Raw genomic sequence first — 57,142 nt, 5'->3', positions numbered from 1 at the left:
CGCCGTCCCGACGGCCGTACGCGCCGGTACCCCGGCCGCGTCCGCGGCGCTGGCCCGGGCCGGCGCGGACCGCCTCGACCGGCACGCCCGCAGCCTCGCCGCCTGCGCCACGGAAACGGGCTGGAACGGCGACGAGACGGGCGAGCGGTTCCGGATGCAGTTGCTGGAGCACGCCGAGCGGTGCACCCGCGCCGCCTCCGACGTCCGTGCCGCCGCCCGCCGGCTCGGCGACTGAGGCGACGACCGTGACGGTTCGGCGGGTGCGGCCGGCGGCGGGCGCGGCGGCTGCCCGGTGGCGCGAGCGCCCCTAACGGACGAGCGCGTCGCGCCGTTCGCGTTCCCGGTCGACCATCTCCTGCACGGTGGCCTGGACTTCGGCGCACAGCCACCGGGCAGCCGCGGAGCGGGCGCCCGGGCCCCGGGGCCGTTCGGGCGGCACGACGGGTTCACCGATGGTGATCAGCCACTTCGCCGGCAGCGGGAAGGGAGAGGTCACCGGGAAATAGGGAAGGTCCAGGAGCTTCGCCAGCGCGGGCACCTCCCCGATCTTCGGTGAGGACTCCTCCGCCCCGATGACGCTGACCGGAACGATCGGCGCTCCGGTGTGCAGGGCCGCCACCGAGAAACCGGGGTTGAACGGCTGGAGGCGGTACCGCTCGCGGAACGGCTTCTCCAGTCCGGAGACCCCCTCGGGAAACACCGCGACCAGTTCACCGGAGCCCAGGCGCTGCATGGCCGTCCTCGGGTCGATGGGTACGGCGCCCTTGCGGGCGGCGTACGAGCCCAGCACGGGAAGGCGCAGGACGAACGGCGCGGCCAGCACGGACAACGAGCGCCGCAGCGACCGGTGCAGGGCCTTCTGCAGCACGAAGGCGTCCAGCCCCCACGCCCCGGAGTGGTTGGCGACGAGCACCGCCGGGCCCTCGGCGGGAACGTTCTCCAGCCCGAGCACGTCCAGCCCGAACCAGTCGTCCATCAGCCACTCGAGCAGCCGTTCCCAGGCGTCCTCGCCGACGTTGCCCAGCAGCCGGCGCAGGAAGCGGAGTTCGCCCCCGGCGGCCCCGATGACATCGGCCAAGCTCTCGGACACCAACGAGCCTCCTGTCTCCTGCGGTGCCCCGTCCCTCGACGCACGGGGCCCGCCTCCACCAACCCCAACGCGGACGGAGCCCGGATGATCACGGAGGTCCCCGGATCCCGGAAATCGCTTCTTGGTTCGGTGCCGTCGCCGCGCGGGGGAGCGGGGCTTACCGGCCGTTCTGGCGAGGGCGGCGGCTCACGGCGGGGCCGGGCCGGCGGTGAGCCGGCCGGGGCCCGGAGGGATGAGTGGCGCAGATTCTGCGCTCTTGCGGCGGGCAGCGGCGCACCGGAACGGAACCCCGCACGACCCCCGCCGGAGCTTCCGCGCCCGTATCCCCACGGGGCGCGTGACATTCCTCGGCACGGCCGGGCGCCGCCGCAGGACTTTGCGCGGGACTTTCGCGGCCGGGCCCCCTTGACCGAATTCCGCCCCAGGGGGCGGCTGGCCGATTCCGGCGCCGCAGTGTTGTCGGCGAATCGGCGTCAGGACATGATCACGTCTCACGCCGCCCGACCCGCCGTCGAGAACCGGGAAACGGGCGGAAACACCGTGGCCCATACGGCCGATTCGGCCCGGACGGGCAGGAGGACCGGGCGCCGACCGCCCGGAATTCCGGCATGTCAATTTTCACTGAAAAGGAACCCCAGGCTTCATGTACAAACGTTCCGGATTTCTCGCGCTCACCACGGTGGGCGTCGTGCTGTGCACCGCCGGTCTCGCACCGTCCGTCAGCCAGGCAGCCGCAAGCGCAGGCGCAGGCGCCGGTGCCGGGGAGGCGAAGGGCTCCTACGCCGACAGGAACGGCCTGACGGCGGACGACATCGGGCGCATCAACGCGCTGAACGAGAAGGCCCTGGATCTGGGCCGGACGGGCCGGGTCCCCGGTGGGGACCTGCCGAGCGCGACCGAGTCCCCCAGGGGCTCCGCCGCGGCCGGCGACAGGGTGACTCCGCCGGCCGAGCCGCTGGACCGCATGCCCGACCCGTACCGGGCCCGCGGGGACAGGGCCACCACCGGCATCAGCAATTACATACGCAAGTGGCAGCAGGCATACAGCCACCGCGACGGGCAGGCACGGCAGATGACCGAACAGCAGCGGGAGCAGCTGTCCTACGGATGCGTCGGTGTCACCTGGGTGAATTCAGGCCCCTACCCGACGAACAAACTGGCCTTCGCGTCCTTCGACGAGGAAAAGCACCGGAACGCGCTGGAGAACACCGGTCCCCGGCCGGGCGAGACGCGGGCCGAGTTCGAGGGGCGCATCGCCAAGCAGAGCTTCGACGAGACAAAGGGATTCGACCGGGCCCGTGATGTGGCGTCCGTCATGAACAAGGCCCTGGAAAACGCCCACGACGAGAGTGCCTACCTCGGCAACCTCAAGGCGGAACTCACCAGGAAGAACGACGCCCTCGCCGGCCAGGACAGCCGCTCCGCCTTCTACTCGGCGCTGAGGAACACCCCGTCCTTCAAGGACAGGAACGGGGGCGACCACGACCCCTCCAAGATGAAGGCGGTCGTCTACTCGAAGCACTTCTGGAGCGGGCAGGACCCCCGGAGCGCCTCCGACAAGAGGAAGTACGGCGACCCCGACGCCTTCCGCCCCGACCCCGCCACGGGCCTCGTCGACATGTCGCAGGACAGGAACACCTCACGCAGCCCCGCCAAGCCCGGCGAGAGCTACGTCAACTTCGACTACGGCTGGTTCGGGGACCAGAAGGAAACCGACCCCGACAACACCGTATGGACCCACGCCAACCACTACCACTCGCCGGACGGCGGCATGGGGCCCATGCAGGTGTACGAGAGCAAGTTCCGCAGCTGGTCCTCCGGTTACACCGACTTCGACCGCGGAACCTACGTCATCACCTTCATACCCAAGAGCTGGAACACCGCCCCCGCCAAGGTCAAGCAGGGCTGGCCGTAACACCCCGCCCCCGCGCGGACACGGCCACGGGAACGAAGCGGGAGGAGAGGGGCGCCGCCCGCCCCCGGCGCGCCCCTCCTTCGCGTCAGCCGTCGAGAACCTGCCGGGCCAGCAGTTCGGAACGGACGAGCTCCAGGAGGCGGCCCATCCAGTTGCGGCCCCGGCCCCCGTTCTCGCCCCAGAAGCCCGAGTCGGCGTCGTCGTAGAGGATGCTCGCGTCGCCCGTGGCGAGGAGGACCGCCGCGAGGCCGGGGTGCTGCTCGTACTTGGCGCGCAACAGGCCGGCCATGACCCCCGTCCGGACCTGCTCCCAGCCCTCCCGCCGCTGCGCCGCGGCCGCGACCGTACGGGCCTTCGCCCCGGACTCCGCCGCCATGACCGCGGTCCGCGCCTCCGGTCCGGCGACGGAGCGGGCCCAGTAGGCGTGCGCCACCGACGCGTACGTGACGTCGCCGAGGGTGACCGGGGCCGGGTAGTCGTTGCGCAGCCCCTGCTTGCCCGGGTCCTCGAGGGCGCGCTGCGGGTAGGAGTGGTAGACCTTGACGGCGGGGGCGAAGGGCTCGGCGGGTCCGTCGGCGGGCACCCGTGAGGCAGCCTTCGCGAGCCACTGCGCGCGCTCCTCGAAGTAGGCGACGGCTGCCTCGTACTCCTCCCGCGTGACCGTTTCCCCGGGCTCGTCCCCGCCCGGGACCTGGCCGCCGGGCCCTGCCACCAGCACCTTCAGGGGGCGGTCCTTGTGGTCCATGTCGCCGAGCGCATAGAGCCGTACGGTCTCGGGAACGGCCAGGTAGGCGGCTCGTGCGGCGGCCCGGTTGTCCTCCGTGCGGTCCGCCAGGAAGACGTCCACCGCGGCGAGGCAACGGGCGGTCGAATCGGGACGGCCGTTCAGCTCGTCGACGGTGTCGCGGACTTCGGCCAGCAGCAGGTCCGGCGACAGCCAGCTGTGCGGTTCACCGAACGTCCAGGAAGCCAGGTGGTGCGCGGAGGCGCGAGCGCCGTCGGGAAGGCTGGTGGCCACCCATCCGCGACGGAGCTTCTCCTCGAACTCCGCGAGGGTCACCAGCTCCCAGCAGTCGACGAGGCCGTCGGCGTAGATGAAGAGGTCGGTGAGGAAGTAGGAGCCGCCGTTGCATATGAACGCGTGCCGCCAGGTGCCGGGTACGCGGACGCCGTCCGCCATGCGATGGGTGATCCGGTTGCCGATCATGCCGCGATGATGCCGGACGCACCGGACGGCGGGCACCTCGATTGCGCGGCGCCGGCCGTGCGGGCGCCGTGTGATGATGTGCGTCCACTGCGGGGAGGCGACGGTGCTGAGACGGGGCGCACGGTGGGCCGCGGGCGTGACGGCCGCGGTCTGCGGGGTGCTGTTCCTGGGCCCGGGTACACCGACCGGCGGGGCCGCCCCCGCCGGGCCGCTGCCGCCGGGCGCCGCCGAGGAGGTCGTGGCGGACCGGGTCGCCACGTGGAACCTGTGCAATCCGTGCGGCGGGAGCGGGCAGAACTTCGGCCGGGCGACGGAGATCGCCACGTACGCGCCGCAGGTCATCGGCCTGCAGGAGGCGTGCGTACGGGACGTCGAGCAGATCCGCGCCCACCTGGATGAGGTCTACGGGCTGGTCTACCGGGTCGCGTACGGGACGGTCCTGCGCAACTGGAACCGCTGCGGGGGCCTGCCGTGGCGGCCGGGCGGCTACGGCCAGGCGATCCTGTCGGCGGCGCCGATGACGGACCGGGTGAGCACGGAGTACCCCGACGGCGGGTCCGAGGACCGCGGCTACCTGGCCGTCACCACCCGGGTGGGCGGCCGGCCCGTCCGGGTCTTCAACACCCACCTCGCCGAGCGCCGGCAGGAAGCGGTGCGGGCGGGCCAGGTGAAGGTGCTCGCGGCGGAAGTCGCCCGCCACGACCGCGTGATCGTCCTGGGTGACTTCAACGCCGTGCCGCCCGCGCCCGAACTCGCCCCCCTGTGGGCCGTGGCCCCGGACACGCACCCCGGCTGCCGCCCCGCGCCCCCCGGCGCCGACGGCAACGGCAACGGCAACGGCAACGGCAACGGCGACACGGAGAAGGACGTGGACGCGGACGTCTGTGAGGCGACCACCGACTGGAACAGGACGTTCGACTACGTGTTCCTGCGCGGCATCACCCCGCGCACGCACCACGTCCGCCCCAGCCCGCACTCGGACCACCACCTGCTCTACGAGGACCTGAACCGCGCTGAGGGCGTGCTCCGTTCCCTCTCCCTCTCCCTCTCCTCCTTGCGTTCCTAGGGCCCTTAGGTTGAAGCTAGGGATCCTAGGATCATGGGAGGGTGCATGGCGCGGGCAGGACTGACGGCACACCGGGTGACGATCGCGGGCGCCGAACTGGCGGACGAGGCCGGACTCGACCAGGTGACCATGTCGCAGGTGGCACGCAGGCTCGGTGTGAAGGACGCGAGCCTCTACACCCACGTCCGCGGCCTGGAGGACCTGCGCGGACGGATCGCCCTGCTGGCGGCGGACGAGAAGACCCTCCGCATCGCGGAGGCGACCTCCGGTCGCGCGGGCAAGGACGCCCTCGTCGCGTTCGCCGACGCCTGGCGGGAGTACGCCCACGCCCACCCGGGCCGCTACGCGGCGACACAGACCCCGATCCGGATCGACCCCGAACTGGCCGCCGAAGCGCCCGGGCCGCGGCGCGCCGTCGAGCTGACCTACGCGATGCTGCGCGGCTACGGACTCGCCGAACCCGACCTGACCGACGCGGTCCGGCTGCTGCGCAGCACGTTCCACGGATTCGTCGCCCTGGAAGCCGCGGGCGGCTTCACCGACGGGCGTGCCCCCCAGCAGTCCTGGGTCCGCGCCCTCGACGCCCTCCACACCCTCCTGGAGCACTGGCCCCCGTCCCGAGAAGGAGACCCCTCATGACCGCCCCGACCACCGGCAGCCTGCGCGTGACCGGTGCGACCCTGCACTACGAAGTACGCGGCCGGGGCCCGCTCCTGCTGCTGATCCCCGGAGGAACGGGCGGCGCGGCCGCCTTCGACGCCGTCGCCGACGACCTGGCCGCCGACCACACCGTCGCCACCTACGACCCGCGCGGCATGTCCCGCAGCACACTGGACGACCCCGACGCCCCGCAGCGAGTGGCCGAGCACGCCGACGACGCGCTGCGGATCCTCGACCTGCTGTCGCCCGACGAGCCCGCCACGGTGTTCGCCGCCAGCTCCGGCGCCATCGCCGCCGTGCACCTGCTCACCACCCGACCCGACCGGATCGCACGCCTCGTGGCGCACGAACCGCCGCTGGTGGAGGTCCTCCCCGACGCCCCCCGGCACCGTGCGCTCCTCTCGCGCGTGCAGGAGACGTTCCGCACCCAGGGGCTGATGCCGGCCATGGCCGTCTTCGCCGACGGCCTGAAGAAGGACGGCGACACCACCGCAACCGAGCCCGGAACCAGGCCCACGACCGGACCAGGCCCCCAGGCCGCGATCGAACTGCCGCCCCGGGCCGCGGCACGGGCCGAACGCACGATGGCCGACCTGCCCTACTTCGTCGCCCGCATCGTGCCCGCCTTCATGTCCTACGCCCCGGACCTGCCCCGTCTGCAGGAGCTGTCGGACCGCCTCGTCCTCGCCACCGGCCAGGACTCGCGCGGCGAACTGCCCTACCGCCCGGCCGCCTTCCTGGCGGAGCGCCTCGGCACCGAACTCCTGCACTTCCCCGGCGGCCACACCGGCCTCACCACGCACCCCGCCGCGTTCGGCGACCACCTCCGCAAGACCCTGCGGACCCGACCCCCGTCCTAGCGGACTGCCGGACTGCCGGACTGCCGGACTGCCGGACTGCCGGACTGCCGGACTGCAGGTCTGCAGGTCTGCAGGACTGCCGGACGCACGGAAAGCCGCCCACCGCCCCGAGCAGCGCGGGGCGGACGCGAGCGGACAACGGTGGACACTCCTCGTCCCCGTACGGCCTGGAAGGTGGACACCGGCCTGCCGGAATCTCGGATCACGCCCGGAACGACCCCGGCGCGCACATCCTCGCTCCGCACGACAGGAGATTCCCATGAAGCAGCTGCTGTTCCCCGACAACGCCCAGTTCTGGTACGAGACCCTGCGGTCGCTGAGCCACATCGCCTACGGCGGCGCGGACTTCGGCGAGGTGGTCTCCACCGGCGAGCGGATCACCGAAGGCGACTACGACAGCTGGTACGTCGAGTGGACGGCCACCGCGGACCGCGTGGCGGGCGAGGCGGAGAAGGCGCTGGCGGCCGGCCACCGGATCAGTGCCCGGGACGGGTTCCTGCGCGCGTCGAACTACTACCGGTCGGCGGAGTTCTTCCTGCACGGCCACCCCTGCGACCCCCGCCACGACCACGCCTACGACCGCTCCGTGGCCTGCTTCAAGGCGGCGGCGGCCCTGTACACCCCGGTCATCGAGCCGGTCGAGATCCCCTACGAGGACACCACCCTGCCCGGCTACTTCTACCGCGTCGACGACTCCGGGACCCCCCGCCCGACGCTCGTCATGCACAACGGCTTCGACGGCACCGCCGAGGAACTGCACTTCTTCGGGGCCATGGCCGCCGTCGAACGCGGCTACAACGTCCTGGCCTTCGACGGCCCCGGCATGCCCGGCCCGCGCCACCACCAGGGCCTGGTCTTCCGACCGGACTGGGAGAACGTCATCACCCCCGTCGTGGACTTCGCCGAGTCCCTCCCCGACGTCGACGGCAGCCGCATCGCCCTCATCGGACTCAGCATGGGCGGCGTCCTCGCCCCCCGGGCCGCCGCGTTCGAGCACCGACTGGCCGCCCTCATCGCCGTGGACGGCCTCTACGACCTCGGCGAGATCGCCGTACGCAACGTCCCCGGCACCCGCGAGGAGGCCGAACGGCTCCTGCGCGCCGCGTCCGCCCCGGAACTCGACGCCGCCTTCGCACAGGCCATGACCCACGACCCGATCGCACGCTGGGCGATCAACCACGGCATGTACGTCATGGGCGTGGACACCCCCCGTGCCTTCAACGCCTCCTACCTCGACTACACCCTCGCCGACGGCATCGCCGAGCGGATCCAGTGCCCCACCCTCGTGTGCGACGCCGAGGAGGACATCTTCTTCAAGGGCCAGCCCGAGCAGCTCTACGACCACCTGACCTGCCCCAAGACCTTCATGGCGTTCACCGCGGAGGAAGGCGCCGGCGCGCACTGCCACCCCGGCGCGATGCGGCTGTCCATCGCCCGCATCTACGACTGGCTCGACGACACCCTCGCCGCCGCGGCCTGACCGCGCCGCGGGAACGCGGGGCGGGCGCCCGGCCCACCCCCGGACGAGGAGCCGCCCACCCCAGAAATGATCATGACCGGTGGTAACGGCATACCGTGGCGGCGACCACGCGCGCCCGGCGCGCACGCACGACAGGGCAGTTCCACTGCCCAGGGGGAGCGCGGCCCGCACGGGTCCGCCCCGTAAGGAACGCATGTACCAGCACCTCAAACAGAAGATCGTCACCCTGCTCACGGTCCTGTGCCTGACCGTGGGCGCCGGCTCGGCCGCCGCCGCCGAACCGCCCGAGCGCGAACCCACCTTGGTGGAGATCATCGCCAGGGTCGAGCAGTACTCCAAGTGCCGGCAGCTGCCGCTCCTGCAACGACCCACCTGCCGCAAGGAGTTCGCCCTCAAGTCCGCCAAGCTCGGACTCGCGGTCGGCCTCTACCTCTACGTCTTCCACTCGGCGATGAAGGACGACGGCGCCGCCTTCGCCGAGGTGAACAAAGAACTGGGGGTACTCGGCGGCCAGCTGAAGCCCCTGCTCCACCAGGCCGACCAGGAAGCGGACCCCGAGCGGCGCCGGGCGATCTTCAAACAGTTCGTCACCACCTACCGGGCCGCCCAGCCGCACATCGACACCCTCCGCACCAACCTGGTCAAGGCCTCCCGCCTCCTCGGCGCCAAGAACGAGTCGGCCGAGCTGCTCACCTTCCTGACCGTGGTGCTGGGGGACTACTTCCCCGAGTCCAAGCCGATCGAGCCGACACCGGACGTCCCGACATGGGACATCTGGGCCGACCTCAAGGACATGGGCAAGGCCCTCGACCAGATCAACGCCGGCTTCGACCAGATGAACTCGGCACTCGACGACATGAACGCGACCATGGTCGAGGTCAACGACAGCATCGACGGCATCAACAAGGGCCTGGCCCAGGCAAACCGCGGCATGGACAAGCTCAACGAGGGCGTCCGTGACATGAACGACGCCCTGGGCAAGACCAACACCGCGGTCAAGGGCATGAACAAGGCCGCGGAGCGCATCCGGCAGGTGCCCGAGTTCACCTTCGACTTCTCGCACGTCGCGGAGAACGCGGGCGCGAACCAGGTCTCGAAGGAGGAACTCGCCGCCCTGGACCGCCGGATGGGCCTGGTGCTCGACCTGCTGCCCGGCATCGGCGACGGCAAGGGCGTCATCGACGCCCTCAAGGGCAAGGACATCGCCACCGGTGAGCGCCTGAGCCCCGCCGACCGGGCCATGGGCGCGGTCGTCGTCCTGCGCTGGCTCAGGGTCGGCGGCAAGCTCGACCCGGACGACATCCGCAAGGCCCAGCGGCGCAGCAAGTGCGACAGCTTCCCGGCCGGCACGCACGTCCTGATGGCCGACGGCTCGACCCGTCCCATCGAGGAGATCCGGACGGGCGACACGGTCCTCGCCACCGACCCCGCCTCGGGCGACACCGGGCCGCGCCGCGTCGACGACACGATCCGCACGCCCGACGACCGCGAGTTCACCGGCCTCACCCTGGACGCGTCCGTCGGCGGCGGCTCCCTCACCGCCACCGACCACCACCCGTTCTGGACGCAGAACCGCGCGCAGTGGACGATCGCCGCGGACCTGAACGCCGGGGACACCCTGCGCACCCCGGACGGCACCACGGCGCAGATCCAGAAGGTCACGCACTGGAAGGAGACCCAGCCGGCCTTCAACCTGACCGTCAACGACCTGCACACCTACTACGTCCTGGCGGGTGCCACACCCGTACTCGTCCACAACGCCTCGTGCGACTTCATCCCCGGTGAGATCCCCGACGCCAAGGACATCGACCGCGGCTCGCTCGTGAAGCTGAAGGAGAAGCAGCTCGAGAAGGCCCTCAAGACCCTGGGCGAAGACCCCCACGGCTTCAAGGCCGACTGGGTGGGCAAGAACATGGTCTCGCGCTTCGACGCGATGCGCGACGGCGACAGCCGCATCATCCTCGTGAGCAAGGACGGCAGGATCTTGGTCCCGACGAACTACAGGTACCGCCCGTGAGCGCCTTCCACGTGTACCTGCGGGTGGTCAGCGATACCCTGCGGCCGGAGGAGATCTCCGCGCGGCTGGGAGCACGGCCCGACGAGGCGACGCCGATCGGCAGCCGCCGCCACTCCCAGTCGCCACCGCGGTCCCACACCACCTGGATCCGCGAGGCGGGGCGGGACCGCCCGGAGGACCTGGAGCCGGTGATCCTGGCCTGGGGAGCGGAGTTCGCGGCGGCCCTGGGCCGCCTGGCCGCCTCGGACGGGGCGATGGTCTGCCTGCAGATCGTCCAGAGCGTCGACGACCCCGAGGACCCGCAGCAGCGGGGCATCGCACTGACCGCGCCCCTCCTCGCCTGGCTCGCCACGGCCCGCGCGGCCCTGGACATCGACCAGTACCTGCCCACCCGGGACTGACACCCCGGCCCCGCCCCCGTCCGAAGCGTGCCGCCCCGGACGGGGGCGGTGACCGGGAGGTCCCGCCGCCGGGGTGCCCGGCCCGTCGCACGCCACGGCGGGCACGCCGCAGGGCCGTGTCCTGGCCGCACACCCGGACCGGGACTGGGCACAATGGGCCGTCCGCCACCGTCCCGCACCCCGTGCCGGTGGAAGCAGCCACCCGGCCGGTCACCCAGGGACGGATCCGATGACAGACGTACGCGCAGACCGGACCAGGCTGTTCGGCTTCCTGGGGGACCCCGCCACCCAGCCGCAGTTCTGGGACCGTGTCTCCGACGACGTGGACTGGACGGTCCAGGGCACCCACCCCCTCGCCGGGCGCTACCGCGGCAAGGAAGTCTTCCTCGACGCGACGTTCCGACGCCTGGCGGGCGTCCTCAAGGGCGGCGCCCGCCTCGAGGTGGAGCACGTCCACGTCGACGGGGACGTCGCCGTGGCCGAGCTGTACTCGACGTCGACCACCAACGAGGGCGCCCCGTTCGCCAACCGTTACTGCTGGGTGTGCCGCTTCGACGGCGACACCATCGTGGAAGTACGCGCCTACCTGGACTCGGCCATGGTGGCCTACACCGTCTCGCGGAACGAGGCCGCCCGGTAGGCCCGGCCGGTACCCGCCCGCACCGCCGGGACCGGGGCCCGGCCGCCGCGGCGCGACCGCTCGGCGGGGCGGGCCCGTGCGGGCCGGCACACTCCCTCCGCCCCGGTCCGAGCGTCGCCCCGTCCGGACCCGGCGCTGCGTCTACTGTTCCCCCATGCCGGTCGACCGCAGCCCCACCGCCCGGCGACTGCGGTTCGCCGCCGCGGCCCTCGCCGTCGGCCTGGCCGCCGGAGCGGCAGGAGCCGTACTCCTACTGCTCCTGCACGCCGTGCAGCACCTCGCGTACGGGTACGACCAGGGGACCTTCCTCGCCGGCGTCGAGGCCGCCTCACCCCAGCGCCGGCTGGTGTGCGTGACCCTCGCCGGTGTCGTGGCCGGCCTGGGCTGGTGGCTGCTGCACCGCTACGGGCGCCCCCTGGTCGACGTCGCGCAGGCACTGCGCATGCAACACCCCCGTATGCCGGCCCTCACCACCTCCGCCCACGCCGCGCTCCAGGTGGTCACGATCGCGCTCGGCTCACCCCTGGGCCGGGAAGTGGCCCCGCGCCAGCTCGCCGCCGGCCTCGCGACCGGCATCGTCCGCAGGACCGGCCTCGGCCCCGCCCACTGCCGCACCCTCGTGGCCTGCGCGGCCGGCGCCGGCCTCGCCGCGGTCTACGACGTCCCCCTCGGCGGCATGCTGTTCACCCTGGAAGTGCTCCTGGGCACCTGGGCCCTGCGCTCCGTCGTCCCGGCCGTGCTGACGGCCGCGGTGGCCACCCTCGTCGCCCGCCTGGTCGTCCCGGACGAACCGGTCTACCGGCTTCCGGCCCTGCCCGCCGACGCCTCCCTCCTGCTGTGGTCCTTCCTCGCCGGCCCGCTGGTGGGGGTCTGCGCCTACGGCTTCGCCCGGCTCACGGCGGCCGCGAGCGCCCGCGCCCCGCGCGGCAACGCCCTGCTGTGGACCGCCCCCGCCGCGTTCTGCTGCCTCGGTCTGCTGGCCGTCCCCTTCCCGCAACTGCTGGGCAACGGCAAGGGACCCGCCGAGATCGCCTTCTCCACCCAGCCCACCCTCGCGCTGGCGGCCGTACTCCTGCTCCTGCGCACCGCCGTCGTCGCCCTGTGCCTGCGGGCCGGCGCCTACGGAGGGCTTCTGACCCCCTCGTTCGCCAACGGCGCCCTGCTCGGCATCGTCGCCGGCCGGCTGTGGGAACTCATGTGGCCGGGCACCCTCCTGGCGGCGTACGCGGTCGTGGCCGCGGGCGCGTTCCTGGCGGTGTCCCAGCGGATGCCCGTCACAGCGCTCGTACTCGCCCTGGAATTCACCGGCTCCCAGCTGGACATGGTCGTTCCCCTCCTGCTCGCCGTCGCCGGTGCGACCGCGACCGGCGCACTGCTGCGCGGCACGACCGCGCAAGGCCCCCCGGCCGGGCGCCTGCCCCGAACCTAGAAGCCCCGCCCCCCCCGCCCGCTCCTCCCGGCCGCAGCCGCGCCCGGCCCGCACGGCGGCGTGCCGGACGGGGGCGGCTTCAGCGGCACCCTGGAGATCACCCCCGACCACCACCACAACGACCCCTTCCTCGCCATGATGGTGGAGCGCCTCGTCCTGGAGTACGAGCAGAAGGGCCCCGCCGGCACCCTCTACACCCAGTCACCGGTGCAGGCGGTCGCCGCGCACATCATCAAGACCGCGGCCTCCCGGGGAGCCGGCCACGCGGGTCTTCCGGGCCTCCACCGGGCAGTCCCCGCACCAGTACGTCCTCGGCCGGCGCCTCGAACAGGCTCACCCGCACCGTGCGCCGCCACCTCGGCCTGACCCCCAGCGCCCTGCGCACGGACCGCACCCGGACCGCACCCGGCCGCGCCCCCCGGTGACGAGGGCCTCCTCTTCGAAACCCGACCCGCCCCCGCGGGGGCGGCCACGGCGGGCCGGCTCAGGTCCCGGTGATGGAGAAGAGCCGGTCCGCTCCGGTCAGGGAGAGCAGGCGCAGGATCTGTGGCCGGGGTGCGTGCAGGCGGATCCGCCGGCCGTGTCCCTGCGCGAGGTGATGGGCCTGGACGATGGCGTTGAGACCGGAGGAGTCGCAGAACGACAGGTCGGTCAGGTCCAGGACCAGCTCGCCGGGACAACCGTCGTCCGTCGCCGCGTCGAGGAGTGCCCGTATGAGCATCGGGGCCCGGTCGATGTCCAGCTCGCCGCCGATCCTGACCACCAGGTGACCAGCATCGTTCTCCATCTCAGGGCCCTGTTCGGCCTGTTCGTCTGCCACCGCACCAGCGTAGGACCCCCCGCCCCCGCCCTTCCCGACTCCCACCCCTTTCGGCGAACCCCTGACCCTGCCTCCCCGGGCAGGTCTTCAGCCCGGCCCGCCTCCGTGGTGGCGGCCGCCGGGGCGTACAAGCCCCCGTTGACGGCATCCGCCTGAGTCTTCGCCTCCGCGCCGGCAGCGCGGGCGGCGCAGCGCCCGGACGGGACTGGTGCCCACCTGGGTCCGCGACAGCGCCGGGAGGTGCGGCGGCTGACGGGGCGGCAGGATCACGACTCCGCATCTGATTTGAAACCGGAGTGGAAGAGTCCGTTTTGTGTGGCCGGCAGCCGGTAGCGTACGCGCGTTCGATCATGTACACGTCCCCAAGGAATCCTCCATGGCCACGCCCCCCGCGCCGCAGACCCCCGAGCAGCCCGCCGCCCCCGGCACGTTCGACGCCCCCGTCGCACCGTCCGAGCCCGCGAAGAAGAAGGGCGTCGTGGGGAAGAAGATCCTCGGCGTCGTCGTGGCGATCGCGGTCGTGCTCTTCTGGCGCCTGGGTCTTCCCTACCTGACGGGCGACGCCCCGGTGCACGCGCAGGCCGGCGACTGCGTCGTCGTCACCGGACCGGAGAACGCCCCCGACGTCGAGAGCAAGGGCTGCACCGAGAAGGTGGACAACCTCTTCAAGGTCGTCAAGGTCGTCGACAACACCTTCGACCTCGACAAGTGCCAGGGCGTGGCCCAGGTCGCCCTCGCGCAGCAGCTCGAAACGGACAAGTTCGTCCTCTGCATGGAGCCCGTCAAGAACTGACGCCCCACCTGACACCGCAGGGGCCGGACCCGCCGGGTCCGGCCCCTGCGGCGTCCCCGCCCGCCGACCGGTCAGGCGCTGGGGAGGAGGTCCGCGACGAGGGCGGCGAACTCCTCGGGGCCGAGGATGCGGACGCCCAGTTCCTCGGCCTTGGCACGCTTGGAGCCGGCCTTCTCGCCCGCCACCAGGAGGGTGGTGCGCTTGGACACCGACGAGGAGGCCTTGCCGCCCGCCCGCTCGATCAGCTCGTTCATCTCGTTGCGGGACAACGCCGCGAGAGGGCCGGACATGGCACCGGTGACCACCACGGCCTGCCCGGCCAGCGGGCCGCCCGCCGGGGCCCCGCCGCCGTCCACCGCGCCGTCCGCCGCGCCGTCCGCCGCCTCGGCGGCTGCCGGCTTCAGCGGCTCGGTGACCTGCGTGCCGACCTGCCGCTCCTGGAGCTTGTCCAGGAGCGGCGCCAGTTCGAGGAGTTCGGCCGCGATGACGCGGGCCTTCTCCGTGCCGATGCCGTCGACCCCGGCCAGCGTGTCCGCGTCGGCGGCCCGGATCGCGGCCATCGACCCGAAGTGCGCGGCGATCCGGCGCGACATCGTACGCCCGGTACCGCGCACGCCGAGGGCGCAGAACACGCGGCTCAGCGCCGCCCCGCGCGCGGTCTCGATCGCGGCCAGCAAGTTGGCCGCACTGGTCTCGCCCATCCGCTCCAGCCCCAGGAGCTGTTCGCGGTCCAGGGTGAACAGGTCGGCGATGTCCTTGACCAGTCCGGCTTCCACCAGCTGGACCGCGCGGGTGCCGCCGAGGCCCTCGATGTCGAGCTGGTCCCGGCCGGCCGCGTAGATCACCGAGGCGACGGCCTGGCAGCCGCGGCCGCGCACGCACCGCCACCGCTGTTCGGAGGTGTCGATCGCGTCGCCGCACCGCGGGCACGCCTCGGGGAAGACGATCGGGCTCTCGGCGCCGGTGCGCCGGTCGGCCAGCGGGGCCTCGACCCGGGGGATCACGTCACCGGCCCGGTACACGAACACCTGGTCGCCGATCATCAGCCCGCGACGGGTGATGTCGGCCGGATTGTGCAGCGTGGCGTAGGTGACCGTCACCCCGTCGATGACCACGGGCTCCAGCACGGCGCGCGGGGCGATGATCCCGGTCCGGCCGACGTTCCACTCCACCGCCAGCAGGCGCGTCACCTTGTGCTCGGCCGCCAGCTTCCGGGCCACCGCCCACCGCGGGGCGCGCGAGCCGCTGCCGGCCCGCCGCTGGTCCTCGGCCGCGTCGGCCTTGACGACGACACCGTCGATCCCGAACGGCAGTTCCGCGCGCAGCCCCGCGATCACGTCGATACGTTCCTGCACCTGCTCCAGCGTCTCGCACCGCACCGGGGCGGCGGCGGTGCTGGCGGCCGTGTTCGCACCCAGCACGGCCAGGGTCTCCAGCAGGGCGAGGTGACCGAGGTCGTCCAGGCCGATCGCGCCGTAGGCGAAGAAGGTCAACTCGATCCGGTACGGGCGGTCCTTGGCCCGCAGCGTGCCGGCCGCGCCGCTGCGCGGGTGCGCGAAGGGCGTGGCCTCGTGGGCGAGCCGGATCCGGTTGGCCTCCTCGAACTGAGCGGTCGTCAGCAGCACCTCGCCGCGCAGCTCGACGTCGACCGGCTCGGTGAGGACCTGGGGCAGACCGACCACGGCGTCGGCGGCATGGGTGATGTCCTCGCCGGCCAGGCCGTCGCCGCGGGTGAGGACCTGAACCAGCCGGCCACACCGGTACCGGACGGCCACCGCGAGCCCGTCGAGCTTGGGCTCGACACACCAACCGGCCACCGGGCGCCCCAGACGTCGCTCCAGCCCCGCGGCCCACTCGGCGAGCTCGCCGGCGTCGAAGACGTTGTCCAGGGAGAGCATCGGCACCGAATGCGGCACGTCACCCTGCACGGCCCCGCCCGCCACCTTCCCCGTCGGCGACTCGGCCAGCGCCTCGTCCGGGTGGGCGTCCTCATAGGCCGCGATGGCGCGCAGCAGGCCGTCGTACTCGTCGTCCCCGAGCGGGGTGGTCCCGTCGCCGTAATAGGCGGCCGACGCCGCAAGAGCGGTGGTCACGGCCTCCACGTAGGCGGCAGGGGAAAGCAGGGCACTGTTGTCGGTCATGAAGGTCATCATCCTGTCCGGCACTGACAACCGGGGGAGCCCCGGCGGTGGCGAGGACGACAGCGACGCGGACACCCCTTAGGCCCTGTCGTCAAAGTTGCACCTGGCCCGCGGCGCCCGGCAGTGCACCTCGCCGCGTTGTCGGGGCGCCCCAGTACGGCCAGTACTCGGGCGCCCCTCCGCCTTGCGATGCACGGCACCGGACACCGCGGGCCTGACCGGCGCCACTTTGACGACAGGACCTAGTGTTCTGAGTCCGGAATTCTGTTCAGATAGCTGGCGAGGCGTTCAAGGATCTCGTCCGCAGTCTTGGTCCAGACGTAAGGCTTCGGGTCGCTGTTCCACGTGGCGATCCAGTCGCGGATGTCCTTCTCGAGGGCCTGGACGGACTTGTGGACGCCTCGCCGTATCTGCTTGTTGGTGAGCTCGGCGAACCACCGCTCCACCAGGTTCAGCCAGGACGATCCGGTGGGTGTGAAGTGCAGGTGGAAGCGGGGGTGTGCCAGCAGCCACTTCTTGATGTCCGGGGTCTTGTGGGTGGCGTAGTTGTCCAGCACGAGATGGACCTCCAGGCCAGCCGGGACTTCCTTGTCGAGCTTGACCAGGAACTTCTTGAACTCCTCGGCTCGGTGGCGGCGGTGCAGGGATCCGATGACCTTGCCGGTGGCGACCTCGAGTGCGGCGAAGAGGGTGGTGGTGCCGTGCCGGACGTAGTCGGCCGTCCGCCGCTCGGGCACCGCCGGCATCATGGGCAGCACCGGCTGTGACCGGTCCAGGGCCTGGATCTGCGACTTCTCGTCGACGCAGAACACCAGGGCCCGCTCCGGCGGATCCAGGTACAGGCCGACGACATCGTGGACCTTGTCGACGAAGTACGGATCCGTGGACAGCTTGAACGTCTCGGACAGGTGCGGCTGCAGGCCGAACGCCCGCCAGATGCGCGACACCGTCGACTGCGACAGACCGGTCTCCCTGGCCATCGACCGCGTGGACCAGTGCGTCGCACCCTTCGGCGTCGACTCCAGCGTCTTGGTGACGAGAGCGGCGACCTGCTCGTCCGTCACCGTCCTGGGCCCGCCCGAACGCGGCATGTCTCCAAGGCCCGCGATCCGGTACTCCACGAAACGGGCCCGCCAGCGGCCTACCGCCTGAGGCGTGGAACCCACCCGGGCCGCAACATCCTTGTTCGTCGCGCCTTCGGCGCAGGCCAGGATGATTCGGCAACGCAAGGCCCACGCCTGAGGCGTCGAACGGCGCCGCACCCAGCCCTCGAGCGCGGCCCGCTCCTCATCGGTCAGTACCAACTCGGCCTTCGGCCGCCCCATCGCCATACCGAAAGCCTACATCTAAACAGAATTCAAGACTCAGAACACTAGCGCGGGGTGGTGTCGTCGGCCCTGAACGGGGCGCCGTGGCCGGGCACGATCAGGTCCGCCGCCGACAGCACCCGCAGCCGTGAGGCGCGCAGCACCTCCCGGTCGGGGGCCACCGGGTCGTCCGCCGGGCCGTCCGCGTGCCACCACAGGTCCCCGGCGAAGGCGACGACGCCCGCGTCCGTGCCCGCCAGCAGCGTGATGTCCTCGGGGCTGTGGCCCGGGGTGCGGATCAGCCGCAGCGACGGGGTCAGGTCATGGCCCTCGGCGTCCCGGTTCACCCACTGGTCGCCGCGGTACTCCACCTGGTGGTCGTGCACCCGGGCCCGCCCGAACAGACCCACGTTCATGGTGTTGTCCGGATGGTGGTGGCTGAGCACCACATCGGTGATGTCGTCGGGCCCGAGCCCCAGTTCGGCGAGCGGACCCAGGATGCGGTCCGGGCCCGCCACCATGCCCGGGTCGAAGACCACGTGCAGGCCGGCGTCGGACACGTAGGAGACGGTGGCGGCGACTCCAGGGCCGGTGGAGCCGACATAACCGGTGGTCAGGACCGAGTACACGGCGCTGCGGCCGAGCGGTGCGTCTGTCATGCCCCCACTCTCGCCGCCACGGACGTCGTGCACGAGTGGCACGGCTGCCACTGATCGCAGGATTGGTGCCACACTGCGGGGGTGCCCCCCTTCGTGTCCGTCGCCGCCTACGCCCCGCCCGGAGTCGGCATGCTCGCGGTCGGCATCGTCACCGAGGTCTTCGGCCCGCACGGCGCCGAACTGCCCGGCTTCGACGTCACCCTGTGCACCGACCGGCCCGGGCCGGTCCCCACCGACCTCGGCATACCGCTCACCGTCCCGGACGGCCTGGACCGGCTCGCCTCGGCCGACCTCGTGATCGCCCTGCCGTGGGCCGGCTTCCGCACGCCCCCCGCTCCCGCCGTCCTCGATGCCCTGTCGGCCGCGCACGAGCGCGGCGCACTGGTCGCCGCCCACTGCGTCGGCGCCTTCGCGCTCGCCGCCGCCGGACTCCTCGACGGCCGGCGGGCCACCACCCACTGGCGGTTCGCCGAACTGCTCGCCCGCCGCCACCCCGAGGTCCGCGTCGAACCGGACGCCCTCTACATCGACGAAGGACCCGTCCTCACGGGCGCCGGAGCCGCCGCCGGCTTCGACCTCTGCCTGCACCTGCTGCGCCGCGAGTACGGAGCGGCCGTGGCCAACACGGTCGCCCGGGACGTGGTGCTGCCCTCCCACCGCGACGGCGGGCAGGCGCAGTACCTGGCCGCCCCCGTCCCCGAGGACTGCGGCGACGACCGTCTCGCGGACGTACTCGCCTGGGCCCGCGCCAACCTGCACGAGCCGCTCCCCGTCGCGGAACTGGCCCGGCGCGCCATGATGAGCAAACGCTCCTTCGCCCGCCGCTTCACCGCCGCCACCGGCACCACCCCCCACGCCTGGCTGCGGACCCTGCGCCTGAGCAGCGCCGAGGAGCTCCTGGAGACCACCGACCTGCCCGTCGAGGAGATCGCCCGCCGCGTCGGATACACCGGCGCGGCCGTCCTGCGGGAACAGTTCGTGCGCCGCCGGGGAGTTCCGCCCCGCTCCTACCGCCGCTCCTTCACCAGCACGCCGTGACGAACGGCGCCGCCCGGCCGGACCACCGGCGGCCGGAGGGGCCCGGCGAGGCGGCGGCTACGCTGAGGGGGCCGCCAGCACGTGAACGAAGGACGCACATGGCCCGCCCCTACCACCCCGGACCCAAACAGTTCGTCTTCGACGCCGGTGACGGCGACGACCAGCAGGTCTGCGTGGGCGACGCCCAGGAAGCGTACGTGGCCTTCTCCGTGTTCTTCCGCGACCGCAACCCCGGCACCTGCACCATCACCGACGGACCGGCCGGGCAGAGCCTGGTCCTCATGCCCGCACAAGGCGTGATCCGCCGGACCCGCGCCACCGACCCGCCCCGGTCGCAATACCTCCGGGTCGACAGGCCCAACCGCTACCTCCCCGGCGCGATGCTGTTCTTCGAGAACGGATACGCCGGACTCGACCGCTTCGGCCAGTGGTTCTCCGACCCCTGCGACCTCGACGCCGCACCGCAGACGCGCGGCGCCGCCCGCGCCGCCACGTTCACGACGGAAGCGGCCGCGATCGAGGAAGTCGGCCGGATCTGGGCGGATTCCGGCATCGTCGACCCGAGCGACCAGTACTACGTCTTCTTCGACTCGCACGGCGCCGACGACGACCGGGCCGAACGAGCCGAACTGCTCGCGCTGCTCGAATTCCTCCGCCTCGAACGGGTCGACGCCCCGGCCGACGCCGCCGACGGCGAAGTCTGGGTGCGCACCGACCCCCGCCTCGACGCCGAATGCGCCCGCTGGTCGTGAAGGACATCGTCTTCACGCGCACGAGCGGCTGGATCCCGAACGTCATCCGCGAGGACGGCGCGCTGCGGCTGACGCTCGGCGCCGGGGCCGACGCCAACCACGACCCCCGCACCTTCACCTTCCCGATCGGCGAAGCCCACCTCGCGGTGATCCGGCAGGACCTCGCCCGGCACCTGCTGCTGTGGAGCGCGGTCCTTCCGCTGTGCGACGACGCCGGAACCCGTGGCCGCCTCGACGAGGACGCGGCCGTGGCCCTTCTGGACCCGATCCTCCTCGCCCCGCCCGCGGACGTCGACGCCCTCTTCCGCCGTATCCGATGGGACAGGAGCCGGCTCGTCGCCCACGGCGCCGACACCGCTCTCCTGGACCGCGGTCAGGTCTGCGCGGCGCTGCACGCCGCGACGCAGACGCCGGACGGGGAACGAGCCCAGCAGGACCGCGCGGAGCGCCGACGCGCCGAGCGCGCAGTGGTCCTCGGCCCGACCGACACCGCGATCCTGAAGTACACCGGCCAGTACCTGCACGGCGCGACGATCCCCCGGCGGACGCCCGGTGCCGTCGACCCCGCACTGCTGCCCGAGGTCATGCGGGTGATCGCCACCGCGCAGCAGGCGTGCGCCGCAATGCGGATCGGCCGCGATCCGCGACGGGGCAGACACGCCACCGACAAGCACGACTGGGACCGGATGAAGGCGACGGTCGAAACGGCCGTCCGCCGCGCCCACCCAGGGCTCGCCGACGACGCGGTCCACACCGTGGGCTTCCTGATGTGCTCGGAGGCCGCGGCCCGCTCCAGGAACACCCCCCTGGACGACGACGAGGAATGGAGCGGCAGCGGCAGCGGCAGCGGCAGCGGGGACGGGATCGGGGACGGGAGGAAGACGGCCCTGTCGTTCACCGACGACAAGGGCGCCGAGAAGAAGTGGCTCCGGGACGGCCCCCGCACCGCCACCGCCGAGTTCTGGGAGTTCGTCGCCGACCGCTCCGCCCCGAACAACGAAGTCTTCACCATCGAGGACGAGGAGAAGGGCGAAGGCATCCAGCTCCACTTCTACGCGGACTCCATCGCCCGGATCACGACGCTGCGCCCGGGCGGAGCCCGATCGGAGCCGGAATACCGGGTCGAGTACAGACTGGTCGACGGGATCGGCGGCTACCGCAGCCTGGTGAGCGCCTTCGCCCGCGGCGGCTGCGCCGCACTCGAACAGCACGGTCCCTGGATGTCGGACGTCACCGAACTCGAACGCGCCCGCCGACGCCGCCGCCCCCGCTGACCCCCGCGGCTCAGGTCCAGGCGAGCGTGCGCCACGGGCTCGCCGGGTCCGTGGTCAGGACACGATGGGTCGCCAGCACCGTCTCGTACCACTCGCCGAACTCCTCCTCGTCGAAGTGGAGACAGCGGCCCAGCACGTAGGCGGCCGAGAAGTCCTCCCACGAGCGGTAGTTGACCTGGACCAGACGGCCGGCCCGGACCACGGCCGCCTCCGCCTCCTGCAGCGAGCACAGGCGGGCGGCGATTCCCCAGCGGGCCATGCCGGAGGCCCGGCCGTAGTCCCAGGCCTCGACGCTCCGGACGAAGCCGCCCTCGGGCAGCAGACCGTCGGCGCGGAACCTCGCCTCGTAGCGGTCGATGCGGCCGATCAGCCGTTGCAGACCGGTGAGTTGCCCCTCCAGCTCCGCCTCGGTGACGGCCCGGCCCGGGGTCACGCCGTCCGCGGTCAGGGAGGGCTCGGCGGCGGCCTCGGCGCGCCGGCGCACCACGCCGCTCGCGGCCTGGCGCCAGTGCTCGACGTCGACGGGGCCCGCGAAGTCCAGGGCCATGGAGCGGCGCAGTTGCAGCGCGAACTCCCATACGCCGCTGACCATTCCGGCGCGCAGCAGCTGCTCCAGCGTGCCCTGCCAGTCCTCCCGGCCGGTGACGCCCCACCAGCGCTCCAGCATGCGCTTCTCGCCGAGGTAGCCGCAGCCGTGGTACGCCATGGAGTTCCATTGACATCCTCTCCCCCCTGTAGGGGGGGAGATTCCCGCCTACCGCGCCGTTGAAGGCTGCGGTGTCGGGTGGGTTCCTGCTTCGCTGCGCGGTGCCGGGACGAGTCCTGGTCTTACCTGCGCTCCACAGGCTGATACCGCCAGTCCGGCGGCCTTGGCGACGTTGACCGCCGCGTTGATGTCCCGGTCCAGGACCGCCCCGCACGCCTGGCACGTCCACACACGGACGCTCAGCGGCTTGGGGCCGTCCTTGACGCCGCACCGCGAGCACACCTGAGACGTGGGCTCGAAGCGGCCGATCCGGTGGAAGGTCCGTCCGTACCGGGCGGCCTTGTACTCCAGCATGCTCACGAACGCCGACCATCCGGCGTCGTGGACGGACTTGGCCAGGCGCGTACGCGCGAGTCCCTTTACCGCCAGGTCCTCCACAGCGACCGCTTGGTTCTCGCGGATCAGCTTGGTGGAGAGCTGGTGGTGGAACTCGCGGCGCGCGTCCGCGACACGGGCGTGTGCCCGTGCGACGCGGACCCTGGCCTTGTCGCTGTTCTTGCTGCCCTTCTCCTTGCGGGGGAAGGTGCGCTGTGCCTTCTTCAGGCGCTTCTCGACCCGGCGCAGGAAGCGCGGGCTGTCGACCTTCGTCCCGTCGGAGAGGACGGCGAAGTGTCCGAGGCCGAGATCGATGCCCACCTCGGGCGCAACCTCGGGCAGGACTTCCTCCGGGCCGGTCTCCACGATGAAGCTCGCGAAGTACCTGCCCGCACTGTCCTTGACCACCGTCACCGTGGACGGGGTGGAGGGCAGGCTGCGGGACCACTTCACCTTGACGTCGCCGATCCTCGGCAGGCGCAGCTTCCCGCCGGTCGTGATCGACCAGCGGGCGTTCGCCGTGAACCGGACCGACTGCCGGGTGCCCCTCTTCGACTTGTACCGGGGCGCGCCCATGCGCGGGCGCTTGCCCTTGAGGCCGTCGAAGAAGTTCCGGTACGCCGTGTCCAGGTCCCGCAGAGACTGCTGGAGGACGACCGCCGACACCTCGCCGAGCCACGCCCGTTCCGGGGTGTTCTTCGCGTCGGTGATCAGAGCCTTCGACAGGTCGCCGGTCTTCGGGAACGGCATACCTTCGCTGCGGGCGGTCTCCCGAGCGCGGAGCGCGTCGTTGTAGACCACCCGCGCGCACCCGAACGCCCTCGCTCACGTGCTGCGCTGACCGGCGCTCGGATACAGGCGGAAGCTGTACCGAAGCTGCATGCGGATCATGATGCACAGTTGGTTTATGGGTAGCGATGAGAACGTTCGTACAGGCCGTCACTGTGACTTCCGCATGCACGTCCACTTGGTTTTCGTGACGAAGTACCGGCACAAGGTCTTCGCCGACCGGCACCTGACGCGGTGCGAGGAGATCATGCGCGCCGTGTGCGAGGACTTCGAGGCCGAGCTGGTCGAGTTCAACGGCGAGAACAACCACGTCCACCTGCTCGTGAACTTCCCGCCTAAGGTCGCCGTGTCCAGGCTGGTGAACTCCCTCAAAGGCGTGTCCTCCCGCAGGCTCCGCCAGGAGTTCCCCGACCTCGTCCGCCACTACTGGCGGGCACAGCGCCTGTGGTCCGGCTCGTACTTCGCCGGGTCCGTCGGCGGCGCGCCGCTCAGCATCGTGAAGCAGTACATCGAGCAGCAGAACCGGCCGCTCTGACCTGGGGCTGAGGTGAACAGTGCGGATCCGTGCCCACGGCTGAGGTCAGAGCAGCTCTCAGATTCGCTTCACCACCGGGCTGAAGCCCGGTGCACTGCGAATAGATCCGGTAGCGCCCGTTGTGCACGTTGATGTGCGCGCCGACCGCGAGACCGAAGGCGACGGGCCCGGTGCGGGGGCCGCCCACCTCGAGGGTGTGGACGACGTCCTGGGCCAGACCCGCCCGTTCGACCGGGGCGCAGTGGCGCTGCCACAGGGCGCGGCCCTCCGGCCCGGCCGGCAGGACGCCCTCGCAGGGACTGCCGGGATTGACGACGAGGTAGGGCGGGTCGTCCTGGTTCCAGACCTCCGCGAACCAGCTCAGGTCGTAGCAGTTGTAGACCGGGTCGGCGACGGGCGGGGGCAGCATGCCGCCGGTGTAGACGGCCAGGCACGGGGTCCGCGTCTGCGGGTTCCAGTACGGGTGGAAGCGAGTGCTGCCCGCGTTCGCGTCGACGTGGGCCCGCGACTGCATCATGAACAGGTCGGCCCGGGCGACCAGGTCGTAGTACGCGGGCCAGTCGCCGCGCACCTTCGCCTCGTACAGCCCCCGCTCGACCGCGCTCGGCGCCCGCCAACTCCCCGCCGGTGCCACCGGACCGGGCAGGGCTCCCCCCTCGTGACCTGCTGTCAAGCTCATGGGCCAACCCCTAAGGGCTGCTCCGGAACGGCCCGCGTACCGGGCGCGCCGTACGCTCCCGGCGTCAGCCGTCGAAGCGGTGGCGGGAGGCCTCGATGTGGCCCAGGTGGCGGTGGGTCCAGTCGCACAGTCCGTCGATCGTCACCCGCAACGCCCGGCCCGGGCCGGTGAGGGTGTACTCGACCCGCGGCGGCACCACGGGGTGCACGGTCCGCTCGACCAGGCCGTTGCGTTCGAGCATCCGCAGGTTCTGGGTGAGCATCTTGTGGCTGATGCCCTCGACCTCGTCCCGCAGCTCACCGAAGCGCAGGATGCGCTCTCCCAGGGCCTCGATGATCAGCAGGGCCCACTTGTTGGCGACGTCCGAGAAGATCTCCCGGGCCAGGGAGTCGGCGCGCCTGACGTCCGCGTCGTCGGCCGAGCCGCTGAACTGCTTGGTTCCCACGAGGTTCCCCAGTCACTGAAAAGTGCGTTCTTCCATGTCAGTGACCACTCTCTTACGGTTCCTGAGTAACCACAAGAGAGCACGCGCGGTGCGGAGTGCCCTCATGCAAAGGAGGCGGCAGCATGCCCATCACCCTGGTGAACCCCAGTGGTCTCCCGGAGACCGACGCCTACCGGCAGGTGTCGGTCGCGACCGGCTCGAAGCTGGTCTTCATCGCGGGCCAGGTCGCCTGGACCGCGGACGGTGTCACGGTCGGCGAGGGCGACCTCGCCGCCCAGGTCGAGCAGTGCTACCTCAACGTCGACACCGCCCTGGCCGAGGTCGGTGCCTCGTTCGACGACGTGGCGAAGCTGACCGTCTACGTCGCCGGCTGGACCCCCGACCAGATGCCGCAGCTCATGGAAGGGATCACCCGCGCGGCCACGAAACTGGGCGTCACCCCGACACCCCCGGCCAGCCTGCTGGGCGTCGCGGCGCTGGACGTCCCCGAGCACCTGGTCGAGGTCGAAGCCGTCGCGGTCATCGACCACTGAACAACGCCCCGCGGGCGCCGAACGGACCGCCGGCGCAACGGCCTTGACCGCGTCGGGCCGGGTTTCGGCCGGGCGTCCAGGAGACGAAGGCCCGGGCCCGGCCCGTGGCGCCCCGTCCCGCCCGGCCTCGTCCCGCCCGGCCCGTCCCGCCCGGCCCGGCCCCGTCCCGCCCGGCCCCGTCTCGCCCGGCCTCGTCCCGCCCCGCCCGGCCCGGCCCCGTCCCGCCCGGCGCGGTCTCCGGCGGGGCGCCTAAGATCACGGCATGGCGCTGCTCATGAGTGACGTGGACCGGTTCGAGGCCGCCAGGCCCCGGCTGGAGGCCATCGCGTACCGGCTGCTCGGGTCGGCGGGCGATGCGGAGGACGCGGTGCAGGAGACGTTCCTGCGCTGGCAGGCGGCGGACGTCGGGCGGATCGAGGTGCCCGAGGCCTGGCTGACGAAGGTACTGACCAACTACTGCCTCAACCAGCTGACCTCGGCCCGCGCCCGACGTGAGACGTACGTGGGGCGCTGGCTCCCCGAGCCGCTCCTCGAAGGCGATCCGATGCTCGGGCCGGCCGACACCGCCGCGCAGCGCGAGTCCGTCTCGTACGCCGTCCTCGTCCTGCTGGAGCGCCTGACGCCCAACGAGCGTGCCGTGTACGTCCTGCGGGAGGCCTTCGACTACCCGCACCGGGAGATCGCCGAGATCCTCGACGTCACCGAGGCCGCCAGCCAGCAGATCCACCACCGGGCCAAGAAGCACGTCGCGGACGGCCGGGTGCGCACCGAGATCGACGCGGCCGCGGCACGGCGGATCGTCGAGGAGTTCCTCGCCGCCGCGACCAGCGGCCGTACCGAACCCCTCGTCCAGCTGCTCACCCAGGACGCCGTCGCGGTCGGCGACGGCGGCGGCAAGGTCCCGGCCCGCGCGAAGGCGTTCGAGGGCGCCCTCGCGGTGGCCACGTTCCTGCGCGGCCTGTTCAAGCCGGGCAAGGCCAAGCGGGCCATCGTCGGCGGCACGCCCGAGATCTACGCCACGACCGCCAACGGCGGGCCCGCCATTGCGGCGGTCGTCGACGGCCGGCTCGTCGGGATCACCTGCCTGGACGTCACCGCGGACGGCATCGTGGCGGTCACCAGCCAGGTCAACCCCGACAAGCTCGTGCGCGCCACCGAGCGGTGGGCGGCCGCGGATCACGGGGAGGGCCCGCTCCACACCCTGTGACGCAGGTCACCATCGGATCCTGTCAGGAAACGCGGGGCTGCCCGGTTCAAGGTGCGAAACCACGCCGGACCACGGCGGACCCGCCCAGACAGGAGCACGGACATGGAGCACCGCATCGTCGTCCTCGGAGCCGGATACACCGGTGCCGTCGCCGCCGGCCGTCTCGCCAAGCGGCTGCACCGCGAGGACGTCAGCATCACCCTCGTCACCCCCGAGCCCGACTTCGTCGAGCGCGTCCGGCTGCACCAGCTCGCCGCCGGAGCGGACCTCCGGCCCCGGCCGTTCGACCGGATGTTCGCCGGTACGGGGGTGACGGTGAAGCTCGCCAGGGTGACCGCCGTGGACGTGGACCGCAAGACGGTCTCGGTCACCCCCGCCGACGCGGTGGCCGCAACGGCCCCCGCGGCCGCCGCCGAGCCGGAGGAACTGGCGTACGACACCCTGGTCTACGCCCTCGGCAGCGGCTGGAACGACGGGGGCGTCCCGGGCACCGCCGAGCACGCCCACGAGGTCTCCAGCCGTCCGGGCGCCCTCCGGCTGCGCGAGCGCCTCGCCGCTCTGGAACCCGGCCGGCCCGTGGTCGTGGTCGGCGGCGGCCTGACGGGACTGGAGGCCGCGACGGAGATCGCCGAGGCCCGCCCGGACCTCGACGTCTCCCTGGCCGCGGGCGGCGGCCTCGGCGACTGGCTGTCGCAGAAGGGCCGCGCCCACCTGCGCAGGACGGTGGACGGCCTCGGCGTCACCGTCCACGAGCACGCCGTGGTCGACGCCGTGCGGGCCGACCGCGTCACGACCGCCGACGGCCGGACCCTCCCCGCCGACGTCACCGTCTGGACCACGGGATTCGCCGTCCACCCCATCGCCCGGGCCACCACGCTGCAGGTCACCGACGGCGGCCGGATCGAGGTCGACGCGACGATGCGCTCGCTCTCCCACCCGGACGTGTACGCCGTGGGCGACGCGGCGACGGCGGCGGGCCCCGGCGGCAAGCCGCTGCGCATGTCGTGCGCCTCGGGCGTCCCCATGGCCTGGCAGGCCGCCGACGCGATCGCCGCCCGGCTCGCCGGCACCAAGGTCCCGCACGTCCCCATCCGCTACTTCCAGCAGTGCATCTCCCTGGGCCGCAAGGAGGGCCTGATCCAGTTCGTCACCGCCGACGACCGGGCGGTCGACAAGGTCCTGACCGGCCGCACGGCCGCCCTCTACAAGGAGCTGATCTGCAAGGGCGCGGCATGGGGCGTGGCCCACCCCACCGCCGGCATGCCCGGCCGCCGCCGCCGGCTGGCACAGCACCCGACCGAAGCCACCACCCCCGCCCGAGCCGCAGCCTGACCACCGACGCCCCCAGGGCCCCTGCGAGCCCGCCGGACGGGCTCCGCCACCAGCCCCACCTGGCAGGATTCCCATCGAGGACGTGTCTCAGGAGTGGCTCAGGGGGGGGGCGGAAGTGAACGGACGGGAATCGGTGGGGGGCGGGCCGGCCGCTGACCGGCTGTCGAAGAGATGGGAGCCGGTCACCGTGCCCGCGCCGGAACCCCACTGGCGGCCCGCCCCCCAGTACCAGGAGAACCCGAACCCCGCGGTGCAGTACGGGATATGGGACGCGATGGCCCTCTCCCACCGGCCGATCGGTGTGCTGCCCCCGCCCATGAAGGCCTACGCCGACAGACTGGTGCTGCGGGTGGAGCAGAGCTGGGAGGACCTGGGGGCGGTGGACGTCGCCATGTTCCGGCTGGGCCGCCGCTTCTTCGTCCTGAGCCAGTTCACCGAAGTGGAGGACACGGGCGTCACCGTGTGGCTCGACCGCCGTCACACCGACGACGAAGCCTCCCTCGCGGCGCTCGTCGACATCCTGGGCATCCCGGCCGGCTGCGTCCGCGACACCACCTGGTCCCCACACCCGGTGGTCCAGCGAGAACTTCCCCCACCACCCCCGTCCGACGACGCCCCGGAGCCGTCCCGCCGCACACGCTTCTTCCACAAGCGCCGCCGCTAGAGCCGCGGGCGCGGGCGCGTCCTCTGGAGCACGAGGACTGCCGACGTCTCCCTGGGTGCTCGCAGGCGCCCGTGCGATCTCCTCGCCCCGCCAGCAGCCCGGTCCGGCCCTCCGGGCGGGCTGCCAGCGGGCAGCAGGTACATCAGTCGGTGCCGTAGTGGCCGAGGAAGTCGACAATCAGGTCGACGTCTTCCCAGCCCTGGTTCCAGAAGGCGACCATGCCGCCCTGGGCCGGGGGAGCCTGGACGAGGTTCGCGATCGTCTTGCCGGCGGTCCAGTTCAGGTTCGACGCGACCGGACGCACCGGCGGGGTGGCGGTGCCGTTCTCGTACTGCTCGCGGCTGTTGGGATCCGGAGCCACGGACAGGAAGCCGCTGCCGGTGGTGTTGGTCACCGTCGCGTTCAGCACGTACGCCTCGACACCGGGGCGACCCAGCACGGGCAGATAGTCACGCTCGCCGAGGGGGCTACCGGTGCTTCGGGTGTCGAGATAGCGGGCGGGGGTGGGGTGATTGGGTACGTAGGCCGCATTGCTGTCGGGCGTGTAGTAGCCGTTGACGTCGATGACGACGTCGGTGGGCTTCCAGGAGCCGTTGCGGACGATGATCCGGCCGTCGGGCCCCACGGGGACGATGACCGAGTTGGCGACGGTCTGGCCCGTGGTGAAGTTCAGGTTGGACGCGGTCGGAGTGGCCTGTCCACTGGGGTGGACGGTCAGGTGTCCGGCCTCGCGCGGGTTCGTGACCGTCACGTTGAGGGAGACGGCGGTGGCACCCTTGGGTACCCCGCCCAGCCCGGTGATCTGTACTCCGAGGGCGGTCTGGCCCGCGACCTGTCCCTTGGGGGCACCCTTGCCCTCGCGGGTGTCGACGAAGCGGGTCGGGGACAGCGCCTTGTAGCCGCTCGATGCAGCGGGGGTGAAGTAGCCGGTCACGTCGGCGATGAGGTCGACGGAACCCCAGCCGACGTTGTCGAGGTTGACACGTCCGTCTCTGCCGACGGGCATGATCACCAGGTTGGGGATGGTCTCACCGGCGGCGTAGTTGACGCTGGAGGTGTCGGGTCGCGTGCGGCCGGAGCCGGAGGCGATGATGTGGCCGCTGTCGGTGGTGTTGGTGACGGTGAGGTTCAGGACCACGGCGGTGACGTTGTCGGGAATGGTCCCCTGCCCGGTGACCTTGACGCTGGTGTACCAGTTCGCGGGGACCTTGCCCTTCGCGACACCGGTGCCGTCGCGGGTGTCCAGGAGCCGAAGGGGTGCGTGCGGGGTGAAGTCCGAGCCCTTCGTCCGCACGGAGACCTTGTTGCTGACCTGCGTGTTGCTCGCGGGGTCGGTGGCGGTGACGGTGATCGTGTATTCGCCGACCTCGGCGTAGGAGTGCTGGCTCTCCAACGGCCTTTCGGTTGTGGTCGTGACGGTGTCGGTGATGCCGTCGCCCCAGGAGATGGTCACGTCGAAGGGACCCTCCACCCCCTTGAAGGTGGAGTACAGGAACATCCCGTGGGCACTGGTGCCCCAGCTGTCCAGCCTGATCGACAGGGGTGAGCTGTCCGCTGCGGACGCCACCCCGCCCTTGGCGGTGGGCACCGCCTTGCGGATGGTGCGGTTCTCGGAGCTGCTGAAGACTTCGGCTCCGGAGGCTTCGGCTGCGATCGGATCCGTGTCAGGAGCGGCCGCCTTGTGGGGATCGGGCGCCGTCGGCTGGGCCTGGGCCACGCCGGGTATGAGTCCAACGCCGGCTGCGAGAGCAGTTGCGGCTATGACGAGTCGGCGCTTGCGCACGGGGCTCCTTTGTCGCTGATGGCTGGTTGGACAGGCTGCCGGATTCTTCCGGCAGCCTGCTGCTGGGCAGTCCCACAAGGTCAGGGCTGCTGGTTTCTGGTGTGAGCCTAAGTTCTTGGCTCGCGGCGGAGGGTGGGGCCCGCCACCCCGTGCAGGGATGGCGGGCCCGTGTTCTGTTCTGTGGGATCTGCGGTTACGGGTTGGGAAGTTCCGGCAGCGGGACTGGCAGCGGCAGCGGAGCCGTGCCCAGGCTGGGGATGGTCCAGGTCTGGGCGGGGGAGCCGTTACAGTCGAAGAGCCAGAGCTGTCGGCCGGGCGTCGTGTCGTTGTTGCCCAGGTCGATGCAGCGCCCGGAAACGGGGTTGTAGATTGCGCCGTTCGCACGGGGGAGGAACTGCTGGCTCTTGGCGCTCGCGTCACACGTACGCAGTTCGATCAGCGTCGTGTTCACGGTGCCGGCTGCCGCGGCGTTAAGGCACCTTCCGTGGGTCTGGATCGTGCCGTCGTTGCGGATCTGGAACTGCTGGGCGTTCGTGCCGTTGCAGACAGCGATCTGGATCTTGTTGCCGTCGACGTCGCGGTCGTAGTCGTTGTCGACGCAGTTGGTCGCAGCGCCGGCCAGGTGGATGGGACTGGAGGCGTTGGTGGCGGTAATGGGGGCCGCGTACGAGTAGACCGCGAGGTTGCTTATACCGCCGACCAAGCCGTCGGCTGCCAGGTGAGCGGGCTGACCGTCCTTCTTGTACCGGCCCATGACCAGCGACCCGGTGGGGGCTTGGCTGGTCGTGGCGGTGTGGTGACCGGTGCTGGCGAGAGTGCCGTTGACGTAGAGGCGCATCAAGCCGGTCGCCGCATCGTAGACGGCGGAGATACGGGCCCACTGCTTGGGGACGAAGCGGGCCGTGCTGTTGACGGCCAGGTCGGTCCAGTCGTACATCAGGCCATCGGTGTCGCCGCGGGCGATGGCGAAGCGCCACGCCTGGCCATTGGGGTCGGCGTACAGACGGAAGGCACTGCTGCGGCTACCGTCCTGGCTGACGATGTCGCCGCCCTTGTCCGAATCGACCTTGGCCCAGGTGGTGATGGTGAAGCTGCCCCGCGTGTCGACAGCCTTGGTAGTACTGGTGATGGTCGAGGCCTTGCCCTGGAACGCCGCATAGGTGGTCTCGCGACCCGCGATGGGTTCCTTGTTGAAGGTGATGCCTGCCGGGGTGGCGGGGTTGCTGCCAGCGGGTGCCGTGGCTGCGTCGAAGCCGACCTCGTCGCGGACCTTGGTGTCGGCCAGACCGGCGGAAGTAAGACCCCACTGGGCGGAGGGCCGGTTCAGGTCGGCCAGCATAACCGGCGAGGTGTCGACTCCGGTGACCGCGGGGTTCGGGTTCCCGCTGCTCGGGCGAGTCCCGATGCCGTTGAAGGAAACAAGGTGCTGGTTGGTGCTGACAGCCCACAGGTCGGGGATGCCGTCATCGCTGATGTTGCCGTTGGAGCCGATGCTGGGGTAGGCCTTCGGATCGATGGTGCCCGCGATCAGGCCGGCCGCCGGGTCGGTGAACCCGGTCAGGTCGGTGGCGCTCTTGATGGTGAAGGCGTGCAGGGTGCCGCCGTCGGTCTTGGAGCGGGCCCACAGGGTCGGGAAGGCTGTGCCCTGCGCACGGCCCGGTGCGACCAGGTCGTAGCCGTCCCACTTGGTGTCGTTTCCGGACAGCAGGATCGCCTGCGGTGCCAGCTTGCCGCCGCTTCCGGCCGTTGCCAGCCACAGGCGTCCGTTCTCGACGAACAGCAGAGACGTCTGGGGAAGTGATCCGCCGGGCTCGCCGGCGATTCCGCCGAACGCCGCGATCTGCGTCACCTTGGCCCAGTCGGTTCCGTAGCCGTTGGTGGCGCAGGGAATGACCGTCGTCTTGTCGGACTTCAGGCAGGTGGTGGGTTTGGCGATGGTGGTGGCTGCCTGCCCGTCGAACCAGCCGCCGTTGCCGTCATTGTCGTAGACGTACAGGTAGGGGCTGCCGCTCTGGTGGGCGAAGAGGTCATCGACGGACTTGTAGCCCAGGCTGCCGCGGTGACTGATCTGGATTCCGTTCCAGTTCCCGCTGTTGCCCGGCGCGGTGACCATCTTTGCGCGGGGCGCGCCGTAGGGGTCCTCGCCGCCACCGATCTTGCGGAGGTCGCCTGCCGTGTCGGGCAGCAGGATGTCGGGCTTGTGGTCTCCACTGATGTCACCGAAGACGGATGTCCCGGCGTCCGGGTTGGAGGGCGCGTAGTAGCTGTAGACGAACGGCTGGGACATGTTGCCCGCGTTGTCCTGCGTCTGGAGATAGACGAAGTTCGTCCCCCAGCGCACCGGCTTGATGCTGATGTCGGCCTTGCCGCCTGCCAGCTTGACGATGCCCGCCGCGGTATCGGTGCACTTCCAGCCGGTGGCGGCCGCCTTGACCGGGTCGGTGGTCCACCGGGCGCAGGCGAGGCCGGACGTCCGGCCGCCGCCTGCCGGGGCGGGGTCGGTGCCGGTGAGCGTAAAGGTGCCCGGTTCTCCGGCGCGCTTGGGGTGTGCGCCGATGGTCCCGGAGGCGGGGAAGTCGGTGGAGGTGATGGTCGCGGTCGGCGGGGTGCGGTCGACGCGGAAGAAGCACATCTCGGTGTTGGCGCTGGTGAGGGTGCCGTCTGTGGTGCGGGCCTGCCAGCCGTACTGGTGCCCGTCGGTCAGCGACCCGATGTCGACGGTGACGGCGCCATAGCTGCTTTGCCATCCGGTCTCGGCGTACTTGGTCTCACCACCCTTGTCGTCGTCCCAGTACTGGAACGCCGTCCAGAGCTGCTGGCCGGTGGCCGAGTAGGTGGAGGTCGTCAGGGTGATGTTGTTGTTGGCTCCGACCCAGCCCGGGTTGTCCCAGGGGTTGGTGGTGCCGGGGGTGCGGCAGTCGGCGTAGGCGGCGGTGTCGGCGAAGCCGGGGGTGGGCGCCGTGCGGGGCCACCAGACCGTGGGCTGGATGTCGTACTCGACGACGATGTGCGGGGTGTTGGTGAACCGCTGACGGTAGTACTTGTTGTACTCGTCGTCGGGCGCGAGGCCGAGGGTGATGGTGGGCCACTTGTTCGCGACCGCGGTCTTCACCAGGTCCTTGACGCCGAACTGGATGTCACCGGAGCCGGACATGCTCACGGTGCCGATCTTGCCGCAGCCGCCCATGCGCGAGTTCTTGTCGCAGGGCTGGCGGTTCCAGCTGGTCGGGTTGCTGATGTAGCCGGTGGAGTACAGGCCCATCGGGGTGACCGTGCTGGGGCTGGAGGAGGACACGACGTCGGCGTAGAACGTCGCGTTGATGACCTCGGCGCCGTGGAGGCGGGAATCCACGCCGATCTGGAAGTAGGCGCGCGAGCGGCCCTCCCGGTCGCACGGCGGGTTGCCCACGATGTAGCCGCAGTAGCCGGCGGCCGGCTTGTCCTGCCCGTACTGGGTGCCGTTGTACTCGTTGGTGTCGGGGAACGCCTCCTGGACCTGGGCCCAGGCCTGGTTGGCGTTGTCGAGCGTGGGGTTCCAGCCCGGGTCTATGTACCACGGGCCGGTGCCCTGGCCGAGGAGGGCGGCGTCGGGGACGAGCTGGATGCCCTTGGCGTCCACGGTCGTGGCGATACTCTGGACCGTGGCTCCGGTGCCGGGACCGTCGGTGCTCGACGGCGTCGCGGAGGTCTCCGCCAGAGCGGACCGGGCGGCCTGGGTCTGCGCCGACTTCGCCAGGGGGGCGGGGGCAGGGGCGGCCGAGCCGGCCGAGTCCCACATCAGCGGGGTCGGGGCAGAGAAGCGGGTCCTGCCCTGGCCGTCGGTGGCCTTCAGGTTGCCCGCGCCGTCCGCGCTGACGGTGAGGCCTTCGGCCTCGACGGCGAGCTGCAGCTTCTTGACGGCGGGGTTGGCCGCGGCTTCCGGGGTGCGCACGATGAGGACCTGGCGCCAGCCGCCGAGCGTGGTGGCGCTGAGTTCGAGGTCCACGCCGGGCAGGACGGAGGCGTACAGGGCGCTGTCGCCGTTGAGCGACGGCTTCGGCAGCGAGAAAGGTGCCTTCAGGGCGAGCTTCTTGCCGTCCGTGGTGGTCATGGTGGCCATGGGGCCGGTGCCGCCGCCGGAGAGGCTGAGTGCGGACGGCACGGCCACCGGGGACACGGTGCCGTCGGCGTTGGTGCGGAGGGTGGCGTCAACGGCCTTCCACGCGCCCGAAGCGGTCTTGACGCGCTGCGGCACGGGCGAGGTGTCGGTGCTGAGCGAGCCGGCCGGCGTCGCGAAGGTCTGCGAATTGGCCGTCGTCAGGTGGTCGATGATGACCGGTTTGCCGCTGCTCTTGGCCTGGGTCTTCGCGGCATCGACGGCCGCGGTCAGGGCTGCGTTGGGGTTCGAGGCAGGGGTGGGCCACGAGCTGTCGGCGGGGCCGTGCCCGCGGGTCTCCTCCGCGTACGCAGGTGGGCTTGCGAGCAGTGAGCCGCCGAGGGCGAGCAACACGGCCCCGGCCACGGGGAGCGTGAGCGAGCCGGTGGCTCGCCGTCTGCGTCGGACCCCGGGGCCGGAACGAGATGAACGGATGGCTGGCCTCATGGGCGAGGGTCCTCGCTGTCGGCAGAAATGAACAGAAGTCAGGCGCACATTTGCCTGCCGTTTGCGAAGTTGTCAAAGTGTTGAAGATCGAGATGTCCGGATAGCGGTGCGACGTGACACCTTGTCCACGGAGTGACATCCCCCACCTGGGAAAATCCTTAAAGATCCCTTAACTTTCACACGAAACCTTCATAGGGTGCGGCTGATTCGGACACAACTGTTCCGTTTCGTCCGTGTTCTTTCTCTGTGGGGGATCCTGTTGTTCCGTCGGGGTGGCTTCGCCGTGCGCTCACAGCGCAGGCGGGCAAGAGTCGCGGCGGTCGCCGCGCTCACTGTTTTCGTATCGGGCTTGGGCCTTCCAACGGTCCAAGCGGCTGACAAACCGCCAAAGGTGTGGGTGCCGCCCAAGACGGCCCTGCCCAATGCCAAGGCAGTCAAGGGCTCCAGCGCCAAGACGGCTGCCAAGGAGACCTCCACCGGCAAGGCGTGGAAGCCCGCCAAGGCGTCGAAGACCCCCAGCGGTTCCAACCGGGTCGAGATCAGCAGGCCGCCGGCCGGCCGTCCGGCAGACCCGTCGAAGACCCGTCAGGCGGGCGAGCTGCCGGTCTGGGTCGCACCCGGAAAGACGGCGAACAGCTCCACGCCGCTGTCCGAACTCGCCACCTCCGCGGCCACACCCACCACCGGCAGCGTCAACGTCGAGGTCAAGGACGCCAAGACCACCAGCGCCGCCGGCGTGAACGGCGCACTGATCGCCCTCACCGAGCCCGTCGGCGCCGCCACATCGGGCAAGGTCGAACTCGCGGTCGACGCTTCCACCTGGGCCAAGAACGCCGGCGCGAACTGGGGCGCCCGCGCCCGCCTGGTCCAGCTGCCCGCCTGCGCGCTGACCACACCGGGCGCACCGGGCTGCACCAGCCGCAAGCCTCTCCTCACGCACCGCGATGCCTCCGGCCGCCTCGTCGCCGAGATCGACATGCCCAAGCGGCCCGCGGCGCGGCCGTCCCCCCTGACGGCGCCGAGCGACGCCAAGGCTGCTCTCGCAGCAGCCCCGCAGATGCTCGCCCCGCAGAACGTCGCCCTCGCCATGGAGCCGGGTCCGTCGAGCAACCTCGGTGACTATTCGGCGACGCCGTTGCTGCCGTCGGCTTCCTGGCAGGCGGGCGCGAACGCCGGTAACTTCACCTACGGCTACACGGCCGAGATCCCGTCGGCGATCGCGGGTGCGGCGCCGAGCCTGACGCTCGGCTACGACTCCTCCTCCATCGACGGCCGTACCGCGTCGACGAACGCGCAGGCCGGTCTGATCGGTGAGGGCTGGGACTGGCACCCGGGCTCGATCTCCCGCTCGTACAGGGGCTGCAAGGACGCGGGCATCAAGGACTCGGGTGACGAGTGCTGGGCCGGCGACATCCTCTCCCTGTCGATGGCCGGTCACGCCGGTCAGATCGTCCGTGACGACACCACCTGCGAGTACCGGCTGCAGGGCGACGACGGTACGAAGATCGAGCGCCTGACCGGCCAGCGGAACTCCGCCTGGAAGGGCGAGGCCTTCAAGGTCACCACGACCGACGGCACCCAGTACTACTTCGGCTCCAACCGCCTGCCCGGCGGCGACGGCACCGACCCCCAGGCCGACTCCGTCTCCACGGTCCCGGTCTACTTCAACAGCGGCCAGGACAAGTGCCTGGGCGCGGCCACTCCCGCCAACGGCACCCACCAGCAGCTGGGCTGGCAGTGGAACCTCGACTTCGTCGTCGACCCGCACCAGAACCTGACCTCCTACCGCTACGCGCAGGAGCACAACTACTACGCGCGCGGCGGCGGCCAGAACAACGGCACCGGCACCCCCACCCTCTACCAGCGCGCTTCCTACCCGACCTGGATCGGTTACGGCCAGCGCCTGCCCGACCAGATCGCCGCCAAGGGCACGGCCAACACCGCCGCCCAGATCAAGCTGGACATCCAGGACCGCTGCTTCGAAGCCGGCACCGCCTGCGACCCCACCAAGCGCAAGACCAACCCGACCGCGTGGGGCGACACCCCGGTCGACCAGGAATGCGCGGCCACCGGTCAGTGCCTGAGCCTGTCTCCCACCTACTTCTCCACCAAGCGCCTGGCGAAGATCGAAACCGAGGTCCTCGGCACCGGCGGCTACCGCAACATCGACACCTACAACCTCAAGCAGCGCCTCGAGCCCTCCGGTGACGGCTCCGCGCCGACGCTGTGGCTGGAGTCGATCCAGCGCAGCGCGACCAACGCCCGGCCCAAGCTGGACGTTCCGCCGGTGACCTTCGGGCTGCCGAAGCAGATCCCCAACCGGGTCGACGGGCCGGTCAAGCGCCCCAACGGCACCGAGGCCACCACTTCCCCCTTCCACCGGCCGCGCATCCAGGAGATCACCACCGAGACCGGTGGGCGGATCAACGTCGTCTACAAGGCTCCGGAGTGCTCCCGGGTGAAGGGCACCATGCCCGCCGCCGCGGACACCAACGCCATGGCCTGCATGCCGGTCAAGTGGTACCTGCCCGACCAGTCCTTCCCCGACCCGGTCGACGACTGGTTCCACAAGGTCGTCGTTCAGTCCGTCACCCAGCAGGACATGGTCGCCGGCCAGACCACCGTCGTCACCGACTACGAGTACGGCGGCGGCATCGCCTGGCACCGCAACGACTCCGAGTTCACCGACTCCAAGACCCGTACCTGGGACCAGTTCCGCGGCTACGCCACCGTCACCACCCGCACCGGCAACGGCAACAGCGCCGAGGCCCCGCGCACCAAGTCCGTCGCCACGTTCCTGCGCGGCATGGACGGCGACGTCCTCGCCAACGGCACCAAGCGCAGCGTGAACGTGAGCGACGCCCACGGCGGCACCATCAAGGACGAAGAGCACCTCTCGGGCTTCGTCCGCCAGAGCGAGACCTACGACCGCGACGGCGGCACCGTCATCGCCGACGAGGTCTCCACCCCCTGGACCCGCGAAAAGCCCACCGCCACCCGCGCCCAGTCCGGCGGCATGCCCGCCATCACCGCGCGAGTGATGAACACCGGCAAGGTCACCAGCCGCGCCAAGCTCGCCGACGGCATCACCTGGCGCGTCAGCGAACGCACCTCCACCTACGACGACACCGCCTTCTCACGGCCCCTGCAGGTCGACGACAAGAGCGACCTCTCCCGCCCCGACCAGCGGCTGTGCACCACCTTCACCTACGCGGCCGGCCCCGCAGGTGCGCTCACGCAGCTCGCCTCCCGGACCCTGATCCTTAAGGGCGCCGGCGGCTGCACGGGCCCCGCGATAGCCGCGAACACGGTCGCTGACACGCGCGCCTACTTCGACGGCAAGCCTCTCGGCCAGGCGGGCACGACCGCCGACCAGACCGGCACCGAGGTCCTGGAGAAGTACGACGCCTCCGGCCAGCCCGTCTACCGGCTGAACATCACCTCCACCTACGACGTCTACGGACGCCTGGCGACCAGCACCAACAAGCTCCGCAAGGACACCGCCCACCCGGACGGGGCCGTCACCAAGACCGAGTACCGGGCCCTGCCCAACGCCCTGCCGTACGAGGTCACCCACACCAACCCCCTCGGTTGGAAGACCACCACGACCCTCGACACCGGCCGCGCACTGCCGATGAAGACCACCGACGAGAACGGTCACGTCGCCGAACGCGGCTATGACTCCCTCGGCCGGGTCACCACCATCTGGCAGCCCGGGCAGGACCGGACCGTCGACCCACCGGTCCGCAAGTTCTCGTACAGCATGAACGGCGCCAACGCGCCCACCACCGTTCTGAGCCAGACGCTCATGAACGACAACTCCTACATCAACAGCTACACCATCTACGACGGCCTCGGCCGCGTCCGCCAGACCCAGGCCCACACGCCTTCCGGCGCCTACGGCCGGATGATCACCGACGCCCTGTTCGACTCGCACGGCCGCCAGGTCAAGACCAGCGCGCCGTACTACAACGACCAGGCCGCCCCAGGCGGCGCCCTGTTCCTGCCCAACGGCGGAGTCAACCCGGACAGCAAGATCCCGGCGCAGACCGTCTCGGTCTTCGACGGCCTCGGCCGCCCGACCGCCTCCGTCTTCCAGTCCTACGGCATCGAGCAGTGGCGCTCGAAGACCGAGTACCCCGGAGCCGACGAGGTCCGCTCGATCCCGCCCGCGGGCGGCTACGCCACGACGCGCATCAGCAACGGCACCACCTCGCTCCTGCGCCAGTACAAGAGCAACACTCCCACCGGCGCCTACGACGAGACCCTCTACGAGGTCAACACCCAGGGCCAGGAACTGCGCCGCAAGGACTCCGCGGGCAACGAGTGGACCTTCACCTACGACCTCCTCGGCCGCACGGTGAAGACGACCGACCCCGACTCGGGCACGGCGGAGACCACCTACGACGACGCCAAGAACCTCGTCACCGTCACCGACGCACGCGGCAAGAGCGCCACGACCGTCAGCGACATCCTCGGCCGCACCGTGGCCACCTACGAGGGCAAGGCCGTCGACGAGGCCAAGCAGGTCGGGGCCTTCACCTACGACACCCTGCCCAAGGCCCTCGGCAAGCCCGCCACCACCACCCGCTTCGTGGGCGGCAAGTCCGGCAGCCAGTACAAGAGCGAGATCACCGGCTACGACAACGGCTACCGGTCGCTCGGCACCAAGGTCACCATCCCGGCGGCCGAGAACCAGCTCGCCGGCACCTACGAAACGAAGAACACCTACGACAAGTACGGGCAGCTTCAGACGACCGACCTGCCGGCCATCACCGCCGCCGGTCTGGCCACTGAAACGCTGACGTTCAACTACAACATCGCGGGCAGCTTCACCTTCCTCGACGGCACGATCAACTCGGTGACCACGCCGTACGTCGTGGACATGCGCTACGACCCCTACGGCCGTGCCATCCGTACCACCATCGGCGGCACCGGCAAGCAGGTCGTATCCACGATCGACTACGACCAGGCCACCGGCCGGCCCGTCCGCTCCACCCTGGACAAGCAGACCGCGACCAAGGCCAGCGTCGACGCCGTCGACTACACCTACAACCGCGTCGGGCAGCTGACCTCGATCAGCAACACGCAGGACGGCGCGAGCCGGGACCTGCAGTGCTTCACCCACGACTACCTGGGCCGCCTGACCCAGGCGTGGACCGACACCGGTACCACCACGACGGCGCCGCAGCCCAGCGTCCGCGGCATCGGCGGCTGCACCAACAGCACCGCACCCGCGGTCGACGGCACCGGCAAGCCGAGCGTGGGAGGCCCGGCCCCGTACTGGCAGCAGTACGAGTACGACAAGATCGGCAACCGCACCAAGCTGGTCAAGAAGGACGTCACCGGCAACACGGCCAAGGACACGACGGTCACCCAGACCTTCGGCGCCGGCCCCAACGCCCCGTCCACCGACCCGAAGACCGGTGGCGGCACGGGCGGCCCGCACGCCCTGATGAAGTCCACCGAGACCAGCGCGGCCGGAACCAAGGTCACCTCGTACACCTACGACGCCGGCGGCAACACCGCCTCCATCACCAGCACGCCGGGCACCAAGACCCTGACCTGGAACGACCAGGGCAAGCTCGACAAGATCACCGGTACCGGTGAGAGCGCCGGCACCAGCTACCTCTACGACACCGCCGGCAACCAGCTCATCCGCCGCGACCCCGGCAAGACCACCCTCAACCTCGGCACCGACCAGCTCACCCTGGACACCGCCACCGGCAAGGTCTCCAACGTCCGCACCTACGCCGCCCCTGGCGGCCTGTCCATCACCCGCACCACCACCGCCGGAACGTCCAACCTCACCTACCAGTCCTCCGACCACCACGGCACCAACGGCGTCCAGTTCAACGCCGGCGACCTCAACCACATCCGCCGCCCCGCCGACCCGTTCGGCAACGAACGCGGCACCCAGCCCACCCCCGGCATCTGGGCCGGCGACAAGGGCTTCGTCGGTGGCACCAAGGAACAAGCCACCGGCTTCACCCTCCTCGGCGCCCGCGAATACGACCCCACCACCGGCCGCTTCATCAGCCCGGACCCACTCATCGACCCCGGCAACCCACAGCAGTGGAACGCCTACGCCTACGCCAATAACAGCCCGCTCAACTTCTCCGACCCGGACGGCTTGATGGCCAGATGCTCGCCGGGCCAGTGCCCCGACGGCACGGAGGAGACAGAAACCAGGTCCAGCCCCCCGCGCTGGGGAGGCCCGAGCCTCGAGGCCGAGGCACTGAACGCCGCCAACGCCGAGCTCACGAAGGCGAAGCAGAAGCGCGACGCGCTGAAGCACGCCGTGGTCGACCTGGTCATGGACCTCATCGGTTACAACGACGCCCGTGACTGCTTCACCAAGGGCGACGTCATGGCCTGCATCAACACCGCCCTCAACGCCGTCCCCTGGGGCAAGATCGCCAAGGCCATCAAGATCGGCATCAAGGCCTTCAAGATCTACAAGGAGATGAATAAGGCCTACGACGCCGTCAACGCGGCAGAAAACAAGGCCACCGCAGCCCTCAACGCCTTCACCAAAGCCAAGAAGGCCGACGACGAAGCAGCCGCAGCAGCAGCCCAAGCCCGGAAGGCAGCCGACGAAAAAGCGGCAACCGAGAAGGCCACAGACAGCGCGGGCACGGAATCCAAGACCAACAGAACCGACACGGATGCCGAAACGAGTGGCGGGGGATCGGAAGCACGCGGAGGTGACTCCGAGGTCGGAGCCTCCTGCCCCGTCAAGAAGAACAGCTTCCCCACCGGCGCTCGCGTCCAGATGGCCGACGGCACGAGCAAGGCCATCGAGGACGTTCAGGTAGGCGACAAGGTCCTGGCCACGGACCCCCAGACCGGCGAAACCACACCGAAGACGGTCACGGCGACCATCACCACCCCCGACGACAAGGAATTCACCGACCTCACCCTCACCGACGACGCCACTCCCCGCGGCCCGCCGGCCACCCTGACCTCTACTTCGCACCACCCCCACTGGAACGAAACCCGCCACCAGTGGCTCGACGCCGGCGAATTCCTCCCGGGCGAGCAACTCCGCAAGCCCGACGGCACCACCCTCACGGTCCAGACCACTCGCGACTACCCGTACGCCGTCACCACGCACAACCTCACGGTCGACGACTTCCACACGTACTATGTGCTGGCAGGCGAGACGCCGGTCCTCGTTCACAACTGCGATGTAGACCCCCAGAGCGCTCCTGGAGGGAAGAACGGCGCTGCCGTTAGCATCAAGCAGGTGAAAATGGCACTGGGCAGGGCCGACATGAGCGTTGCCCAGTACGACATCGTGCACGTTCCCGAGATCCGCACCACTGGAGATGGCCTGCCCGCTTACGCGAATAGCCCGCACGACGGCAATGGAAGGCCGAATCTGGGGCCGCGAGGACGTCCGGTAATCCAGATCTCCAACATGGGACTGGCTGATATGGATACTGCTGTGGCCACGATCTTCCACGAGATCTACCATCACCGGATGTACGCCACTTGGCCAGGCTCGATGGGTGGAACAGAGTCCGCTGCGGAGAAATTCGGGCAAGCTATGCTCGGTGTTTTCAGGCGAAGGACGGGTGCATGATTCAGGTAACGCGCTTCACACCCTCGGAAATCGAGGCTCTCGGGCGAGACCGAAATTTCCTCCGGGACCAGTCGGAGTGGCTTTGTCCTTCGTGTGGAGAGGTCTCGGTCCGCACCTATCTCAGAAACGCGCAACACGCGGGTCGTCCCGCTGTGATCAGCTACACATGGTGTGCTGCATGCCGAAAGATGTCCGGCTCAACTGGCCCTCTTCCGCCCGGTCTGACCATCTCGGATCCATGGCGGGAGTTGGATCCGGCGGCGTGGGAACAGTTCGACACGAGCCTGCCAAGGCTCTTCACTAGGCTCGACCGACTATGGGAGGACGGCGTGCTGCCGCAAAGCTTCGTCTGGAAGCGGTAGTAGAGCGCCGATCGCGCTGTAACACGAGCAAACAGAAGCCTCGCCAGGTGACTCCTGGCGGGGCTTCTGCGTGGGGTGACGGCAGTAGTTGACGGCAACGTCAACGGACGGGAGCAGCACAGGGTGGCAGTTCATGGTCGGCGACACTGGCTGCCTCGGCACCTGTCGGGCCGTTGCGCTGGAGGCGGAGTCGGACGTGGGCGTAGACGGTTGCGGTGACGCCGATGTGGGCGTGGCCGAGGAGTTCCTTGATCACGACGAGTTCGACGCCCTGTTCCAGGAGCAGGGTCGCGGTGGAGTGCCGGAGGCCGTGGAAGCGGATGCGGCGGAGGCCGGCCGTGCGGAGGAGCGTGGTGAATGCGTGGGTGAGGTTGGTCGGGTCGATCGGTCGGCCCTGCGCGGTGGTGAACACCTGCCCGTCGGGCTGCCACATGCTGCCCGCGGCCTCATGCTCGCGTTTCTGCTGTTCGTGGTGGAGCTTCAGTGACTGGAGGCAGCGGGTGGGGAGGGCGATGCGGCGCTCGGAAGCCCGGGTCTTGGTGGGCAGCGTGGTGAGCCCGCCTGCGGCGGATTGCGGCGGTGCCCTCGTCGAGGTCGAGGTCTGTCCAGCGCAGGCCGAGGAGCTCGCTCTTGCGGAGTCCAGTGTGGAGGGCGAGTTCGGCAGCGCGTGCAGCCGGTGGTTCTGGGCGGCGGTGAGGAACTGCCGGGCTTCGTCAGCGGCGCAGCAGTGGGGCTGGTCGCGCCGGGCGTCGATGTCGCGCGTGCAGCACTGGCAGTTGGTGCGCAGCTGGTTGAGCCAGGTTCGGACGTCCTTGGCAGTGAGCTTGGCGAGCTTCTTCTTGCCCAGGCCGGGGATGAGGTATCGGTTGACGCAGACGGTGTAGCGGGTGTGGGTGTTCTCGCGGAGGTGGTGGACGGCGACGTTCTCCAGCCAGTACGTCAGGAACGCGGCCACGCTGCCCGCTGCGGACGGGACGGGGACGCCGCGGTTGCTGGCGACGATCTTCTCGGTGAGCTTGAACAGGGCTTCCGTGCGGGTGGTGCCGTAGACGCGGACGCGCCTGCGGGCATTGCCTGGGGCGAGGACGTAGCCAGCAGCTTCCCAGCGGCCATCTTTGCGCTCGTAGACGGTCCCGTCGCCGTTGGTACGGACTCGGCGTAAGGGGGTGGCGTCGCGGGGCGTGGTCATTAGACGGCTTCCTGGTCGAGTCGGGCGCGGATGAAGTCGGTGAGGGCGTGGACGGGGATGCGGCGGGCTCGGCCGAGGGTGATCGAGGCAAGCTGCTGGGTCCGGAGCAGGTCGTAGACAGCAGAGCGGCTGAGCTGGAGTCGGGCCATCACCTGGGGGACGGTCAGCAGGTCCTGCGTCGCGCCCGGCCCGTGATGGAGCTGAATGGGCTGGTGCGTGGCCATCAGCAGCCGCCTTCTGCAGCGAACTGTCGTTCCAGCTCTCGTCTGTGCCAGACGGCGGCGGCGAGGAGTCCGGCGCCGGGGCTGTAGCCCGATCCGTGGTAGGTCCAGTGGCCGATGACGAGGGTGGCGGTCGGGTCGAGGGAGGGGCAGGCCGGCGTGGGCGCGCGCCTGTTCGGTGCGCCAGGCGCGGCGGGCGTCGCGCAGCTGGCCGAGGGTGATGGAGTAGCAGCGGGACTTGGTGGAGAAGTGGCCGCGGAAGCCGAGCATGTGTGCTCACTTCCTGAGCTTGAGGCGGGTATTAACCCCAACAAGATCACGGCGATCTATAGCCAGCGCCAGCCGTGTCCTGTGTGTTGGCCGCTCTTTGGATGGCAAGCTTGGGAAGCTGGCCTGCACGGCCCCGGGGCCACCCCGAGCAGCTTTCTCCCGCTCGTCCCCATCGCCTTCGCCGCGCTCGCGTACCGGACGCTGGGCTGGGCCCCGGCCGTCCGCAGCGACTACCTCCCGCACGCGCTGGTCACCGGCTTCGAGACGCGGGGACCGCGCGTCGCCGGGTTCGGCCGGGGCCGGCGGCCCGACGCCGTCGCCGCGCTCGCCGCGGGCCCGCTGGTGGTGGAGCGGCCGTCCTGCGAGCGGGAGGGGATCGAGCGGCGACATCGAGGACGCGCAGCTCGCCACGCTCCGGCTGGCCTCCCAGGCCGGCGCGGCCCTGTTCCGCATCGCGCTGGCCGAGCCCGGCACCGAGGCCGAGGTGTCCGTCGGCGGCCGCACCCTGCGCTACCCGGCCAGCCGGGGGAGGGAGGCCGGCCCCGGGTACTGGCAGACGGCCGTCGCCTTCGCCCTGATCACCGGCGTGCGCGAGGACCTCGCCCCCCTGGTGCTCACCGGCCCCACCGTCGCCGGCCCGGACGGCTCCGCGTTCGCCGCGTACCGCCGAGCACTCCACGCCTACCTCAAGGACGCCGAGCCCGAAGCGGCCGCGCAGCGGGCGCTGCAGGAGGCGGAGAGGGCCAAGGACTGGGGCTTCGCGATGCCGCCGGCCGTGCTGCTGGCGCAGCTCGTGGAAGGCGACGAGGAGAGCTTCAACCTGGCCCTGGCCGACGCGCTCGAAGCCCACCGCGCCCACTACGAGGTCGCCGACCGTGCCGACGGCCCCGAGGTCTCCGTCGACCTCGACGTCCTCGCGCTGGCCTGTCACGCCCGCCGCCGCGGCTGGGCCGTCCGCGTCGAGTCCCCCTACCTGCCGCAGTACCTCCTGCGGGCCGCCGAGCCCTTCTGACCGGGAAAACGCGTCGAACGCGGAGTCGGCCTCTGAGAAAGTCCTCAGTCGAGGAGGCCCTCAGTGCCCGGAACCGAACCGCTGCGGAAGGAAAGCCCGTGCCGCGTGCTGTCACGCTGATCCGCTCCGCCTCCCTGTCCGACGTCGCGGAGTACGCCTACGCCGCCACCGCGCCCGCCGAGGCGCGGCTGATCTTCCTGGCCGGAGCATGTCCGCTGAAAGAGGACGGCTCCACCGCGGCGATCGGGGACGTCGCGGGGCAGGCGGCCAGGGCCGTGGAGAACATGCGTACCGCCCTGAGGGACGCGGGCGCGTCACTGCACGACGTCATCAGCACCCGTGTGCTCGTCGCCTCCCACCGGCGGGAGGACCTGGTGGCGGCGTGGAGGGTCGTCCGGGACGCGTTCGGTGACCATGACGTGCCCAGCACCTTGATGGGCGTCACCGTGCTCGGCTACGACGGCCAGCTCGTGGAGATCGAAGCGGTCGCCGCCGTGCTCGACTCCTGAGCCGACGGCCCGTCCGTCCCTGCCGAGCCGGCCGAGCGCGGTCAGGCGAGCGCCTCCTCGGTGATCCGGAGGGTCTCCTCCACCACAGCGGCGTCGTACGGGGCGAATCCGGAGAACAGCACGGATTCCCCCTCCGCCGACCGGTGGTTCAGCACGAAGTCCCGGACCGCCGAGCGCAGTCGAGGCGGAGCCTGTTCACCGGCGATGAACAGGGGCGTCGGCAGGTGGTCCCTCCGGGCGATCGCACGCGTTCTCCCCGCGTTGGCCGGATCCTTCAGCCACACGTCCTCCTGGATGAACGTCGCGTCCGCCGCGCCCGTCACCACCGCTTCCAACTGCCCCTCGTAGGGCGGCGTCACGACGAGCTCGCCGAAGAACTCGTCGATCCGGCCCCCCAGCTCGTGCACCATCAGCAGCGGCGCGAGGAAGCTCGTCGTGCAGAAGCGGTGCGCTATGGCCAGCCGCTTGCCGCGAAGGTCGCCCGCCCCGGTGACCTCACTGCCCGCGGGGACGACGAGCAGGCTCGGGATGCCGGTGGTGCCGTCCGCCGCGTAGACGGCGCTGGCGATCGGCTCGTACACGGGGTCGGCGCGCAGGTAGAAGTAGTTGAGGACGGGCAGGTACGAGAACGTCGCCATGTGGTGCTGAAGCTGCTTGGTCAGCGGCGCCATGTCACCGTGGTAGCCGGCGGTGTGAATGCCGTGGTCTTCGAGGAAACGGGACCATTCCGGGGAATCGACCTCGAGTCTCAGATTCGCGTCGTACAGGAATGTCGCGGTCATGGAACCTCCCGTGAGGGGCGAGACCCACCCTCCAGTCTCGCCCCTCACGGAAAGGCCCGCAGGGCGCCGACCGCCTCCGCCGACCGCCGCCGCCGGGCGACGGGCAGCAGCGGCCGGGGCCGGGGCCTGGGCCGGGGCGCGCGTCAGTCGGTGGACATCTCCGAGTCGCTGTCGGTCTTCTCCGCCTTCTCCGCCCCCGGGGTCCAGTCGGTGCTGGTGTCCTCCTTGTAGGTCAGGACCGGTGACCACTTGGTGGCCAGGTTGCCCCACAGGGCCCGGGACTTCACCGCCGAGCCGGTGTCGGCGATCTCGGCCAGCCGCTTGTACAGGGAGTCCAGTTCCGAGCTGTAACCGCGGCCGAGTTCGGCGAAGTGCGTGATGACGACGAACTCCTGCGCGGCTTCCTCCAGCGTCGCCAGCGTGCGGTTGCCCTTGATCCACTCGATGACGGCCGCGGCCTGTCCCTGCCCCCCGTCGGTGGGGGAGGACAGCGTCTCGGCCAGGGCGACGTACCGCTTGGGCCGGCCCCGGCGGACCACCGGGTCGTAGGCCTGGAAGCCCCGGGTGATCTTGATCTTCGCAGTGGTCAGCTGGCCGTTGATCGCGTCGCAGATCCTGCTCCGGGCGTCGGTGGCCGTGGTCGAGTCCGTCTCCAGCCAGACGTACGCGTGCCACAGCCGGCCCAGGAAGGCCAGCTGGTTGGCGCTGCCCGAGGGCAGCTTGAGCGCCTCGGCCAGGTCGGTGGTGAGCGGCATGATCGGTCCCCCCGTCGTCCCCGGGCGCCCCCGGCGTCCGTCTACGCAGAGTCTCCGAGCGTGCGCATTCCGTCAAGGCCGTTCCGGGGAGTCCGCGCCGCGCGCGCCGGACGTGCGCACCGCAGGGCCGGTCGCCGCCCAGGCACCGGTCGCGCTGTCGAAGCGGACGAGCCCCAGCTCGGCGAACGACCGCAGCCAGCCCTCCATGGGCCAGCGCCCCCAACGCCGCCGGAAGAGCGCGCCGTTGCGCAGGATGTCGTCGAGATGCCGGACCGGCGGACTCTCCACCGGGTGGTACTGGTGGTACACCGGCGCTCCGCCGAGCCAGCACAGGTCCACCCCGGCACGGTGAGCCAGGCGGGCGAAGTCGGTGTCCTCGCCCCCGTAGCCGGTGTACTCCTCGCAGAAGCCGCCGATACGCCGCCACGTGGCCGCGGTGAGCGCGAAGGAGAGCGACCAGAACAGGTCCGGATCGCCCCCGGGCTGCAACCGGCCCGGTTCCGGCGCGGGCCGCCCCGGGTGCGGGTCGGCCAGCATCGGCAGGTCGGCGAGCCGGTACCCGCCGGAGGGCGGGGGAGGCAGGTAGGCGACCGTCCCGCACAGCAGGATCCCGTCGGCGGCCGCCCCCGCGTAGCGCGCCACGGTCTCGGCGCCGGGCACGCAGTCGACGTCGAGGAAGACCAGGACGTCCGCACCGAGGGCGAGGGCCCGGCGCGCTCCCGCGTTGCGGGCGGCGGCCAGCGGCAAGCGGCCGTCCTGCGGCACGGCCAGGGGCACCACGGCAGCCGCCGGGCTGCCGCGGGCGGCGATGGCCCCGGCGACCGGATCGCCCATCGTGACCACCACGTAGACGTCCGGCAACCGGCCGGCCGGGCCGGCCTGCGAGAGCGCCGACCGCTGGAGGGCCAGGTGCCGGTGACGGCCCGCCACAAGAGTGATCACCGCCACCCGTGAGGCGGGCGCAGCCACCCGTGAGGCGGGCGCAACCACCCGTGAGGCGGGCGCGGTGTCGGCGGACCTCTCCGGGGCGGGCGCGGTGTCGGCGGACCTCTCGCGGCTCATGACGCCTCCCCGGTCCCGGCCAGGAGGTCGAGGGCCCGGGCCGCGCGCACGGCGCCGTCGCCGGGGGCCCACCGGGCCCATGCGGCACCGTCGAGGGCCGCCGCCTCGTCCAGAACGCCCGGCCACTGGGCCGGCTCGGGCCAGCGGCCGCGCACCACGGCCAGCCCGGCCTCGCGCAGGGCCCTTCCGGTGGCGTGCTGTTCGCCGTAAGGGCGTTCCTGCGGCAGGACGACGGCGGGCCGGCGGGCGGCCGCGCACTCCGCGACGGCGTTCTGACCCCCGTGGGTGACGACCACGTCGGCGGCACAGATCCGCGGCCACGGGTCCGCCGACCAGGCGCCCCCCGGCCCGCCGAGCAGGTCCCACCGCCAGTCGGGCGTCGCGGCCCGCGCGGCCCGTACCTGGTCGCCGGTGATGCCGCTGCCGCCCGCTCCCAGCATGAGCAGCACCCGGCGGGTCCCGTCCTGCGGGGGCGGCGTGGGGACCCTGCCGTCGGCCCGGGAGAACGCGGAAGCGTAGACGGTCTTGTCGTACCAGCGCGAGGGCCAGCCGGGTTCGGGCAGGCTTGCCGGCCAGGGGGCGAGCAGACGCAGCGCGATGTCGTGGCCGAGCCGGTGCGCGGCGTCCAGACGCTGCCCGCGCATGGCCGCCACGACCACCGGTACCCCCATCAGCCGGGCGAGGCAGGCCACTTCGACGGAGACGTCGCTGACCACGAGCGAGGGCCGGGCCCGCCCCAGCCACCCGGCGAGGGCGGCCATGCGGTCCGCGTACCCGTCGTGCTGGAGCGGCGCCCAGTGCAGCCGGCCCTGCGCACAGGGGTCCACGGCGGCGTGCCCGCCGGTGTCCAGCGGCAGGCGGATCCACGGCCCCGGCCACTCCGGGGGCGGGTCGAGGCTGGACAGGCCGGTGACCGGGCTGCGGGCGTGCCGGGCGATGCACAGCGCACGGTGGAGATGGCCCAGCCCCTGGTGGTGGACGTAGTAGCCGATCACGGCAGCAGCTCCTCGTACAGGCCCTCGTAGCGGTCGGTCATGTGTCCCAGGGAGCAGAACCCTTCGGCCCGCTCCCGGCAGGCGCGACGACTGAGCGCCACCGTCTCGACGACTGCCGAGGCCAGGGCCGACACGTCGGGGCAGGTGACGAGCCGGCCGCAGTCGGGGGTGAGGATCTCGGACAGGGCGCCGCGGTCGAAGCCGACGACCGGTGTGCCGCAGGACAGGGACTCGGCGACGACCAGGCCGTACGGTTCGTCCCAGCAGGGGGTGACCAGGGTGGCGCGGGCCGAGCCGACGAGGGCCGCCAGCCCGGTGCGGTCCAGGTGGCCCGCGTAGCGGATCCGGCCGCCGAGCCGAGGGGCGACGAGATCGCGGAAGTAGCGCCGGTCGGCGACGGGTCCCGCCAGCGTCAACGGCAGCCCCGCCTCGACGGCGGCGGCGATGGCCAGGTCGGGGCCCTTCTCGGGCACGATCCGCCCCGACCACACCAGATCGCCGCCGCCGGGACCGGCCGGCCAGCGCCGCAGGTCGATCCCGTTGTGCACGACCCGGGCTGAGCGCACCAGCGGCTGCCAGGAGCGCGCCGTGTGGGCACTGACGGCCGTGAAGACGCCCGAGCCGGCCGGGTCGACCTGGATCGCGGACTGCAGCCAAGGGGTGGGCGGAGTGTGCAGGGTGGTGATCACGGGCGCGGGAACCGCCGGGGCCATGGCGACGGGAAGGTAGTGCAGGCTGTTGTTGTGCACGAGGTCGAACGCCGGACCGCCGTCGCCGTGCGCGAGGTCGAGCATCAGCCGCAGGTAGGCGTGGTGTTCCTCCATCGCGGACGGGTCGGTCATGCTCAGGTCCGCCCGTGCGGCCTGGCTCAGCTGCGGGGTGTGCACGGCGAGTTCGTGCACACCCAGCTCCGGATCGGATCCGGGGGCCGCGAACAGGGAGATGCGGTGGCCCCGCCGGCGCAGCGCCGAGGCGAGCGCCCAGGTATGGGCCTCCAGACCGCCGGCGAACGGCTCCCGGATGGGGAAGCGCGCCGAGGCGATGAGGGCGATGCGCAGCGGGCGGATCACGACAGGCAGCGTTCGTAGAGCGCGCGGTGTGCCGCGGCGAGGGCTTCGCGTTCGCCCGCCCGCGCCCGCGGGTCGGCGCGCGGCGCCGGACGGTGGGCGTGGGCCTGACGCACGGCCGTCTCCAGGGACCGTACGTCCAGGCCGTCGGGACCGTGCCGGTAGAGGTGGCAGGGGCGTTGCTCGGCGTAGTAGCCGCAGTCCGGTACGGCCACCGCCGTGCCCAGGTCGTAGCAGGCCTCCAGCCAGCCCGAGTGGGTGCCGAAGGTGTACGGGAGCACCGAGAGGTCCAACGAGCTCAGGTACTCCCACAGGGCGTCGTCGTCGAAGTAGTCGTGCACGCGCAGGTCCACGGCTCCCCGGGCCGCCAGGTCGGCGAGCCCCGCCACCACCTCGGGCGCGTGCCCGCGGGCACCGGGGTCGTGCGTGTCGGTGTGGATGTCCACCCGCAGCCGTGTCCCGGGCAGCCGCGCCGCGATCGCCGCCAGCGCCCGGATCACCGGCAGGGGCGCCATGTTGGGGCGCAGGCTCTTGGCGTGCACCCCGATGACGAACTCGCTGCGCGGTACCCGCGGACCGGACAGCTGCGGCTCCTCCACCACGTGGGGATGGGGCAGGACGTGCACGGTGCGGTCCCAGCGGGCCGTGATCTCGGCCGCCGCGCCGGGGGTGAGGGTGATCAGGCTGTCGGCGGCCGGGACCAGCACGTCGAGTGCGGCGTCGTGGGCGCCGCGGTCCAGGTGGTGGGGGTTGCGCAGGTCGTGGACGGTCTGCACCAGGGGCTTGCCGTGCCGTCGCAGTTCGCCGACGAGCTCGGCCAGTTGGCGCGGACTCTGGGCGTCGAAGCCGAAGTGGAGGTGGTAGACGTCGAAGTCGTCGTGGTGGTCGCGGACCCAGGCGGGGTCCAGCATCACCGGGGGCCACCAGCGCTGGGAGGTGCTCGGAGCGCCGTTGGGGCGCGGGTCCGGCAGCAGCACGACCCCGTCGGATCCGTCCGCCGCGTGCACGTGCCGGACGTAGACGTGCCCTGCGGGCACGGAAGCGACGCGGATCCTGCCGGGCGGGTGGTGCGGCAGGCCGCCGGCGTGCGGTGCGGTGGCGGGGGAGGCCGGGGCGGAGGGCATGCCGGGGCCTAGTCCTCGCCGCGGATGATGTTCCAGTCCGCCGGTGCTCCGGCCGGCGCCGTCGGCGCCCCACTACCGGTGCCGTCGGCCCGTACCGGGCGTACGACGGCCGGACGGCACGTCCGCACGCCCTCGCCGAGCGGACCGGGGCTCCGGTCCGAGGGGGTGGTCTCCTGGGCTTCCATGATCAGAATCCCCTTCTGTGCATCTTTCACCGTTAGGTGCGATTTGGTTATTTCATCCCGGCGCGTACCCCGGCTGGCGGCAGCCAAGCCGCTCGGACCGCACCCTTGTGCGCGACGGCCCGCACACCGGATTGCGGCAACACCGCCGGGGTAGGCGCCATGAACCGACCCCGGCCCGGTGGGCCCCGCAACCTGATGGCCGCCCGGCGGTGGCCCACGCGCCCGGCCGTGCGCGGCAGCCGGTCGCACGCTTGACGGCCCTGCCCCCGCCACGAGGGCGGGCCGTGACGGGCTCTCGAGAACGGTGGATCACCATGGGCCTCAAAGACTTCGCCGTGGACGTCACCGAACAGCCGGAACGCATCCACGTCTTTGTGAGCGGTGACATCGACTACGAGACCTGCTCCCTCCTGACCACCGTCCTGCACCGGCTCGTACTGCCCGGCCGGACACTGGTCCTCGAACTCGCCCACGTCTCCTTCATGGGCACCAGCGCCCTCCACCTCCTCCTCGCCCTGCGGGCCCGCGCCATCGACGAGGAATGGACCCTCGAACTCGCCGGCGTCCCCGACCAGGGCGAGAACGTCCTCGAACTCACCGCCACGCGCGACCTCTTCACCCTCCGCCCCGCCCTCGCCCCGGCATGACCCTCCCGCGGCCGACCTGCCTCGCCCCGGCATGACCCTCCCGCCGCCGACCTGCCTCGCACCGGCAATGCGCGGTGCCACCGGCCGAGTTCAGCGACCACGGACGAAGAGGGGACCGCACCCGACGCTCCGGCTCCCGCCACCGGCCACGAAGGCACGGTCGACGCTCAGCGCTCCGGCCGCGGCCAGGTCGACGCTCGTCCGCAACGGCCGCCCCGGGGATGGGCGACTGCCGTCGTCCCGCGCGCGCGGCAGGGGGCCCGGCGGGCCGCCCGTGCGTCACGCGCGAAGGTGAACAGGCAGGAGGTGGCGGTCTGGGCGAACAGGGTCTCGACCTGGTGGTTCAGCGGGCCGGCCAGTATCAGGTGATGGGTGGCCCGCGCGTCGAGCAGGACGTGCAGCAAGGCGCAGTCGGCGAAGGCGACACCGTTCAGGTCCACGATCGTCCGCCGCGCGGAGCAGGCCGCGGCCGCCAGGACCTCACGCAGCAGATGACAGGTGTCCATGTCGAACTCGCCGTGCGGGCTGACGAGGACCGTGTGATCCGGCTCGTTCACACACTCCACATCCGCCAGGACCGGCCCGGTTCCGGCCCGATGCCTGAGAGTGATCCTGTGCTCGGGGTACGCGATCATGGCTACCGTCCCACATCGGTCCGGGCCCTCCCTTTCCGCGAACGGGAAAGAAGTGTGCGGCAGACGGGCCGCACGTCGGGGAGGTCCGTACCGGAAGCGCCCCCTCCCGGGGGGGACGCGGCAGCGCGGGTATCGCCAACGGCTACATATCAGACTACCCACAAAACGAAGAAGCACCCGAACGGCCCCTACCGGGCATCCCGCCCGACTCCACCCGCCCTCCAGGCCCCGGCCAGGACCCGGCGCGCAACGGATCCAGCCCCGGGCTCCCGGGCACGGGCCCTGTGTGAAGGTCATCAGGCGCCGAACGCCCCGCCCGCCGGGGCGAGGACGGCGCTCGGGGTGAGGCGCCGCCGCACGAGGTCTTCGGCGACGTCGGCGGGCCGCCGACGTCGGGGCGGCGGCGTGGGCCCGCAGCCGCTGTCCGCCTTCGACGGGCGTGAGGGGGGCGCTGGCGGCGAGCATGCCGGCGGCGATGTCGAGGACGGATTTCGCGGAGAGGGCCGCCTGGGTACGGGTGACGATGTCGTAGGGCCGCAAGGGGTCACGGCTCCACGTCAGCACGGACGTCGTGGCCGTGCCGGTGAGTGCCTTCAGCAGATGCCCGTCATCGGGCGTGAGGGGGGTGGGGGTGCGGGCCAGGAGGTTGAGGGCGCCGATGCTCTGTCCGCGCAGCCGCAGGGGGAAGCTGTGCGCGGCCGCGTAACCGGCGGCCCGGGCCAGCGGGGTGAAGACGGGCCAGCGGTCCTCACGCGCCAAGTCCTCGGCGTGCACCGGGTCGCCGGTGGTGCAGGAGTCGATGCAGGGGCCTTCGGAGGCCTGGGCCTGGAACATCTCGGTCACCTCGACGCGCTCCTCGGTGACGGCCGCCGACTGCAGGTGGCCGCGCGCGCGTCGGCGAGCGTCACACCGGCCGCGTCCATCCCGGTCAGGTCTACGCAGTGGTCGACCAGGCGGCGCAGGAGCGTGAGCGGGTCCACGTCGTCGGCGACGGTGTCGGTGAGGCTGACGAACGCCTCGGTGATCGCCTGCTCGCGGTTCATCTCTGTCACCGTCTTCTGTGCTCCGGTCCGGCCGTGCCGGGGGTACCTACTCATCGAACCTGACCCTCCCGGCGAGGACGTCGCGTGCCGCCTCGGTGACGCTCTGTCCCAGGGTGAAGGCGTGGGCCCGGAGCCGGGCCAGGGCCTGGGGGGCGTCCAGGCCCAGATACACCATGATCATTCCGGTGGCCTGGTGGACTTCCTCGTGGTCGCTCTCCGCCGCGTCCAGCCACGCCGCCTCCTCGCCCGGTGGCTCCTGGGCCTGGAGGGCGAGCAGCGCGGTGGTGATGGCGTCGGCAGCGGGGAAGGCGAAGGACCGGTCCCGTTCGGAGAGGGGGCCGGGGCGGTCGCGGTAGAGATCGAGCGTCCCCACCGCCAGGCCGGCGGTCCCCAGCGGGAGGGAGAACACCGCCCGGACCCCCAGTGCCACGGCCTGCTGGGCGAAGACCGGCCAGCGCCGTGCGTCGGTGCCGCTCGTCAGGTCCGCGACGAGGACGGGCGCCGCCAGGGCCAGGGCGCTCTGGCAGGGACCGTCCCCGAGGGTGTACTGGGCTTCGGCCAGGCGTCCCGCCACCGGATCGCTGGACCACCACAAGGTCTGGGCGGTGTTGTCGCCGCCCAGGGACACCGAGGCACCGGTGACGTCCAGGAGGTCCACGCACGCCCGGCACAGCGCGGCCGGAGTGTCGATGCCGGAGGTACTCGCCAGCGACTCCGCCAGCGCCCGCGACAACCGCTTGAGGTCCTCCGCGCCGAACGGCGGACCTGCGTCCCCCTCGAACTCCGAAAGGTCCCCCACGCCGTCCTCACCTCCCGCGGTCGCCCGCCTTCCATTCTCACCCATCCCCAACCCGCTGACGTGCCGCGAGACCGTGCGCCGCGGAGCCTTTACGAGCAGGGGTGTTGTGGGTGGCGGGCCCGGCGGATGCCCGCCGCCTGGTACGTCAAAGCCCGTATCCCGAGGATGCGGCGCATCCGCCGCAGCGGCGCCGCCTCGTCCCCCGCCCCGGCGGAGCGGTCACGGCGGGTGAAGCCGGCCGGGGCCGCGCGCAGCGCCGGATCCCCGGGACGGCGGCCTGCGGGACGGTGGGAAGAGGCGAGGGCCACCACGGCGATCTCCCGTCCGGCCGCCCACGCGTCGACCGCGGCCAGGGCGTCCGCAGGAGCCGGGTACGGGGCGCAGTCGAGGTCCAGGACCAGATGGGAGGCGCCGGCACCGATGCCCGCCAGCACCTGCGTCAGGCGTTCGAGGCACACCTCGCCCTCGGCGCGGTCCTCGGACACGCACAGCGTCACGACCGCCACGGAACCGTAGCGGTGCACCTTGACCGCGTAGGGCTTCACGACGGGCTCCCCCTTCTGCGGGGTACCAGCGCTGGAAGCGGACAGCAGCTGCTGCGGGGAACACGGGCCGCCCCGGGGCGGCGTGTTCATGTCCGGCGTTCAAAGCCACCACAGCACCACACTGCCGCTGCCCGCCCGCGCACGACGGCGGAGCCTCGAGCGACGGAACCAGAACGGTCCATCCCCTCCACCCTCCCACACCCGCGGTACCGGGGAACCGTCTCCCGGCCCGGCCCGGCCCGGCCCGGCCCGGCCCGGCCCGGCCCGGCCCGGCTCCCCGGTCCGCGTGGCGAAAGTCGACGAGTGCTTCCCCGCACCTGCCCGTGTGGCGTGGATCAGGTGGTGTCGCGGCCCTGTCCCGCGAGGGGCTGGGTGTCGGCCGCTGCGCCGCCGGGCGCCGCGCCGGGACAGGGCGTGGGCGGTGCACGCGCCGATACCGCGGGCGGCGACGGTGACTACGGCGACGCGGCCCTGAAGAGGACTCACGCGCGTCGCGCCGCGAAACCGCGCGGAGCGCCGTGTCATGGCAGGCACCTGCCCGACCGCCCGGCCCGCACACGCCGGTGGCCGGGTCCGGGCCAGGCGTCTGCCGGCCGAAGCCAGCGGGGCCCACAGCGGGTACCTGCGCACGATGGCGGGCCTCGCCGGGCACGCCGCCGGCACGGAACGGGGGGACGCACCGGCCGGGCGGCAGGAAGGTCGCCCCCACCCGGGGGCGTACGGTGGAGACACCCCTGGCACTGAGTCCCGCAGGGCAGCGGCGAGCGCCGCAGGCAGGGCGAGGAGGCGGCCATGACCAGCACCCCAGCCGATCTTCCGATGTCCGCTCCGGAGCTGAAGACCGACACCGTGCGCGTCGGCGACGCCGTCGTGTGCGTCCTGTCCGGTGATCTGCACGCCGGCACCCGGGCCATCGGCGATCAGGCCCTGAACGAGGCACTGCGATACGGCCCGGTGCTGCTGGCGGTCGACCTGGACGCGGTGGAACTGTTCACCGCCGACGGCCTCAACCTCCTGCTGGCCCTGCGGGAGACCACGCGTTCCCACGGTGTGCCCCTGGTCCTGGTCTCTCCCAGCGCCGCGGTCCGCCGCGTCCTCGATGCCACCGGCGCGACAGGGACGTTCACCATCCACTCCACGATCGCCGAGGCCACCGCGGGGTACACCCCCTAG

The 57,142-nt window shown here is 71.5% G+C and carries 47 protein-coding genes and 5 pseudogenes (1 of these 52 cut by a window edge); 25 read left to right on the top strand and 27 right to left on the bottom strand.

Features of this window, described 5'->3' with window-relative positions:
• A protein-coding gene (locus AC2RP6_RS00260) for a cytochrome P450 family protein (protein WP_486444283.1) crosses the window boundary here: on the top strand, positions 1–235 show its final stretch. 1,232 nt of this gene lie to the left of the window's left edge; only the last 235 of its 1,467 coding nucleotides appear in the window; its start codon lies beyond the left edge, outside the window; it ends in the stop codon at positions 233–235.
• A 72-nt stretch (positions 236–307) separates the two neighbouring features.
• Here the strand turns inward: AC2RP6_RS00260 and AC2RP6_RS00255 are convergent, their stop codons facing one another.
• Positions 308–1,090, bottom strand: coding sequence for a lysophospholipid acyltransferase family protein (locus AC2RP6_RS00255; protein WP_486444282.1), 783 nt, complete (start codon positions 1,088–1,090; stop codon positions 308–310).
• Positions 1,091–1,733: 643 nt separating this feature from the next.
• Between AC2RP6_RS00255 and AC2RP6_RS00250 the strand changes: the two genes are divergently transcribed.
• Complete coding sequence (locus tag AC2RP6_RS00250) at positions 1,734–3,005, top strand: protein-glutamine gamma-glutamyltransferase (protein ID WP_486444281.1); 1,272 nt, start codon at positions 1,734–1,736, stop codon at positions 3,003–3,005.
• Between the two features lie 85 nt (positions 3,006–3,090).
• Here AC2RP6_RS00250 and AC2RP6_RS00245 read toward each other — a convergent pair whose 3' ends face one another.
• Positions 3,091–4,212, bottom strand: a complete 1,122-nt coding sequence (locus tag AC2RP6_RS00245; RefSeq protein WP_486444280.1) for an NADAR family protein — start codon at positions 4,210–4,212, stop codon at positions 3,091–3,093.
• Positions 4,213–4,288: 76 nt separating this feature from the next.
• Here AC2RP6_RS00245 and AC2RP6_RS00240 point away from each other — a divergent pair, with 76 nt between their 5' ends.
• The 9 genes from AC2RP6_RS00240 to AC2RP6_RS00200 all read left to right on the top strand — a co-directional run bounded on the left by AC2RP6_RS00240 (position 4,289) and on the right by AC2RP6_RS00200 (position 13,131).
• Positions 4,289–5,278 (top strand): endonuclease/exonuclease/phosphatase family protein, encoded by a 990-nt coding sequence (locus AC2RP6_RS00240; RefSeq protein ID WP_486444345.1) that lies wholly within the window; start codon positions 4,289–4,291, stop codon positions 5,276–5,278.
• Between the two features lie 45 nt (positions 5,279–5,323).
• Entirely contained in the window at positions 5,324–5,917 is a 594-nt protein-coding gene (locus tag AC2RP6_RS00235) for a TetR/AcrR family transcriptional regulator (protein ID WP_486444279.1), read from the top strand.
• Positions 5,914–6,798, top strand: coding sequence for an alpha/beta hydrolase (locus AC2RP6_RS00230; RefSeq protein WP_486444278.1), 885 nt, complete (start codon positions 5,914–5,916; stop codon positions 6,796–6,798). The genes AC2RP6_RS00235 and AC2RP6_RS00230 overlap by 4 nt, the downstream gene beginning before the upstream one ends.
• 259 nt (positions 6,799–7,057) lie before the next feature.
• Positions 7,058–8,278, top strand: a complete 1,221-nt coding sequence (locus AC2RP6_RS00225) for an alpha/beta hydrolase family protein (protein ID WP_486444277.1) — start codon at positions 7,058–7,060, stop codon at positions 8,276–8,278.
• A gap of 193 nt (positions 8,279–8,471) precedes the next feature.
• On the top strand, positions 8,472–10,295 hold the full coding sequence (locus tag AC2RP6_RS00220) for a polymorphic toxin-type HINT domain-containing protein (protein WP_486444276.1): 1,824 nt from the start codon (positions 8,472–8,474) through the stop codon (positions 10,293–10,295).
• Complete coding sequence (locus AC2RP6_RS00215) at positions 10,292–10,696, top strand: DUF4279 domain-containing protein (RefSeq protein ID WP_486444275.1); 405 nt, start codon at positions 10,292–10,294, stop codon at positions 10,694–10,696. The genes AC2RP6_RS00220 and AC2RP6_RS00215 overlap by 4 nt, the downstream gene beginning before the upstream one ends.
• 229 nt (positions 10,697–10,925) lie before the next feature.
• Positions 10,926–11,336 (top strand): nuclear transport factor 2 family protein, encoded by a 411-nt coding sequence (locus AC2RP6_RS00210; protein ID WP_486444274.1) that lies wholly within the window; start codon positions 10,926–10,928, stop codon positions 11,334–11,336.
• 154 nt (positions 11,337–11,490) lie between these two features.
• The gene (locus tag AC2RP6_RS00205; RefSeq protein ID WP_486444273.1) at positions 11,491–12,765 is read left to right on the top strand and encodes a chloride channel protein; all 1,275 of its coding nucleotides are present in this window, start codon (positions 11,491–11,493) and stop codon (positions 12,763–12,765) included.
• 60 nt (positions 12,766–12,825) lie between these two features.
• Positions 12,826–13,131, top strand: coding sequence for a hypothetical protein (locus tag AC2RP6_RS00200; RefSeq protein ID WP_486444272.1), 306 nt, complete (start codon positions 12,826–12,828; stop codon positions 13,129–13,131).
• A 118-nt stretch (positions 13,132–13,249) separates the two neighbouring features.
• Here AC2RP6_RS00200 and AC2RP6_RS00195 read toward each other — a convergent pair whose 3' ends face one another.
• On the bottom strand, positions 13,250–13,585 hold the full coding sequence (locus AC2RP6_RS00195) for an STAS domain-containing protein (protein WP_486444271.1): 336 nt from the start codon (positions 13,583–13,585) through the stop codon (positions 13,250–13,252).
• Positions 13,586–13,961: 376 nt separating this feature from the next.
• Here AC2RP6_RS00195 and AC2RP6_RS00190 point away from each other — a divergent pair, with 376 nt between their 5' ends.
• Positions 13,962–14,378, top strand: a complete 417-nt coding sequence (locus AC2RP6_RS00190) for an LppU/SCO3897 family protein (protein ID WP_486444270.1) — start codon at positions 13,962–13,964, stop codon at positions 14,376–14,378.
• Between the two features lie 71 nt (positions 14,379–14,449).
• On the opposite strand, the gene ligA is transcribed toward AC2RP6_RS00190, so the two are convergent.
• The 3 genes from ligA to AC2RP6_RS00175 form a co-directional block, all read right to left on the bottom strand.
• Positions 14,450–16,528, bottom strand: coding sequence for an NAD-dependent DNA ligase LigA (gene ligA, locus AC2RP6_RS00185; RefSeq protein WP_486444269.1), 2,079 nt, complete (start codon positions 16,526–16,528; stop codon positions 14,450–14,452).
• A 233-nt stretch (positions 16,529–16,761) separates the two neighbouring features.
• Positions 16,762–17,844, bottom strand: a complete 1,083-nt coding sequence (locus tag AC2RP6_RS00180) for an IS630 family transposase (protein ID WP_486444344.1) — start codon at positions 17,842–17,844, stop codon at positions 16,762–16,764.
• A gap of 47 nt (positions 17,845–17,891) precedes the next feature.
• Complete coding sequence (locus AC2RP6_RS00175) at positions 17,892–18,485, bottom strand: MBL fold metallo-hydrolase (RefSeq protein ID WP_486444268.1); 594 nt, start codon at positions 18,483–18,485, stop codon at positions 17,892–17,894.
• 129 nt (positions 18,486–18,614) lie between these two features.
• Between AC2RP6_RS00175 and AC2RP6_RS00170 the strand changes: the two genes are divergently transcribed.
• The 3 genes from AC2RP6_RS00170 to AC2RP6_RS00160 all read left to right on the top strand — a co-directional run bounded on the left by AC2RP6_RS00170 (position 18,615) and on the right by AC2RP6_RS00160 (position 21,549).
• Positions 18,615–19,523 carry a GlxA family transcriptional regulator gene (locus AC2RP6_RS00170; RefSeq protein WP_486444343.1) on the top strand — a complete coding sequence of 303 codons (909 nt, stop codon included), beginning with the start codon at positions 18,615–18,617 and terminating at the stop codon, positions 19,521–19,523.
• 98 nt (positions 19,524–19,621) lie between these two features.
• Positions 19,622–20,275 (top strand): hypothetical protein, encoded by a 654-nt coding sequence (locus tag AC2RP6_RS00165; RefSeq protein WP_486444267.1) that lies wholly within the window; start codon positions 19,622–19,624, stop codon positions 20,273–20,275.
• Entirely contained in the window at positions 20,272–21,549 is a 1,278-nt protein-coding gene (locus tag AC2RP6_RS00160; RefSeq protein ID WP_486444266.1) for a DUF6357 family protein, read from the top strand. Before AC2RP6_RS00165 ends, AC2RP6_RS00160 begins: the two co-directional genes overlap by 4 nt.
• 10 nt (positions 21,550–21,559) lie before the next feature.
• Here the strand turns inward: AC2RP6_RS00160 and AC2RP6_RS00155 are convergent.
• Together AC2RP6_RS00155 and AC2RP6_RS00150 are read right to left on the bottom strand one after the other, a co-directional pair.
• Positions 21,560–22,273, bottom strand: a pseudogene (locus tag AC2RP6_RS00155) (DUF1266 domain-containing protein); the annotation flags it as partial.
• A gap of 30 nt (positions 22,274–22,303) precedes the next feature.
• Positions 22,304–23,512: pseudogene (locus AC2RP6_RS00150) on the bottom strand (RNA-guided endonuclease InsQ/TnpB family protein).
• 25 nt (positions 23,513–23,537) lie between these two features.
• Between AC2RP6_RS00150 and tnpA the strand changes: the two are divergent.
• On the top strand, positions 23,538–23,954 hold the full coding sequence (gene tnpA / locus AC2RP6_RS00145; protein WP_486444265.1) for an IS200/IS605 family transposase: 417 nt from the start codon (positions 23,538–23,540) through the stop codon (positions 23,952–23,954).
• Here tnpA and AC2RP6_RS00140 read toward each other — a convergent pair.
• Complete coding sequence (locus AC2RP6_RS00140; RefSeq protein WP_486444264.1) at positions 23,908–24,633, bottom strand: hypothetical protein; 726 nt, start codon at positions 24,631–24,633, stop codon at positions 23,908–23,910. The two genes, tnpA and AC2RP6_RS00140, sit on opposite strands and share 47 nt — an antisense overlap.
• 64 nt (positions 24,634–24,697) lie before the next feature.
• The gene (locus tag AC2RP6_RS00135; protein ID WP_486444263.1) at positions 24,698–25,078 is read right to left on the bottom strand and encodes a winged helix-turn-helix transcriptional regulator; all 381 of its coding nucleotides are present in this window, start codon (positions 25,076–25,078) and stop codon (positions 24,698–24,700) included.
• A gap of 122 nt (positions 25,079–25,200) precedes the next feature.
• On the opposite strand from AC2RP6_RS00135, the gene AC2RP6_RS00130 reads away from it, so the two are divergent.
• The 4 genes from AC2RP6_RS00130 to AC2RP6_RS00115 all read left to right on the top strand — a co-directional run bounded on the left by AC2RP6_RS00130 (position 25,201) and on the right by AC2RP6_RS00115 (position 28,814).
• Positions 25,201–25,611: a RidA family protein gene (locus AC2RP6_RS00130; protein ID WP_486444262.1), complete on the top strand. Its 411-nt coding sequence runs from the start codon at positions 25,201–25,203 to the stop codon at positions 25,609–25,611.
• 262 nt (positions 25,612–25,873) lie between these two features.
• Positions 25,874–26,818, top strand: a complete 945-nt coding sequence (sigJ, locus tag AC2RP6_RS00125) for an RNA polymerase sigma factor SigJ (RefSeq protein ID WP_486444261.1) — start codon at positions 25,874–25,876, stop codon at positions 26,816–26,818.
• A 102-nt stretch (positions 26,819–26,920) separates the two neighbouring features.
• Entirely contained in the window at positions 26,921–28,150 is a 1,230-nt protein-coding gene (locus tag AC2RP6_RS00120; protein ID WP_486444260.1) for an NAD(P)/FAD-dependent oxidoreductase, read from the top strand.
• A 187-nt stretch (positions 28,151–28,337) separates the two neighbouring features.
• Positions 28,338–28,814, top strand: a complete 477-nt coding sequence (locus AC2RP6_RS00115; RefSeq protein ID WP_486444259.1) for a hypothetical protein — start codon at positions 28,338–28,340, stop codon at positions 28,812–28,814.
• Positions 28,815–28,956: 142 nt separating this feature from the next.
• Here the strand turns inward: AC2RP6_RS00115 and AC2RP6_RS00110 are convergent, their stop codons facing one another.
• Entirely contained in the window at positions 28,957–30,531 is a 1,575-nt protein-coding gene (locus AC2RP6_RS00110; RefSeq protein WP_486444258.1) for a PKD domain-containing protein, read from the bottom strand.
• 259 nt (positions 30,532–30,790) lie between these two features.
• On the bottom strand, positions 30,791–35,098 hold the full coding sequence (locus AC2RP6_RS00105) for a ricin-type beta-trefoil lectin domain protein (RefSeq protein ID WP_486444257.1): 4,308 nt from the start codon (positions 35,096–35,098) through the stop codon (positions 30,791–30,793).
• 478 nt (positions 35,099–35,576) lie between these two features.
• Here AC2RP6_RS00105 and AC2RP6_RS00100 point away from each other — a divergent pair, with 478 nt between their 5' ends.
• A complete protein-coding gene (locus AC2RP6_RS00100) occupies positions 35,577–42,767 on the top strand; it encodes a polymorphic toxin-type HINT domain-containing protein (RefSeq protein WP_486444256.1) in 7,191 nt (2,396 codons plus the stop codon).
• Positions 42,768–43,229: 462 nt separating this feature from the next.
• Here the strand turns inward: AC2RP6_RS00100 and AC2RP6_RS00095 are convergent.
• From AC2RP6_RS00095 to AC2RP6_RS00085, 3 genes and pseudogenes are all read right to left on the bottom strand, one after another.
• Positions 43,230–44,318, bottom strand: a pseudogene (locus AC2RP6_RS00095) (tyrosine-type recombinase/integrase).
• Positions 44,318–44,542 carry a helix-turn-helix domain-containing protein gene (locus AC2RP6_RS00090; protein ID WP_486444255.1) on the bottom strand — a complete coding sequence of 75 codons (225 nt, stop codon included), beginning with the start codon at positions 44,540–44,542 and terminating at the stop codon, positions 44,318–44,320. The pseudogene AC2RP6_RS00095 and the gene AC2RP6_RS00090 overlap by 1 nt, the downstream one beginning before the upstream one ends.
• Positions 44,542–44,815, bottom strand: a pseudogene (locus tag AC2RP6_RS00085) (replication initiator); the annotation flags it as partial. The pseudogene AC2RP6_RS00085 and the gene AC2RP6_RS00090, both read right to left, overlap by 1 nt.
• Here AC2RP6_RS00085 and AC2RP6_RS00080 point away from each other — a divergent pair.
• The gene (locus tag AC2RP6_RS00080; RefSeq protein ID WP_486444254.1) at positions 44,808–45,821 is read left to right on the top strand and encodes an immunity 49 family protein; all 1,014 of its coding nucleotides are present in this window, start codon (positions 44,808–44,810) and stop codon (positions 45,819–45,821) included. The pseudogene AC2RP6_RS00085 and the gene AC2RP6_RS00080 overlap by 8 nt on opposite strands.
• Before the next feature lie 98 nt (positions 45,822–45,919).
• Positions 45,920–46,330, top strand: coding sequence for a RidA family protein (locus AC2RP6_RS00075; RefSeq protein WP_486444253.1), 411 nt, complete (start codon positions 45,920–45,922; stop codon positions 46,328–46,330).
• A 41-nt stretch (positions 46,331–46,371) separates the two neighbouring features.
• Here the strand turns inward: AC2RP6_RS00075 and AC2RP6_RS00070 are convergent, their stop codons facing one another.
• The 7 genes from AC2RP6_RS00070 to AC2RP6_RS00040 all read right to left on the bottom strand — a co-directional run bounded on the left by AC2RP6_RS00070 (position 46,372) and on the right by AC2RP6_RS00040 (position 52,300).
• Positions 46,372–47,112 carry a phosphate/phosphite/phosphonate ABC transporter substrate-binding protein gene (locus AC2RP6_RS00070; RefSeq protein ID WP_486444252.1) on the bottom strand — a complete coding sequence of 247 codons (741 nt, stop codon included), beginning with the start codon at positions 47,110–47,112 and terminating at the stop codon, positions 46,372–46,374.
• Positions 47,113–47,255: 143 nt separating this feature from the next.
• The gene (locus AC2RP6_RS00065) at positions 47,256–47,867 is read right to left on the bottom strand and encodes a hypothetical protein (protein ID WP_486444251.1); all 612 of its coding nucleotides are present in this window, start codon (positions 47,865–47,867) and stop codon (positions 47,256–47,258) included.
• A gap of 72 nt (positions 47,868–47,939) precedes the next feature.
• Positions 47,940–48,929: a glycosyltransferase family 2 protein gene (locus AC2RP6_RS00060; protein WP_486444250.1), complete on the bottom strand. Its 990-nt coding sequence runs from the start codon at positions 48,927–48,929 to the stop codon at positions 47,940–47,942.
• On the bottom strand, positions 48,926–49,924 hold the full coding sequence (locus tag AC2RP6_RS00055) for a glycosyltransferase (RefSeq protein WP_486444249.1): 999 nt from the start codon (positions 49,922–49,924) through the stop codon (positions 48,926–48,928). The genes AC2RP6_RS00060 and AC2RP6_RS00055 overlap by 4 nt, the downstream gene beginning before the upstream one ends.
• Positions 49,921–50,994 (bottom strand): glycosyltransferase family 4 protein, encoded by a 1,074-nt coding sequence (locus AC2RP6_RS00050; RefSeq protein WP_486444248.1) that lies wholly within the window; start codon positions 50,992–50,994, stop codon positions 49,921–49,923. The genes AC2RP6_RS00055 and AC2RP6_RS00050 overlap by 4 nt, the downstream gene beginning before the upstream one ends.
• The gene (locus AC2RP6_RS00045) at positions 50,991–52,115 is read right to left on the bottom strand and encodes a glycosyltransferase family protein (protein WP_486444247.1); all 1,125 of its coding nucleotides are present in this window, start codon (positions 52,113–52,115) and stop codon (positions 50,991–50,993) included. Before AC2RP6_RS00045 ends, AC2RP6_RS00050 begins: the two co-directional genes overlap by 4 nt.
• A gap of 8 nt (positions 52,116–52,123) precedes the next feature.
• Complete coding sequence (locus AC2RP6_RS00040; protein ID WP_486444246.1) at positions 52,124–52,300, bottom strand: hypothetical protein; 177 nt, start codon at positions 52,298–52,300, stop codon at positions 52,124–52,126.
• A gap of 314 nt (positions 52,301–52,614) precedes the next feature.
• Here AC2RP6_RS00040 and AC2RP6_RS00035 point away from each other — a divergent pair, with 314 nt between their 5' ends.
• A complete protein-coding gene (locus AC2RP6_RS00035; RefSeq protein ID WP_486444245.1) occupies positions 52,615–52,947 on the top strand; it encodes an STAS domain-containing protein in 333 nt (110 codons plus the stop codon).
• Between the two features lie 167 nt (positions 52,948–53,114).
• Here the strand turns inward: AC2RP6_RS00035 and AC2RP6_RS00030 are convergent, their stop codons facing one another.
• The 5 genes and pseudogenes from AC2RP6_RS00030 to AC2RP6_RS00010 all read right to left on the bottom strand — a co-directional run bounded on the left by AC2RP6_RS00030 (position 53,115) and on the right by AC2RP6_RS00010 (position 56,059).
• The gene (locus tag AC2RP6_RS00030) at positions 53,115–53,504 is read right to left on the bottom strand and encodes an STAS domain-containing protein (protein ID WP_486444352.1); all 390 of its coding nucleotides are present in this window, start codon (positions 53,502–53,504) and stop codon (positions 53,115–53,117) included.
• Positions 53,505–54,173: 669 nt separating this feature from the next.
• Positions 54,174–54,416, bottom strand: a pseudogene (locus tag AC2RP6_RS00025) (GAF domain-containing protein); the annotation flags it as partial.
• A 5-nt stretch (positions 54,417–54,421) separates the two neighbouring features.
• Complete coding sequence (locus tag AC2RP6_RS00020; protein ID WP_486444244.1) at positions 54,422–54,625, bottom strand: hypothetical protein; 204 nt, start codon at positions 54,623–54,625, stop codon at positions 54,422–54,424.
• Positions 54,626–54,671: 46 nt separating this feature from the next.
• A complete protein-coding gene (locus AC2RP6_RS00015) occupies positions 54,672–55,424 on the bottom strand; it encodes a GAF and ANTAR domain-containing protein (RefSeq protein WP_486444243.1) in 753 nt (250 codons plus the stop codon).
• 89 nt (positions 55,425–55,513) lie between these two features.
• Positions 55,514–56,059 carry a hypothetical protein gene (locus tag AC2RP6_RS00010; protein ID WP_486444242.1) on the bottom strand — a complete coding sequence of 182 codons (546 nt, stop codon included), beginning with the start codon at positions 56,057–56,059 and terminating at the stop codon, positions 55,514–55,516.
• A 702-nt stretch (positions 56,060–56,761) separates the two neighbouring features.
• Here AC2RP6_RS00010 and AC2RP6_RS00005 point away from each other — a divergent pair.
• Positions 56,762–57,142 carry an STAS domain-containing protein gene (locus AC2RP6_RS00005; protein WP_486444241.1) on the top strand — a complete coding sequence of 127 codons (381 nt, stop codon included), beginning with the start codon at positions 56,762–56,764 and terminating at the stop codon, positions 57,140–57,142.

This window comes from Streptomyces sp. WAC03905 (genome assembly GCF_057371075.1).
This window is presented reverse-complemented; position numbering and strand designations above follow the sequence as displayed.

Coding starts and splice junctions, on each gene's coding strand:
- AC2RP6_RS00250 (WP_486444281.1), top strand. CDS start 1,734: ATGTACAAACGTTCCGGATTTCTCGCGCTCACCACGGTGGGCGTCGTG.
- AC2RP6_RS00245 (WP_486444280.1), bottom strand. CDS start 4,212: ATGATCGGCAACCGGATCACCCATCGCATGGCGGACGGCGTCCGCGTA.
- AC2RP6_RS00240 (WP_486444345.1), top strand. CDS start 4,289: ATGTGCGTCCACTGCGGGGAGGCGACGGTGCTGAGACGGGGCGCACGG.
- AC2RP6_RS00235 (WP_486444279.1), top strand. CDS start 5,324: ATGGCGCGGGCAGGACTGACGGCACACCGGGTGACGATCGCGGGCGCC.
- AC2RP6_RS00230 (WP_486444278.1), top strand. CDS start 5,914: ATGACCGCCCCGACCACCGGCAGCCTGCGCGTGACCGGTGCGACCCTG.
- AC2RP6_RS00225 (WP_486444277.1), top strand. CDS start 7,058: ATGAAGCAGCTGCTGTTCCCCGACAACGCCCAGTTCTGGTACGAGACC.
- AC2RP6_RS00220 (WP_486444276.1), top strand. CDS start 8,472: ATGTACCAGCACCTCAAACAGAAGATCGTCACCCTGCTCACGGTCCTG.
- AC2RP6_RS00210 (WP_486444274.1), top strand. CDS start 10,926: ATGACAGACGTACGCGCAGACCGGACCAGGCTGTTCGGCTTCCTGGGG.
- AC2RP6_RS00205 (WP_486444273.1), top strand. CDS start 11,491: ATGCCGGTCGACCGCAGCCCCACCGCCCGGCGACTGCGGTTCGCCGCC.
- AC2RP6_RS00190 (WP_486444270.1), top strand. CDS start 13,962: ATGGCCACGCCCCCCGCGCCGCAGACCCCCGAGCAGCCCGCCGCCCCC.
- ligA (WP_486444269.1), bottom strand. CDS start 16,528: ATGACCTTCATGACCGACAACAGTGCCCTGCTTTCCCCTGCCGCCTAC.
- AC2RP6_RS00180 (WP_486444344.1), bottom strand. CDS start 17,844: ATGGGGCGGCCGAAGGCCGAGTTGGTACTGACCGATGAGGAGCGGGCC.
- AC2RP6_RS00175 (WP_486444268.1), bottom strand. CDS start 18,485: ATGACAGACGCACCGCTCGGCCGCAGCGCCGTGTACTCGGTCCTGACC.
- AC2RP6_RS00170 (WP_486444343.1), top strand. CDS start 18,615: ATGCTCGCGGTCGGCATCGTCACCGAGGTCTTCGGCCCGCACGGCGCC.
- AC2RP6_RS00165 (WP_486444267.1), top strand. CDS start 19,622: ATGGCCCGCCCCTACCACCCCGGACCCAAACAGTTCGTCTTCGACGCC.
- tnpA (WP_486444265.1), top strand. CDS start 23,538: ATGGGTAGCGATGAGAACGTTCGTACAGGCCGTCACTGTGACTTCCGC.
- AC2RP6_RS00140 (WP_486444264.1), bottom strand. CDS start 24,633: ATGAGCTTGACAGCAGGTCACGAGGGGGGAGCCCTGCCCGGTCCGGTG.
- AC2RP6_RS00130 (WP_486444262.1), top strand. CDS start 25,201: ATGCCCATCACCCTGGTGAACCCCAGTGGTCTCCCGGAGACCGACGCC.
- sigJ (WP_486444261.1), top strand. CDS start 25,874: ATGGCGCTGCTCATGAGTGACGTGGACCGGTTCGAGGCCGCCAGGCCC.
- AC2RP6_RS00120 (WP_486444260.1), top strand. CDS start 26,921: ATGGAGCACCGCATCGTCGTCCTCGGAGCCGGATACACCGGTGCCGTC.
- AC2RP6_RS00090 (WP_486444255.1), bottom strand. CDS start 44,542: ATGGCCACGCACCAGCCCATTCAGCTCCATCACGGGCCGGGCGCGACG.
- AC2RP6_RS00080 (WP_486444254.1), top strand. CDS start 44,808: ATGTGTGCTCACTTCCTGAGCTTGAGGCGGGTATTAACCCCAACAAGA.
- AC2RP6_RS00070 (WP_486444252.1), bottom strand. CDS start 47,112: ATGACCGCGACATTCCTGTACGACGCGAATCTGAGACTCGAGGTCGAT.
- AC2RP6_RS00065 (WP_486444251.1), bottom strand. CDS start 47,867: ATGCCGCTCACCACCGACCTGGCCGAGGCGCTCAAGCTGCCCTCGGGC.
- AC2RP6_RS00060 (WP_486444250.1), bottom strand. CDS start 48,929: ATGAGCCGCGAGAGGTCCGCCGACACCGCGCCCGCCCCGGAGAGGTCC.
- AC2RP6_RS00045 (WP_486444247.1), bottom strand. CDS start 52,115: ATGCCCTCCGCCCCGGCCTCCCCCGCCACCGCACCGCACGCCGGCGGC.
- AC2RP6_RS00040 (WP_486444246.1), bottom strand. CDS start 52,300: ATGGAAGCCCAGGAGACCACCCCCTCGGACCGGAGCCCCGGTCCGCTC.
- AC2RP6_RS00035 (WP_486444245.1), top strand. CDS start 52,615: ATGGGCCTCAAAGACTTCGCCGTGGACGTCACCGAACAGCCGGAACGC.
- AC2RP6_RS00020 (WP_486444244.1), bottom strand. CDS start 54,625: ATGAACCGCGAGCAGGCGATCACCGAGGCGTTCGTCAGCCTCACCGAC.
- AC2RP6_RS00010 (WP_486444242.1), bottom strand. CDS start 56,059: ATGAACACGCCGCCCCGGGGCGGCCCGTGTTCCCCGCAGCAGCTGCTG.
- AC2RP6_RS00005 (WP_486444241.1), top strand. CDS start 56,762: ATGACCAGCACCCCAGCCGATCTTCCGATGTCCGCTCCGGAGCTGAAG.